A 47,522-nucleotide genomic window follows, 5' to 3' on the forward strand; every position below is an offset into this window, starting at 1 on the left:
CGCCTATCTGTTCATCACGCATGACCTCGCGACGGTGAAGTCGATCGCCGATTCGATCGCGGTGATGTATCGCGGCGAGGTGGTGCGCTACGGCCCCAAGAGCAAGGTGCTGAGCCCGCCCTTCGACGCCTACACCGACCTGCTGCTCTCCTCGGTTCCCGAGATGGAAATCGGCTGGCTGGAAAAGGCAATCAAGGGACGGCGCATGGCCAGCGCGGGGAACTAAAGCAATTCCGGGAAAACTGGAGACCAGTACTCCCGGAAGAAATGCAGGGCGCTTCCCTGGAAATCGCGTCAGATCAAGCCGCCACATCGGGGCGCCGGCGACCGTCATCCGGATGCAACACTAGAACGCCACACGTCCTTCGGGACAAGCGCCGCTCGCACGACTTTTAAACAGGGGTAGGACATGAAGACTGAATTCGATTATCTCGCTGAACTCGCCGGTCAAGGCCGGATATCGCGTCGCGCCTTTCTCGGGCGCGCCGCCGCGCTCGGCGTATCGGCGGCCCTGATGCCGGCGCTGGCCGGCAAGGCATTTGCCCAGACGGCGGTGAAGGGCGGTATCATCAAGGCCGGCCTGCAGGGCGGTGAATCCACCAACAGTCTCGATCCGGCGTTGAACCTCAGCCAGGTTACCTTCAGCTTCGGCAAGCTTTGGGGCGAGTATCTCGTGCGCCTCACACCGGACAACAAGCTGGTCAACCTGATTGCCGAGGAGATTGGCGCCTCGGCCGACGCCAAGACATGGACAATCAAGATCCGCGACGGCATCGAGTTCCACAATGGCAAGACGGTCGGCGCGGAGGATGTTGCCGCCACCATCGAGCGCCATGCGGATGAGAAGTCCAAGTCCGGAGCACTCGGCATCCTCAAGAACATCAAGGGGATCAAGGCGAGCGGCAAGGAGGTCATCGTCACGCTCGGCGACGCCGATGCCGACTTCCCCTATCTGATGGCCGACTATCATCTCACCATCCAGCCGAATGGCGGCAAGGACGATCCGAACGCCGGCATCAGCGCCGGTCCCTATAAGGTTAGCGTCAACCAGCCCGGCGTGCGCCATGGCGGCGAGCGTTTCGCCAATTACTGGCTGCGCGACAAGGCCGGCCATGCCGACCAGGTCGAGATCATCGTCATCAATGATGCGACCGCACGGCTTGCAGCCTTGCAGGGCGGCCAGGTGCACATGATCAACCGCGTCGAACCCAAGGTCGTCGATCTGGTCAAGCGCATCGCCGGCGTTTCCATCGAGAACGTCTCGGGCAAAGGCTACTATCCGTTCAACATGTTCTGCGACACCGCACCTTTCGACAGCAACGACCTGCGCATGGCGCTGAAGCTAGCCATGGACCGCGACGAGATGCTGGAAAAGATCCTGCGCGGCTATGGCTCGGTGGGTAACGACTTCCCGATCAACGAGGCCTATCCGCTGTTTTCCGCCGACATCGAACAGCGCAAGTTCGACCCGGAAAAGGCAGCGGCAGCCTACAAGAAATCCGGCCACAGCGGCTCGATCGTGCTGCGCACCTCGGACGTCGCTTTTCCGGGCGCCGTCGATGCCGCACAGCTCTATCAGCAGTCCTGCGCCAAAGCCGGCATCAAGATCGAGATCAAGCGCGAACCCGGCGACGGCTACTGGTCTGAGGTCTGGAACAAGCAGCCTTTCTCGCTCTCCTACTGGGGCGGACGCGCCACGCAGGACCAGATGTATTCCACCGGCTATGTCTCGACCGCCGACTGGAACGACACGCGCTTCAAGCGGCCGGAATTCGACAAGATGCTGTTTACCGCGCGCGGCGAGCTCGACCAGGCCAAGCGCCAGGCGATCTACCACGATATGGCAGTGATGATGCGTGACGAAGGCGGGCTGATCGTGCCCTTCTTCAACCAGTTCATCGACGCGGCCGCCACCAACAAGATCGGCGGCTATGCCAAGAGCCCTATCGGCGAAATGATGGACGGCTACGCGCTTGCCGAGTGCTGGCTCAACGCTTGAGCGGACTCTGATCGTCCGATTTCATCTATCAAGAACGCCGTGTGCCCGGGACGGCACACGGCGTTCCCGTTTCAACCGCCAACCGCATGGAGCAGCTCATGGCGCTCAAATCCAAGCTTCTGCTGATCATCCTCGATGGCGTGCCCTACCGGAACTGGCGCCGGCTGATGGGCAATCTCGAAGGTTGGGTGCAATCGGGCGAGGCGCGCGTCTGGAAGATGCGCTCGGTGCTGCCGTCGACCTCGGCCTGCTGCTATGCGTCGATCCACACCGGGGTTTCACCGCAGGTGCACGGGATTCTCTCCAACGAGAACCGGTTCCGCGTCGAGCAGCCCGATATCTTCTCCGAGGTCAGCAAGGCAGGCGGCAAGACGGGGGCGGTGACCCATTCCTACTGGTCGGAGTTCTTCCGCGCCTATCCGTTCGACCTGGTCGAGGACATGGAATTCGACGAGCCAAGCGGGCCGATCACGCATGGCCGCTTCCACACCATGACCGGTTACAATCTTCGCAACCAGATGACGCCGAGCGATGTCGACCTGTTCGCGACACTGACGATGCTGACGAAACGCCATGGCATCGACTACGGCATCCTGCACACCTGCACGCTGGATTCGATGGGGCACCGCTTCGGCCACGACTGCCATGAGATGGACCACGCTGTCTATGCGATGGACGGCATGCTGGCGGCCTTCCTGCCCCGTTGGATCGAAGCCGGTTACGAGGTGATGGTCACCGCCGACCATGGCCAGACCGATCGTGGTCATCATGGCGGCCATGACGACGAGATGCAGGATTTCGCGCTGTATTATTTCGGGCCTGGCACGGGGCCGCAGGCCGATACTCTGCTCGACCAGTTGCAGCTGGCGCCGACAATCTTAAGCCGGCTGGATGTTCCCGTGCCCGCGACGATGAAGGCGAAGTCGTTCTTGGGATGAACTGAATGCGACGTTGGCGTCTCCTCTCCCCGTCCTTTACCGGGAGAGGGTGAGGGGCAGCGCCAAAGTCGAATATAAGAACCTCACGCCGGCGCCGCCCCTCATCCGCCTGCCGGCACCTTCTCCCCGTATAGTGACTGGGAGAAGGGATGCTCTGGCAACCGCCCCGCTCTTCGGTTAGCCTCCTAAAAATTCCTTGGCGGAGGATGAACCTTTTTGGACCGATCAGCGACAGAGCAGACAGGAGCCAGGCGGCTCGACCGGCCATGACGGCAGCGACGGAGACCGATCGCGCGCTTGTCGACCGGGTCGCGAAGGGCGACCGTGCCGCCGTGCGGCTCCTGTTCATGCGTCACCACGCGCGGGTCTACCGCTTCGTGGCGCGCCAGACGGGATCGGAAATGATGGCCGACGATATCGCCAACGAAGTCTTCCTCGAGCTGTGGCGCCAGGCGCCGGGGTTCGAAGGGCGCTCCGAAGTCTCGACATGGCTGCTCGGCATCGCCCGTTTCAAGGCGCTGTCCTTTCTGCGCAAGAAGAAGGAAGACTGGATCGACGACGAGGCCGCCGCCGCGGTGCCCGACGGCGCCGACACGCCGGAAGTCGTCACCATGAAGGAAGACAAGGCCGCCGCCCTGCGGCGCTTCGTGGATGCCTTGCCCGAAGAGCATCGCGTCGTCATCGATCTTGCCTATTATCACGGACAGTCGGTGAGCGAGATCGGCGAGGTGCTCGACATTCCGGTCGCCACCGTCAAGACCCGGATGTTCTACGCCCGCAAGAAACTCGGCGAGGCCCTCAAGGCCGCCGGTTACGACAGGGGGTGGCCATGAGCGCCGCTGAAAAGATGTCGCGCCGCGACGAAATGGAAACGCTGCTGCCGTTCTACCTGAACGGCTCGCTGGAAGGTTCCGATCTGGAAGCGGTCGAGGAATGGCTGGCCAGCGATCCGGCCGCACTTGCCGCCCTTGGTGAGGCTGAAGCCGAATTCTCCGGCGCCACGGCCGCCAACGAAGCAATCCGGCCGCCGGCCGATGCGCTCAGCCGCTTTGCCAAGGCACTCGACGCCGAGGCCGGGCCTGCGCGCAAGCCGGCAGGATCGTCCTGGCTGGCGCAGGCCTGGGGCCGCTTCATGGCGGTGCCGGTCGGTGTCGCCTGGGCGGCAGCCGCGGTTCTGCTGGCCCTGGTCATGGTGCAGTCGTTTGTCGAACCCGGCGGCAAAGGCAATGATTTCGAGATTGCCGGCGCGGAAAACGATCCGGCGAAAATGCCGTTCGCCCTGGTCAAGTTCAAGCCGGATGCCAACATGTCGGACATATCCGCCTTCCTCGGCAGCAACGGGCTGAAGATCATCGGCGGACCGACCGCCGACGGCGTGTTCCGGCTTGGCATTCCGGCCCCGACCGCTGCCGACTACAACAAGCAAATCGGCCTTGTTGCCGCCCAGGCTTTCACGGAAACTGTGATCGAGGGAAGGAAACCCGTTGATGGCGGCTGAGGCAGTCATTCGATTTGCGGCAATCCTTGCGGCGGCGATGACAATCGTCGCCGTGCCCGCGTCGGCGCAGACCAACGACCCCAATCCAGACCAGACCAAAATCGACTGCCGCGACGGGACCAATGCGGCGGGAGCCGACTGCGCCAAGAACGGCAATGACACAAAGGGCGGATCGGACGCAGGCCAATCCGGCGCCGTCTTCCTGCCGGCGCTGATCGTCGACCTGTTTCCCAACCCGGAGGCGCCTCCGACCCCTGTGCCGACGCCACGGCCGGCACCCGCGACGCTGCCTGCCGATACTCAAGCCGGCCCCCCGCCTGGCGGCCCGATCGTCTCGCCGACCGATCTCATCGCCGTTCAGCCGCGGCGCGCCGTGGTCGGCGATTTCGTGCCCGACGAGGTGCTGGTGACCGTCGACGGCGATGCCGGTGCCGTGCAGCAGATCGCCGCCTCCTTCGGCCTGCAGGTGCGCTCGCAGCGCCAGTCGCGGCTGCTTGGCACCACGCTGGTGCGCTTCGGCATTCCCGACGGCCGGCCCGTCGGCGTCGTGCTGGCGCAACTGGCCGCCGACGGCCGCACACAGCGGCGCGAGCCCAATCATGTGTATTCGCTGCAGCAGGCCGCCGGCATCGTCAACTATGCGTTCGATCATATCGCGCTCGATTCCAAACAGGCCAGCGGCGAAAACGTTCGCATCGCGGTGATCGACACCGGCATCGACGACACCAACCCGGCGCTGTCGGGCGTCATTGCCGGGCAGTTCGACGCCATGCCCGACGTGCCGATCGAAAAGCGCGATCACGGCACGTCGATCGACGGGCTGATCGCCGGCGTCGGCGTGCTGGAAGGCATGGCGCCGGGCGCAAAAATCTATCACGCCCGCGCCTTCGAGGGCGGCAAGTCGACCATGGACGTCATCCTGTCGGCGCTCGACTGGGCGGCGGAACAGGACGTGCGCATCATCAATATGAGCTTCGTCGGGCCGAAGAACGATTTGCTCGGCGTCGCCTGCCGCAATGCCCGCGCACTCGGCATGGTGCTGGTCGCCGCAGCCGGCAACAACGGGCCGAAGGCGCCCTATGGCTATCCGGCGGCCTTCGATGGTGTCATCGCAGTCACCGCCACCGACGCCAAGGATGGGCTGATGCCGCAGGCCAATCGCGGCGCCTATGTCTTCATCTCGGCGCCCGGCGTCGAGATGGTGGCGCCGAGCGGCGGCGGTTCGGACGTGGTCACAGGCACCTCGTTTGCGGCGGCGATCGTGAGTGGCGCCATCGCCAATCTCATCCATGCCGCGCCTGATCGTTCGGCCGACGACATCGAGAAAGCGCTCGCGGCGACGGCCAGGGATCTCGGCCCAAAGGGACGCGACAATGATTTCGGCTACGGGCTGCTGGACATCAAGGCGGCAGGGGCTGCGAAGGAGTAAGGTCGGCGCTTGCAGCGCTTCGGGAGACAGTTCTAAACAGGCGCCCCCGCCACCGATCCCCTAACCACCAGGTCGACCGGCCAGACCTCGCCGCGAGCGCCCTCCTCCAGGCCGGAAATCCGTGCCGCCAGCCGCTCGGCGACACGGGCGCCGGCCAGACGGATCGATGAACGCGTCGTTGACAGCGGCACCGAAAAATTCTCCGGCCTCAGCCAGGGGAAGACATCGTCATGGGCGATCAGCGACACGTCGCCCGGAATGCTCAGGCCGAGGTCGCGCACCGCACGCACGACGCCCAGCGCCATGATCAGGCTGGAGCAGGCGATCGCGGTCGGCGCGTCGTCCTCTTCCAGCAAGCGCCTGGTGGCGCGATAGCCGTTCTCCTCGGTCATATCGACCGAGCAGACATGGCGTTCGCTCAATGTCAGTCCGCTCGCGGCAAGCGCCCGGCGCACGCCGCGTTCTCGATGGATGGCGAAGGTCTCGCGGTCGTCACCATTGATCAGCGCCAGCCGCCGATGACCGAGCTGGATCAGCAGCCTGGCCGCTTCGTGGAAGGCGCCCTCATTGTCGATGTCGGTAAAAGCATAGTCGAAGTCGAAGCCCTCACTGCGGCCATGGACGATGAAGGGAATGCCGAGCGTGTTGACCAGCGCCACGCGCCGGTCAACGGGCCGCGGCGAGGAGATGTAGACGGCGTCGACCTGCCGGTTGGCGACGATGCGCCGGTAGGTGGTTTCCTGGTCGTCGGCGTCGGCCGGCGACAGCACAAGATCGAGCTCGTGCGAGCGGGCATAGTCGCCAAGACCGGACAGGAACTCGACGAAATGCGGATCGATGTCGACGGACGCACCGGTCGGCAGGACATAGCCGATCATGCCGGTCTTGCCGGTCGCCAGCCGGCGCGCGCTCGGGTTGGGACGGTAGCCATGGCGCTTGGCGGCATCCATGACACGCCTGCGCGTTTCCTCGTTGACCTCGGGATAGCCGTTCAGAGCGCGGCTTACCGTGGTTTGCGAAAGTGCCAGCATGTGGGCGAGCTGCTTGAGGTTCACGAAAGTCTCCATTCCCTCAAAGCGCTTTTAAATTGAATCGACCCAAGTGCCACCGAGGCCGAGCCATACAAGCCGAACCATAGACGCGGTTTGGGCGTGTTTGAAACAAAAATTGCTGCTGCATCGCCATAATAGTATGCTGCAGCGCACTTTCAGGAGTTAAGATGCGCGAACCTAAATCGATTAATTCGCCAGCCTCTTGACTTCCTGGCAATTCAATGGCGTGATCAAAAAAGCCAAAGCGCTTTGGAAGACTCTTCGAAAGGTTGCGGTTCCTTTCCGACTGAGTCACAGTCCTGCGGCGTCGGCGGGCGGAATGGAGGTTCCGTCCGGTGTGTGAGACCCACTGGGAGGAATACCGATGAAGAAAATGCTTTTGCTGGGTGCTGCGTTTGCCACGTTCGCCCTGAACGCGCCCGCGCAGGCCGAACTGAAGTTCAAGCCCGGCGAAGACAAGCGCTTCAACTGGGCGAACTACGAAGAACTCAAGAAAGTCGACCTCAAGGGTGAGACACTGTCGATCTTCGGGCCGTGGCGCGGCGAGGACGAAGGCCTGGTGCGCGGCGTTCTCGACTATTTCTCGGAAGCCACCGGCGTCGAGATCAAATACTCCTCCTCGGAGAATTACGAGCAGCAGATCGTCATCGACACACAGGCCGGCAGCCCGCCCAACATCGCCGTGCTGCCCCAGCCGGGCCTGATCCAGGATCTGGCATCGAAGGGCCTTTTGACGCCACTCGGTGACGACACCGCCAAATGGGTCAAGGACAATTATGGCGCCGGCCAGTCATGGGTCGATCTCGGCACCTTCAAGGACAAGGACGGCAAGCCGGGCTTCTTCGCCTTCCCTTACAAGGCCGACGTGAAGTCGCTGGTCTGGTACTCGCCGGATAATTTCGAGGAAGCCGGCTACAAGGTGCCGAAGACCCAGGAAGAACTCGCCGATCTCGAAAAGAAGATCATCGCCGATGGCGGCAAGCCCTGGTGCATCGGCCTCGGCTCCGGCGGCGCCACCGGCTGGCCGGCGACCGACTGGGTCGAAGACCTGATGCTGCGCACCCAGCCTCCGGAGGTCTACGACAAATGGGTGAAGAACGAGATTCCGTTCAACGATCCGGCGGTGGTCAACGCCATCGACATATTCGGCAAGATCGCGACCGACGACAAGATGGTCGACGGCGGCGCCAAGGCGGTTGCGGCGACCGATTTCCGCGACAGTCCGAAGGGTCTCTTTTCGGTGCCGCCGAAATGCTACCTGCACCACCAGGCATCGTTCATCCCGACCTTCTTCCCGGAAGGCACCAAGGTCGGCCAGGACGCGGACTTCTTCTACTTCCCGCCCTATGCCTCCAAGCCTGAACTGGGCACGCCCGTGCTCGGCGCCGGTACGCTGGCGATGATCACCAAGGACAGCAAGAGTGCGCGCGCGTTCATCGAATTCCTGAAGATGCCGCTCGCCCACGAGATCTGGATGGCCGAAGGCGGCTTCGTGACGCCGCTCAAGTCGGTCAACAAGGATGCCTATGCCAGCGACGCGCTGAAGAAGCAGGGCGAAATCCTCGCCAATGCCTCGACTTTCCGCTTCGACGGTTCCGACCTGATGCCGGGCAAGATCGGCGCCGGCGCCTTCTGGACCGGCATGATCGACCTGGTCGGCGGCAAGTCGGCGCAGGACGTCGCCACCGACATCCAGAAGAGCTGGGACGCGATCAAGTAGCGGCCGGCACGTAAGCGACCAACCATTCTCGCACTGGGTCCGGGCCCTACTGGCCCGGATCCGACGGCGGCCCGTGCCGCAGCCTTTCGTCATGAGCGCATTGACATGAAGCGCGATCGGCAATGTGCGCAAACCGCCGATGACGTGCTCCAAACAACTGAATCGGCGCCTGGTCCCCGTCACCAAGGTCATTCCTTGTCGGATCATGCGCAGGGGGAGAGGGACCCATGGCGGCTCAGATTTTCTCGGCCATAACTGTCATCATCATCGGGGTCGGCGGTTGCGTCGCCTATTTCTGGGGCGCCAACAGGCTGGTCGACCTGATATTCCCGTCACGCGGCGTCGCCGGTGCCGCGGCCATCGACAATCTGCGCCGGCAAGGGCTGGTCCGGCCATGGCTGTTCGTCGGTCCGGCGATGATCATCCTCACCATTTACCTGATCTATCCGGTGGTCGAGACGCTGCGGCTGTCGTTCCTCGATCGCAGCGGCATCAATTTCGTCGGCCTGGCGAACTATGAATGGGCGTTCGGCGATCGCGAGTTCCGCAACTCGATCCTCAACAACATCATCTGGCTCGCGGTGGTGCCGGCAGCTTGCACCTTCCTCGGGCTGATCATCGCCGTGCTCACCGACAAGATCTGGTGGGGCACGATCGCCAAGAGCCTGATCTTCCTGCCGCTGGCGATCTCCTTCGTCGGCGCCAGCGTCATCTGGAAATTCATCTACGAGTATCGGGGCGAAGGCCAGACGCAGATCGGCATCCTCAACGCCATCATCCAGCATTTCGGCGGCCAACCGCAGGTCTGGATATCGCTGCCGTTCTGGAACAATTTCTTCCTGATGATCATCCTGATCTGGATCCAGACCGGCTTTGCCATGGTCATCCTGTCTTCCGCCCTGCGCGGCATCCCCGAGGAAACGCTGGAAGCCGCTGTCATCGACGGCGCCAATCCGTTCCAGATCTTCTGGAAGATCATGGTGCCGCAGATCTGGGGCACCATCGCCGTGGTCTGGACCACGATCACCATTCTGGTGCTCAAAGTGTTCGACATCGTGCTGACCATGACCAACGGCCAGTGGAACAGCCAGGTGCTGGCCAATCTGATGTTCGACTGGATGTTCCGCGGCGGCGGCGATTTCGGCCGCGGCGCCACCATTGCCATCATCATCATGATCGCGGTCATTCCGATCATGGTCTGGAACATCCGCCAGGCGAACAAAGAGACGGGAGGACATTGAGATGGCCGTCGCGACCGGAAATTCCTTCGCCAGCCGCTTTGGCGTCCACATCGCCGTGCTCATCTTCGTCGCGATCTGGACCATACCGACGCTCGGCATCCTGGTTTCATCGCTGCGTGACAAGAACCAGATCATCGCCTCGGGATGGTGGAACTCGTTCGCCAGTTCCACCCAGACGGAAGCCGGCCGGCTGCCGCCCGCCTCGGCGCAGGTCGAGAAAGACGGCAAGTTCCTCCTCGAGGGCAATATCTTCGGCGACGGCGCCAAGCGCGACATCAGCGCCTTCGGCGTCAAATCGGCGGCACCGACGCAATATCCCGCCGGCACATCAGCCGATCTCGGCGATGGCGTGACCCTGCAGCTCAACGCCGACGGCGGTTTCATCATGCAGTCGCCCAAGGCGTTCGAAGGCGATCGCGGCCAGCGCGTCTACTATGCCTCGTCGGCGCCGCCGAAATTCACCATCGACAACTACAAAACGGTGCTGTTTTCCGAGGGCATCGGACGGTCGTTCATGAATTCGCTGACCGTCACCATCCCGGCGACAATCATCCCGATCCTGATCGCCGCCTTTGCCGCCTATGCACTGGCCTGGATGCGGTTTCCCGGCCGGGCGCTGCTGATCGCTGTCATCATCGGTCTGCTGGTGGTGCCGCTGCAGATGTCGCTGATCCCGCTTTTGAAACTCTACAACGGCGTCGGCTCGTTCTTCGGCATGCCGTCGAAGACCTATCTCGGCATCTGGCTGGCGCATACCGGCTTCGGCCTGCCCTTCGCCATCTACCTGCTGCGCAGCTACATTGCCGGCCTGCCGCGCGAAATCATGGAATCGGCGCGCATCGACGGCGCCAGCGATTTCGAGATCTTCGTCAAGATCGTCTTGCCGCTGTCGTTCCCGGTGCTGGCTTCGTTTGCCATCTTCCAGTTCCTGTGGGTATGGAACGATCTGCTGGTGGCGATGGTTTTCCTCGGTACAGAGGCGGACCAGATCGTGCTGACCGCCAAGCTCAACGCGCTGTTGGGCTCACGCGGCGGCGACTGGGAGATTCTGACGACATCGGCTTTCGTGACCATAATCGTGCCGCTGATCGTGTTCTTCTCGCTGCAGCGCTATTTTGTCCGCGGGCTGCTTGCCGGCTCGGTGAAAGGAGGCTGAGACGATGCAATCCGCTTTGAAGGCCAGCTCGAAGCCTGACCTCGCCATCGATCGCGACTGGTGGCGGGGCGCGGTGATCTACCAGATCTATCCGCGCAGCTATCAGGACTCGAATGGCGACGGCATCGGAGATCTCAAGGGCATCATAGGCCGCCTCCCCTACATCGCCGCACTCGGCGCGGATGCCATCTGGATTTCGCCGTTCTTCAAGTCGCCGATGAAAGATTTCGGCTATGACGTATCGGATTACTGCGATGTCGATCCGATGTTCGGCACGCTGGCCGATTTCGACGCGCTGACCGCCGAGGCGCACAGGCTGGGCTTGAAGGTGATGATCGACGAGGTGCTGTCGCACACCGCCGACAACCACCCATGGTTCAAGGAAAGCCGGTCGAGCCGCAGCAACCCGAAAGCCGACTGGTACGTCTGGGCAGACGCCAGGCCGGACGGCACGCCGCCCAACAACTGGCTGTCGATCTTCGGCGGCTCGGCCTGGCAATGGGACACCAGCCGCCAGCAATATTACATGCACAATTTCCTGGCCGAACAGCCCGACCTCAACTTCCACAACCACGAAGTCCAGGACGCATTGCTCGACGTCACCCGCTTCTGGCTGGAGCGCGGCGTCGATGGTTTCCGGCTCGACACCATCAATTTCTACTTCCACAGCCAGGGCCTGGAAAACAATCCGCCGCTGCCGCCGGAAGAGCGCAACGACCAGACCGCGCCGGCGGTCAACCCCTACAACTACCAGGACCATCTCTACGACAAGAGCCGGCCCGAGAACCTCGGCTTCCTCGAACGGTTCCGTGCCCTGCTTGATGAATATCCGGCAACCGCAGCGGTCGGCGAGGTCGGCGATTCGCAGCGCGGGCTTGAAGTGGTTGCCGCCTACACCGCCGGCGGCAAGCGCGTGCATATGTGCTACTCCTTCGATTTCCTGGCGCCGGAAAAGATCAGCGCGGGCAAGGTTCGCTCGGTGCTGGAATCCTTCGGCAAGGTCGCCAGCGACGGCTGGTCGTGCTGGGCCTTTTCCAACCATGACGTGATGCGCCCGGCCTCGCGCTGGGCGGCCAATGAGGCCGACCCGACAGCCTATCTCAAGGTCATCTCGGCGCTGCTGATGTCCCTGCGCGGTTCGGTCTGCATCTATCAGGGCGAGGAGCTTGGGCTCGGTGAAGCAGAGCTGCGATTCGAGGATTTGCAGGATCCCTATGGCATCCGCTTCTGGCCGGAATTCAAGGGCCGCGACGGCTGCCGCACACCGATGGTGTGGGATGGCGGCGCCAAGAATGGCGGCTTCTCCCCAGCAAAGCCCTGGCTGCCGGTGCCGGCCAAGCATCTAGCGCAAGCGGTCAATGTCCAACAGGGCGACGAGGCTTCGCTGCTTGAGCACTACCGACGCTTTCTCACCTTCCGGCGTGCCCATCCGGCGCTCGCCAAGGGCGACATCAATTTCATCGAAAGTGAGGGAGATACCGTCGCCTTCACGCGCCGCGCAGGCAACGAGCAGATCGTCTGCGTCTTCAATCTGGGAGCCGGGCCGGCCAAGGTTGACCTTGGCGGCCGATCGCTGCAACCTCTGCCCGGGCACGGATTTTCGGGGCAGGCGAACAGCGGTTCCATCGAGCTTGGCGGCTACGGCGCCTGGTTCGGGCGTCTCGACTGAATTTCCAATCACTGGAGGAAACCAAATGGCCGATGTCACGCTAAGACAAGTGAAGAAGTCCTACGGCAATCTGAACATTCTCCACGGCATCGACCTCGATATTAAGTCGGGCGAGTTCATCGTCTTCGTCGGCCCGTCGGGCTGCGGCAAGTCGACATTGCTGAGATCGATCGCCGGGCTCGAGGAAATCACCTCCGGCGAGCTTAGAATAGCCGGCGAAGTGGTGAACGACGTGCCGCCGTCGAAGCGCGGCATCGCCATGGTGTTCCAGTCCTACGCGCTCTACCCGCACATGACCGTCTACGACAACATGGCGTTCTCGATGAAGATCGGCAAAGAGAACAAGGCCGAGATCGACCGCCGTGTGCGTCAGGCCGCCGAGATCCTGCAATTGACCAAATATCTCGACCGCCTGCCCAAGGCGATGTCAGGCGGCCAGCGCCAGCGCGTCGCCATCGGCCGCGCCATCGTGCGCAATCCGAAGGTGTTCCTGTTCGACGAGCCGCTTTCGAACCTCGACGCCGCGCTGCGCGTCGCCACCCGCATCGAAATCGCCAAGCTCAAGGAATCGATGCCCAACACGACCATGATCTACGTCACCCACGATCAGGTCGAGGCGATGACGCTGGCCGACCGCATCGTGGTGCTCAAGGACGGCCATATCGAGCAGGTCGGCACGCCGATGGATCTCTACAAGAAGCCCGGCAATCTGTTCGTTGCCCAGTTCATTGGCTCGCCGGCCATGAACATCCTGCCCGCGACCATCGACAAGTCAGGCAATCCGACCGTCGTCAGCCATGTCGGCGGACGCAAGGCAACCGTGCCGATCGCAACGCCGGCTTCGGCGAAGGGTGCTGCGGTGAGCTTTGGCGTGCGGCCGGAGGACCTGATCATCGCCAGCGGCGCGGACTATCTGTTCGAGGGGACGGTCGACTATGTCGAGCAGCTCGGCGAGGTGCAGCTGGTCTATGTCGACATCGGTCGCGCCGACCTGCCGCTGGTGACCAAGCTGCCCGGCAATGTCGAGGTCAAGCGTGGTTCGACGTTGCGGCTGAGCGCCAATGGCGAGGACCTGCATATCTTCGACGCTGACGGACGGTCGTTTGCCCTTCATGAGGCTGAAGCGAAGGCGGCCTGAGGCAGGACCGCGTCTTGGACGCAAAAAGAGCGGCGGGCTAGGCCCGCCGCTCTTTTGTTGAAGATCAGCTTCGGCTGTTAACGGCCGAAGAGATTCCGGTCGCTGCCCTGAGGGGCGGACTTCTCCACGTCGCCCGACGAATTGAGCAGCTTCTCGACGAGGCCACCGCTGTTGCGGACCGAGCTCGTATGCGCGCTGTCAACCGAAGTAACCGCAGGCTGATTGGCGCCATTGGAGCCAAAGTTGTCGCTGCCGGCGAACGCGCTGCCGGTGATGGCCAGAACGGCGGCGGCAGCAATAAGGATCTTGTTCATTTTAATCTCCTGAATTCTGGATTTCGCCAGGACGGCAGACACAGCTGCCGTCGCTTGCGAAATTGGCTGTTAGCGACCGAAGAGGTTACGGTCGCTGCCCTGAGCGGGCGTCTGGGCAGCCGGTTCCGAGGTCTTGGTGGAAGCCGTGTACGACTGGTCCACTGCGGCGGCAGGCTGGTTAGAGCCGTTCGAACCGTAGTTGTCGCTGCCGGCGAAAGCGCTGCCGGAGATGGCCAGAACGGCGGCGGCGGCAATGAAGATCTTGTTCATCTTAAATACTCCTGAATGTCTGAATTTCGCCAGGGCGGCGGGCGAGCCCGCCGTCGACTGGGAATCGGCTGTTAGTTGTTGCCGAAGAGGTTGCGGTCAGCACCCTGGGCAGGCGCCTGAGCAGCCGGTTCCGACTTCTTGGTCGAAGCGGTGTACGAGCTGTCGACAGCAGTGGCTGCCGCGGCGTTCGAACCGTAGTGGTCGCTACCAGCGAAGGCGCTGCCGGAAATGGCCAGAAGGGCTGCGGCAGTGAGAATGATCTTTTTCATTTTTGTACTCCAGTATCGTCTTTTTCCGTCCGTCTAGCGGCGTGTCTTGGAAATGAAATCGCGTCGTTCGGACAGCTCCGATGTGGGAGGGCAACCCCGCCTTTTCCAATCACGAAGTTGTTCCGTGTGGACCATGAATCCACACCTTGAAATTGTGCCAAGGGAACTCTACGGGTATATTTTTCTTCTTTATATCAGCATGTTAGATGTAACCACTGGATGGATCACCGACTGTTTCAGAGGCCCTGCGTTCACACCGTCCTGCACGCACCGTCAACAGAAACGAACCGTTCGGTTCGATTTTAGATCGAGCTAATAGTCACTTTTCGAAACCGTTAACCTTTTTTGACCCCGCCAAGGGATCCGATTCGGGGATATCGCTGCCGGCAAAATGGCCATCCGGGAGGTGGATTTCAGCCCGCGACGGTCTGCGGGAACGTTCGCATGCCGTGTCGCGCCGCATGGATACGATGTCGTTTTCATGCCGACGGCGCGCCCCCGATCGTGGTTAGATCATACCATCTCAGGTGCCGCTTCGTGACGACGAGGCGGAGAATTGGGAAGCCGGTCAGAATCCGGCGCTGCCCCCGCAACGGTGGTGGAGTTCAAGTCGCAACGGGAGACCACTGGGCAACTGCCTGGGAAGGTGTCGCGATGGTCCGCAAGGACAACTCCAGAGCCCGGAAACCAGCCCGAGATTGTTAGACTCGACTGATCGCGGTGGGCGGTCAAGAGGTGGATAGCGCATGTCGGCACCTAGCCGGCCTGCGTTTCAATCCTTCCTCCATCACCACCAGTTCAGTCCTTAGAAACGAGGACAGGACATGGATACCCGCAACGAGATGCTGAGGCTCCTGAAGGGGCGCCGGCAAGGCTTTTCGCTGGAGCAGCCCTTCTACACCGATCCGGACTACTTCAAGCTCGACATGGAGCTGATCTGGTATCGCGACTGGCTGTTCATCGGCCATGATTGCGAACTGCCGAAGCCGGGCAGCTACATCACCGTGCAGATCGGCGACTATCCGGTGGTCCTTGTCCGCGACCAGCACGGCAAGATCAACGCCTTCCACAATTCCTGCCGCCATCGCGGCAGCCGTGTATGCAACACGGAGAAGGGCACGGCGGCAAAGCTCGTCTGCCCCTATCACCAGTGGACCTATGAGCTGGACGGCCGCCTGCTGTTTGCCCGCCAGATGGCCGACGGTTTCGACAAGAGTGATTTCAGCCTGAAGCCGGTCGCCTGCGAGAGCGTCGGCGGCTACATCTTCATCTGCCTGGCCAAGGAACCGGCGGATTTCGCGCCGATGCGGGCGATGATCGAACCCTATCTTTTGCCGCACCGGTTGCGTGAAGCAAAGATCGCCTTCGAGAGCACGATCGTCGAGAAGGGCAACTGGAAGCTGGTCTGGGAAAACAACCGCGAGTGCTATCACTGCGCCGCCAATCACCCGGAGCTGTGCAAGACCTTCCCCGAGGCTCCGACCGTGACCGGCGTCAACGGCGCCGACAGCGACCCTGAAATGGTCGCGCACTGGGCTAGATGCGAGGCATCAGGCCTGCCGAGCAAATTCCGCATCGATCCGGCAGGGCAGTACCGCGCCACCCGCGCGCCTCTGCTGCGCGATGCCGTCAGCTACACTATGACGGGAAAACGAGCGGTCCAGAAGAACCTGTCCGACAGCGTTTCAACCGACCGCATCGGCTCCTTGCTGCTCTATCACTATCCGACGACCTGGAACCATATCCTCGGCGACCACGCCGTCACCTTCCGCGTGCTGCCGATCAGTGCCACGGAAACCGCGGTGACGACGAAATGGCTCGTCCACAAGGATGCGGTCGAAGGGGTCGACTACGACCTCGCTGAGCTCACCCATGTCTGGACCGAGACCAACGACCAGGACCGCCGCATCGTCGAGGAAAACGCCTTCGGCATCCTGTCGCCGGCCTATGAACCAGGCCCCTATTCGGAGCTGCATGAGGGCGGCGTGATCCAGTTCGTCGAATGGTACGCGTCGTTCATCGGGCCGCGCCTCGCAGAAGGCGACCGGCCAGCCTTGCGCAGCGTCGCCTAGCCCAGGGGACAAGAGGATGAATGCGATGACGGACCTTGGCCTCTATCGCCATCTCGACCAGATGACGCCCTGGAACGACAGGCTGCAGGTGCTGGAAGTGATCGGCGTCAGTGACGAAGCGCCTGACGTGAAGACCTTCACCTTCCGCTCCGACAACCAGACCTGGTTCCGCTACAAGCCGGGCCAATTCGTGACTCTGGAACTGCCGACATCGGACGGGCCGCTGATGCGCACCTATACGCTGTCCTCCTCGCCATCGCGGCCGTTCTCGATCGCGGTGACGGTGAAGGCGCAGGCGGGCAGCACCGGTACGCGCTGGATGTTCGACCATCTGACGCCGGGCTCGCACGTCAAGGCCTATGGGCCGACCGGCGACTTCTCGCTGCACAGCCACCCGGCGGCCAAATATCTGTTCATTTCGGCCGGCTCCGGCGTGACGCCGATGATGTCGATGCTGCGCTGGTTGAACGACTGCGCGCCATGGACAGATGTCGGCTTCGTCAACTGTGCGCGCCGCCCGGAAGAGATCATTTTCCGCAAGGAACTTGAGCTGCTCGGCAGCCGCATGCCCGGCCTGTCGCTCGGCTTCATGATCGAGGAGCGGTCGAGCCGCGAGGGCTGGTTCGGCCATATGGGCCGCATCGACGCGATCCGGCTGCCATTGCTGGCGCCCGATTTCCGTGAGCGCGAGATCTTCTGCTGCGGCCCCGATCCCTTCATGCGCGCCGTGCGCGGCATGCTGGACGCCGCCGGCTTCGACATGGCGAAATACCATCAGGAAAGCTTTGCGGCGCCTACCGTGGAGGAGATCCCGGCGCCGTTCTCGCCGCCGGCGGAAGACGGCGCCGCTGCTGCTGTCGAGGCCGTGACACCAATCCGGTTCTCGCTTTCCGATGTCGATGCCGAATGCGTCGCCGGCCAGACCGTGCTGCAGACGGCACGCGCCTCTGGGGTGCGGATTCCCGCCGCCTGCGAGTTCGGCCTGTGCGGCACCTGCAAGGTGAGGAAGGTCGCGGGCGATGTCGAGATGAGCCACAATGGCGGCATCCTCGATCACGAAATCGAGGACGGCTTTATCCTCGCCTGTTGCTCGAAGCCGCTTTCTGCGCTTGAAATCGAAGCGTGATCGGCTGCGCTCGCCCCGAGCCTGCGCCATCTTGCCAAAAACCCTGCAAATGGTTAGACGCCTGCAACGGTGGGGTTGACCGTAAGGCCCGAAGATCATCTCCGCGGCCTGCTCGGCGGGGGAGCAAACATGCGACAATCCGGCATCTATGCCATTGCCAGCAAGGATATCGTCTTTGAATCCTTCGACGGCGAAGCCGTCGTTCTTGACCTGACCACGGGCAAATATTTCGGCTTCTCTGATTCAGGCAGCAGACTTTGGGATGCACTGTCGTCCGGCGTGCCTGCCTCCGAACTTGTCGGCGCCGCGACCGGAATTGGCGCCCTCGATGCCGCCGCGATTGACGGCTTTGTTTCACAATTGCTCGAATTCGGTTTGCTGGCGGCCGTAACCGATGGCGTGGCAAGACCGGTTCCAAGCGAATTGCTGGCTCAGCTCGCCGCTGCCAGAGAGCCCCTCAAGGTCGACATCCATGACGATCTCGCCGATCTCATTGTCGTCGATCCCATCCACGAGGTCGAGGAGCCCCTCGGCTGGCCCGCGGTGAAGCAAGCCAACTGAAGCGCCCATCAGGTTCTCGTTGCCGGACAGCTCCGGAACAGGCAAACCCATGCCGAACATCACTCTCGAAAACTTGGTTGACTACGCACGTCATGTCCTGGCGCAAGCAGAGAGCAGCGCCGCGCATTATCCACTGACCCGCAAGGCGAGCTTGCCGCATCTGGATCTGACCGCGCATGTCAGCGCCGGCGCGTTGGCGGCTGCCGTCGCTCATGGCTTTGTCACTGCTCCGGGCAACCGAACGCCTGCCGACATCTGCCGCGTCTTCGTCGCGCATCCCGGCATAGACGGCATCGCGGCACCGGCCAGGTGGGGCCAGGGAGCCTTCACGCAGCATGGCTTCGCCACCCAACTGGCGGAAGCCGGTTTGCGTGGCAACCATTTCCACGACCTGGATTTCTGGCAGTTCTATGATCCGCAACGTCGCGTTGGCGTGCAATTGATGGCTTCGGCCGACGCCTTTCCGCCGTGGGAGCCGGGAGCGCCGCTGCGGGCTTTCCTGCATTGGGAATATGGGGCGCGCGGCATGCGCCTTGCCCATGCCGGCACGCTCGGCGCCAATGGCAAGGGCGTCCTGCTGGCCGGCGCGGGCGGCGCCGGGAAATCCGGAACCGTCGCCGCCGGCCTCCTCAACGGACTGGACAGCGTCGGCGACGACTATGTGCTGGTCGACCTTGCCAACGGCGTGACTGCCCGCCCACTGTTTTCAACACTCAAGCAGGATCCCCAAGGGTTCGCGCGGCTTGGGCTGAAGCATCGGCTGCCGGCGCATGGTCCGCTCAACTGGCAAGGCAAGCATGCTTTTCACATTGATGACATCGCGCCCCGACCGGTGCCCGAAACTCTGGACATCGTCGCGCTGTTGGCGCCACATATCGACGGTGGCGGGGCAAGTTCGATCGTGCCGGTGTCGCGCAGGGATGCCATGATCGCCTTGGCGCCGTCGGGCATAGCGCAGATGCCGGGCGAGCGGGAGAGCGGCTTTCGCTTCTTCAGCGACCTGACCCGCCTGCTGCCGTGCTATCGTCTGTCGCTGGGGACGCAGCCCCAGGAGATAGCCGGCACGATTGCGGACTTTCTCGCGCGGGGCGATTCGTGAAACTGAGCGTGATAATGCCCGTCTACAACCGTGAACGCTATGTCGTTTCGGCATTGCGCTCGCTGGTGCGGCAGCGGGACGCCGCCGATCTCGACATCATCGTCATCGACGACGGCTCGACCGACGGCTCTGCTGAGGCCGTGCGCTCGATGATGCGCGAAAACCCCTGTATCCGACTGTTCCAGCAATCCAACATGGGCGTGGCCAGGGCGCGCAACGCCGGGCTGCGGCAACTGCCGCCGGATGCGGAGTTCGTTTCGTTTCTGGATTCTGACGACATCTCGCCGGCCGGACGGTTCAAGGCCGATCTCGCCCGCTTCGAGGCTACCCCCGGGCTTGAGTTGACCTATTCGCTGATGACGCTGGTCGACCGGATCGACGATGAGCGGCTGAAACCGGCAGTCGACAGCCGCACGATGACGCTTCGGGGAATTTCGCTGAGCGCCGCCGTGTTCAGCAGAGGGCTTGTCGACCGGACGGGCGAGTTCGATGAGGATTTCGAGCAGGCTGAGGATACCGACTATCTGCTGCGCGTTTTCGAGGCGGGACCGAACTACGAATTGTTGGACACCGTCGCGATTTACTACCGACGCCACGCCGGGAATGTTACCAAGGAGCGTAGCGGCAGGGTCCGCAACCATCTGCGTGCAATCCACAAGTCGATGCGGCGACGCAAGGCCGATCCGTCTCTGCTGGAGGTCCAGGGTATTTTCGAACTGAAGAGCCCCGCTGATTGGCAGATGCTATGATGCTCGACACAATCGGGTCGGATCAGCCAAGCCCGGAACGCTGCTGGAGACTCCGATGAGGCTGAGCGTCATCATGCCGGTCTACAATCGCGAACAGTTCGTTGGCCTGGCGCTGCGCTCGTTGCTCAGGCAGCGCGAAGACATCGATCTCGACATCATCGTCATCGACGATGGGTCGACCGATGGCTCTGCGGCCGTCGTGCGGTCATTGATCGACGAGGCCCCGTGCATTCGTCTTTTCCAGCAGAGCAATGGCGGGGTCACCAAAGCGCGCAATGCCGGGCTGAAGCAGTTGCTGCCGCAGACTCGTCTGGTGTCGTTTCTCGATTCGGACGACATCTCCCCGATAGGGCGGTTCAAGGCGGATCTCGCCTGCTTCGAAGAGGATCCGGGCCTCGACCTGACCTATTCGCGCATGACGCTGATAGACAAGATAGATGGCGAGACGCTGGAACCGGCCGCCGACAGCCACTCCATCACCGTGCGAGGGATCCACCTGTCCGCCGGGATCTTTGCGCGAGACCTCATCGAGCGCACCGGTGGTTTCGACGAGGATTTCAAACAGGCCGAGGACACCGACTATCTGTTGCGTATCTTTGAGAGCCAGGCAAAATACGTTATGCCCGATACGGTGGCTCTCTATTACAGGCGTCATCCCGGCAACATGACCAAGGAAGCCGATGTGCCCTTTCGCGAGTTCATGCGCGCCATTCACAAGTCGATGAAGCGTCGCAAGGCCGATCCCAGCTTGCGCCGGGTGGAGGGGATCTTCGACTTCAAGGATCTCGCGCAGTGGCGGTTCCTTTGATGGCAGGCTACGGCGTCGTCATTCCGGCTTTCAACGCGGCCGCCACCATAGGCGCCGCCCTGAACTCCGTTCTGGCCCAGACGGCAAGGGCGGAGACCATCGTCGTGGTCGATGACGGTTCGACCGACGATACGGTTGCGGTGATCGATGCGATGAACCTGCCGGTGACGGTGCTGCGACAGGACAATGCCGGACCTGGCAGCGCAACGACCCGTGGCATTGCGGCACTCTCGACGCCGCTCATCGCGACGCTCGATGCCGACGATTTGTGGCTGGCGGACAAGATCGAAAAGCAGCTGGCCTATCTCGACCGTCATCCCGGGACAGCGGGCGTCTTTACGCATTGGCGGACGTTTCGCGGCGACAGCCCCGATTTGCCCGATGCGACCAGTGGAGCTGGCTGGTCGCGCACGACGATGATGATCCGCCAGGAGGTGGTGCCGCGCATCGGTCCCATCATCGACCCACCAGGCGGTCGCGGCGAGATGATCGACTGGATCGCCCGGGTTCGTGAGGCAGGCCTTGCCCTTGCCATGCTCGACGACGTGCTTGCATTGCGCCGCATCCGTCCGGGCAGCCTTTCCTACGGCCGCGATCCGGCACGCGACCGGGGCTATCTCCAGGTCGCAAGGCTCGCCATGCAGCGGCGAGCCCGGAACAAGGCAGGCTCCAATTGAACGCCAGGCCCGTTCGCCGCATCGGCCGCCGCTTCCCGGACTATGGCTGGTCGTGGCCCACCGGCCAGCTGGACCTGTTGCTAAAGGCGGCGCTGCTCTCCGACGAGGACGCAGCCGCCGGCTGCGCCGCGCGCTGGCTGGACGAGAACGACATCGATCTCGTCTCGTTTCGAGAACATCGCCTGCTCGCCGCCATCTCCGACAGGTTCGGCAGGAAGCTGGCCGGGCATACCGCGCACCCGCGCCTCGTCGGCCTGCAGAAGATGCTGTGGACGAAGTCGCGCATGGCGATGCGCGAGGCCGAACCGGCGCTGAAGGCGATGGCAGACGGCGGCGCCGACATCATGCTGATAAAGGGCGCCAGCCGCATTGCCTTGAACGCGTCGGCGCAGCGTGGCCGGGTGGCGCACGACATCGACATACTGGTGCGCCCGCGCGACATGGCTGCCGTCTTCGACATCTTGCGCGATCGCGACTGGCAGATCGCCTCGGGCGTCAGCGCGCAATATCTGCGAACCCGGTTGGCGTCGCTGCGGTCGATGAACTTCTTCAAGGGCCGTTTCGGTGACATCGACCTGCACCAGCTCGGCTATGACGGGTCGCAGACGAGCGCGGAAGACGACCTGGCGATCTGGCAACGGGCGGTCCCAGCCGAATTCAGCGGCGTCGCGGTCTTCGTGCCGTCGCCGGCCGATCGCATGGCCCTGGCCATCGCCCATGGCGGCCTCGACGCCCACACCCACAGCGACTGGCTTGTCGACTGCGCGGTCGCCATCCATGGCGAAGACGTCGATTGGGACATGTTCCTCGACATCGTCGGCAGACGCGGCCTGGCGGTTCCAGCGGCGGTGGCGCTATCCTATCTGGCGTTCGAGATCGGCATTCCGGTGCCGGAACCGACAATGGTCAGAATCTTGGAGATGGCCGACGGAGCTGGCCTGTCGCGTTGGTCGTCGGTTCTGCAAGCCAAGCCGCGCACGGATTTCGGCGGCCTGGTCTGGCTGTCGCGCGGGCTTGCCAAGCAGTTGCGCCTGAAGCGGAAGAAGGGCCGGTTGCAACAGGAGCCACCCGCCAAACCTTGGCGCGGCAAACCGGCCGCGCGCAAGCCGCAGGCCGTACCGGCGCTATTGGTGTTTTCGCAGGCCATCGCCTGTCCGCAAACGACCGGCGACATGATGCTCGATATCACCGTCAGGATCGGCGTTCCGCCGGTCCGGCGCCGCATCGAAATGGAGATCAATGCCGGCGACGACCATGTCGCCCGCCTGCGCGCCATGGCCATCAGCCGATCCGGCAGGGAACGCGTGCTGCATTTTCGCGGCAAGGTGACGCTCGACGGCGCGCGAGCTGCCTGGACGCTAGAGGCGCGACCGTCGCGGCAGTTTCGTGAATGGAACGACGAAGCCACAGTGGCTGCTTATGGCGCCTTGCCCTTCGAGCTGCTGTCGGCGGATTTCTCGCCGGTTGGCTAAAGGCGAATCCGACGAACCTTTCTCGAAAGGCGGCGTCGGTTCACACTCCGTAGCGTTCGGTGCGAATGATTTCGGCTGCAACGCCGGCATCGATCAGCGCCTGGGCGGCCGCGGAAACGAAGGCATTGGAGCCGCAGACGAAGGCGATGCCAGGCGGCTCCGGCAGCCGCGCCAATGCTTGAACCATCATCGCAACGTCCACCCGCCGCGCATAGTCGGCTGGACGGCGTGCGGCTTCGCGGGTCAGTGTCAGCACCAGGTCGAAGCCGTCCTGGCGCTCGTCGAGAACGATCAGCTCGTCACGAAAGATCACTTCGTCCCAGACCCGGACCGAAAAGACCAGGACGACGGGCACCGCTGAATTACGTGCGGCGCGGTGGCGGAGCATCGACATCAAGGGCACGACGCCCGAACCGCCGCCGACCAGAACAAGCGGCCCACTCTCATCCTCCGGCCAGACGAAATGCCCGCCAAGCGGCCCGCGCAGTTCGATTTCATCGCCCACTGCCGCGACCTCGTGAAAGAAGGGCGAGACCTCGCCATCGTCGAGTTTTTCGATCGCCAGTTCAATTACGCCATGCGTTTCGGGCGCGGAGGCGATGGAATAGGAGCGGCGCGCCTGATAGCCGTCCGGCGCCGTTAGCCTGACGTCGACATGCTGCCCTGCGCGATAGGCGAAGGGCCGAGACGGCTGGAAAAAGAAGCTGGTGACACGCGGCGTGCGCTTTTCGATGCGGACGATGCTGGCTGTTTGCCAGGGCGACTGCACTGCTGCCGCATCGCTCATGGATCATCCGTGTAGCGCTGCTCGCGCCATGGGTCGCCATAGATGTGGTAGCCGCGCAATTCCCAGAAACCGGGCTCGTCGCGCGTGGTGAATTGCAGGCCGTTCAACCATTTGGCCGATTTCCAGAAATAAAGATGCGGCACCAGCAGCCTTGCCGGGCCGCCATGGTCCGGTGTGATCGGCTTGCCTTCGTAGAGCAGCGCCACCATGGCCTTGCCGGCGGTGAGATCCGTGACCGGCACGTTGGTGGTGTAGCCGTCGAACGCGTGCGCCAACGTGAAGCCGGTCGGCGGCTCGACCCCCGCATCGGCAAGGATATCGTCGACCAGCACACCCTGCCACGGCGTGTCGAACTTGGTCCATGCTGTCACGCAATGGATATCGCGTGTCATTTTGGTCATCGGCAGCGCGTTGAACTCGGTCCAGTTCCATTTCTTGATCGGGCGTGGCCCGTGTTTCAGCGTGAAAGACCAATCCTCGGTACGCACGCGCGGCGTCGGACCGGCCGACAGCACCGGGAAACCCTGTTCTAGATACTGGCCTGGCGGGATGCGGGCATCGCCATCGGTTGGCAGGCGCCGTCCTGAAGAGAAACCTCGGGTGACCATAGCGGCAATCCCCATGCGATCAGGCCACTATCGGCCTGACGCAATGTTCTCGAAGATGTCGTGACGGGCAACCTAAATCTTGACGGGCGGAGACCGGCGGGACCGTCACCGATGGACCTGCCGCTCCGCGTGCACGTCAACGCCATTTCTCAGCCATTGGCGAAAGGCACCGCGATGTACATTTGAGCGTCGCCACGCTCGACCAGCAACAGCACCGATTTCCTGCCGGACTTGCCGGCCAAGGCGATCGCCTGGGTTACCTGCCTGGCATTCTTGACCGGCACCTGATTGACGGCAACGATGATGTCGCCGGCCTGTATTCCGGAAGCGGCGGCCGCTTTGTCGGGGTTGACGCTGGCAACCACCGCGCCGTGCTGCTTGCCGGCAAGGTTCATCTGCTGGCGAATGTCGGGTGTTATATCCATCAAGCCGAGCCCTATCGCCGGAGCGCGCCCGGCGCTCGGCGCGTCGGACCCGTCGTCCAGCGACGCGGTCCTCGCATCGGCGCTGTTTTGGCCGACATCGACGGAAATCCGAATCGGCTTGCCTTTGCGCCAGACATCGACCGTTTCCCGGGCGCCCGGCGCGACATCTGCGACCGCCCGCGACAGGTCCTTGGGATCCTTCACGTCCTGCCCGGCAAAGCTGGTGATGACGTCACCCGTCTCGATGCCGGCCTTGGCCGCCGGCGAACCGTCGTTGACCTCTGAAACCAGCGCACCGCCGGAATGGTCGAGCCCGATGGCGCTCGCGACATCCGGCGTCACCTCCTGGATCTGAACGCCGATATAGCCGTACTGGATGGAGCCGCCCTTCATCAGCTTGGCGACCACCTTCTGGGCCTGGCCCGACGGAATGGCAAAACCGACGCCGACGCTGCCGCCATTGGGTGAATAGATCGCCGTGTTGATGCCGACGACATTGCCGGCGACATCCACCAGCGGGCCGCCGGAATTGCCGTGGTTGATCGGCGCGTCGATCTGGATGAAATCGTCGAAAGGCCCACTATGCAGGTCACGGCCGCGCGCCGAGACGATGCCTGCCGTGACGGTGGTGCCGATGCCGAACGGGTTGCCGAAGGCCAGCACCTGGTCGCCTGGCATGAGCTTGTCGGAATCGCCCCATTTGACTGTCGGCAGGGGTTTGTCCGACTTGATCTTGAGTACGGCGAGATCGTTCTTGGCATCGCGGCCGACAAGCTTGGCCGGAAGTTCGGTGCCGTCATCGAGCGTAACCTTGATCGAAGAGGCGCCATCGATGACGTGATTGTTGGTGACGATGGTACCATCCGCGCCGACGATGAAGCCGGAACCCAGCGCCTCGGCGCGCTGCGGTTGCTGTTGTGGCGGCGTCCTGGGCGTCGGCATGCCCTGGTCACCGAAGAACTGGCGGAAATAGTCATCGAAAGGCGAGCCGCCGTCGAAAGGAGAGGCATCGCTCATCGTTTCAGGCTGTGCCTTCATGACGGTGGTGACCGTCACCACCGCCGGCTTGTCGGCGGCAACGATGGGTGCGAACGAGCCATTGGGCGCGGTGATGCCGGCGACAGGCGTCTGGGTCGTCGGAATAGTGTTGCCCCCGCCTTGGGCAAAAGACATGACGAAGGGGGATATGATCAGCGCAGCGCCCAGCAAGGCCGCGACGCGATGCCTACGAAGGATATCTGACATGGTCGTTTGTCCGGGCGAGAGTTGATCCAGCGCCGTGGCCTCTCCCGTGCGGGGAAAATCGGTCATCGGCGTGTCGAGGTCGCAATTGCCCGTCTCGCCTACATGGCAGCCAACCGGATCGACGGCCTTGCATCTAGGGCGCGGATTCGCCCGATTTAGGGCTTTGGGCGACCTTACGAAGATTTAATATCCGCACGGCGGCAGCGTCGCAAAGTCGTCGGGCCCCGCCTTGCTGCCTCGCTGGAGCCTCAGCCACCGGCGGTTCGCTCGAGATAGGCCGTGGCAATCTCGCGCATGCGCTTGCCGTCGAAGCTCGGTCCGTGTCCTCCGTGACCGATGCGGATCGGCAAGTCGAGCAGGCGCTGCATCGTGCTGACATAGGCGGCTCGGTCAGAATCCGGCAGGTCGTCGATCAGCATGGCGTCGTAGATGGCATCGCCGCTGAAGAACAGGCCGTCGACCTCGTCGAACAGCGCGATCGAATCCGGTGAATGGCCCGGCAGATGCAGCACCCGGAACTGCCGGTCGCCGAGATCGATGACATCGCCCTCGTCCAGGGTTCGCGTCAACGGCGCGGGCGGGATCCTGTAGTCAGCCGACTTCCATCCGGGCGCCGGCAGTTTCGAGACGGCACCCTCGAGGTCATGGAACATGTAGGCGTAGGTCGCGGCCTCATCCATGGTCTCGAACTGCGCCGCGCTCATCCTTGGTCCTGCGCGCAACGGGAATTCATACAGCGAGCCTACATGGTCGAGATGGATGTGGGTGGCGACGACCAGCAGCGGCTTGCCCTCCGTCGTCTCGACCTGCGGCGCCAGCGGACAGATGCCCATACCGGTGTCGACCAGCAGGTCGGCATCGCGACCGCGCAGATGCCAGATATTGGCCCGAACATAGGCATGGACGAAGGGCTCGGTCAGCATCGTCGTCTTGTCGTCGACGACGTTCCTGCTGAACCAGCCCGGCATCAAGTGTGAGTCCGGCATGAGAAGTGAGCCGGGCATCAAGTGTGAGCCCGGCATCAGACGAAGGGCTTCCCGACCTTGTATTTTTCCGGCACCAGCCGCTTGAGATAGGCCATGCCGGCATCCGACAGCTGATTGACATCGGGCTTCATGAAACCGCCCGGCATGTGGCGTGTCTTGCCGGCGACGTTCTTGAGCGGCACTTTCTTCAGCACCGTTCTGGTGCCGTCATATTGCAGCGCCACCGAGCCGCCGCCCTGGTCGGCGACGGTGACGGCGAAAGCGCCGGCATCGAACGCCTCCTGCGCGTCGACCGCGCTGATGGCGCCGATATAGCCGCGCGGCATGTAGCCTAGCGCATCGACGCGGGCCCGCTTGCCCGGCAGGCCTTCGGCCAACGCGCGCTCGAGTGCGGCCGGCAGGTCGCTGCCCGACAGCTTGACGTTGCCGTGCGCGTCGCGCTCAAGCTTGTCCGGCGGCACCAGGCTTTCGACCAGGGCCTTGCCGTCGGCGGTGCTGACGCCTTCCGAAACGGCGACGATGCAGCGCTTGTGGCGATCGAGCGTGGCACGGACGTCGTCGATGAAGCCGGCGGCTGAGAATGGGCGCTCGGGCACGTAGACGAGGTGCGGGCCGCTGTCGGCGTCGAGCTGCCAGGCGGCGGCAGCCGCGGTCAGGAAACCCGCATGCCGGCCCATGACGATGCCGACATAGATGCCGGGCAGCGCACGGAAATCGAGATCGACGGAGAGGAAGGCGCCAGCGACGAACTCGGCCGCCGAAATGAAGCCCGGCGTGTGGTCGTTTTCCTCGAGATCATTGTCGATGGTCTTTGGCGCATGGACGAAGGCGATCTTGCCGCCGGCGGCATCGGTCAGGATCTGCTGCGTACCCGACGTGTCGTTGCCGCCGATATAGATGAAGGCGTCGGCGCCGGCCTTCTTCAGGCCGTTGAGGATGACATCGCAATAGGCGGCGTCGGGCTTGTCGCGGGTCGAGCCGAGGGCGGCGCTCGGCGTGCCGGCAATCAGCCGCAGCCGGTCCTCGGGGATGGCGGAAAGGTCGACATAATTGCCGTCACGGATGCCGCGCACACCATGGATGGAGCCCAGCACCTTGGCACCGGGATGCCGCTTGCGGATCTCTAGCGTCGCTCCGACAACCGTCTGGTTGATGACGGCGGTTGGGCCGCCGCCCTGCGCGATGACAAACGTTCCAGCCATGCTTGATTTCTCCCGGCGCGATGGTTTTCAAGGCACCTTGGCCTGTCTTGCCGCATCGCGCAACGGGAGTTTCGAGCGGCGCCAACACGCCGCATAAGCGTCAGACGACGACGACCGGATTTTTCTTGGAGATGCGGCTGTAGAGGTCGATGATGTCCTGGTTGATCAGGCGCACGCAGCCCGACGACATCGCCTGGCCGATGCTCCACCATTCGGGCGAGCCGTGGATGCGATAGCCGGTGTCCTTGCCGTCCTGGTAGATGTAGAGGGCACGCGCGCCGAGCGGATTGGTGAGGCCGCCGGGCTGTCCGGCTTGCCATTTCACCAGTTCAGGCTTGCGGGCAATCATCTCCGGCGGCGGCGTCCAGGTCGGCCATTCCCTGCCGTACTGGATGTTGGCGCGACCCGACCAGCGGAAACCATCCTTGCCGATGCCGACGCCGTAGCGAATGGCGTCGCCACCCGGCTGGACGAGATAGAGCATGCGCTCCTTGAGATGGACGACGATGGTGCCGGGCGCCTCGCCTGTCGTGTCGACGACAATCTGGCGGCGGAATTCCGGCTTGACCTTCAGATACGGCACTTCCGGCACGTTGAAGCCACCATCCGTCATCGCGGCATACATCACGCCGGGGCTGGTGATGTTCTTGTCGACGCTGATGCTTGGCCGGATCGGCCGCACGGAACCCGTGGTGACGTCGTCGAGCTCGAGCGCCGGCAGACCCAAGCCCGAGGTCGAGCAACCGGCGGCGCTCAGCAGCGCGAGCGCCCCTGCCCCGGACAGGATGGCACGGCGGGAAAGATGATGATCGGTTTCGATTGCGTCGCCATTTCGCGGCGGCGTCAGACCTTCCGGCAACTCACGCATATACCCAGACCCTACGCTGTCGGCGGGAAGCACGGTCCGGCCGGATAGCGGGCATTTTCATCATTCATGGTTGATAAAGCGTGAAGACCTTGCACAGCCTGCATTTGCGCATGGCCTTGACGATGTCCGACCTTCTTGCCTGGGCTTGAACGAAGGCTGCTGCACAAAAAGACCTCGGTCGGGTCATATTCCCGGCACTGGTGTTTCCTACTTCTCAAGCGATCAGCGAGGGGCCTCCATGTGCAAGACCTTAAAAACCGACATCAAGCTTTTTGCCGCTGCCATTGTCGCGGCGGCAACGGTTCTCGGCGCAAACGTCAGCCTGGCCGATATCGTGAGCACGCTGAGCGGCGCGAACTGACATCGATCTGCCGCTGGCGCAGTTAGGGAAATCGCCTCTTTACACTCCCGGGCCTCAGGATTTATCCTCTTCTTTAAGCTCAAAGGAGATGAGCATGTCCTTCGAAAACTGGGCCGCCTTCGGCGCTGCATCGACGATCCTTCTCATCATTCCGGGTCCGACCATCCTTCTCGTCGTGTCCTACGCGCTGGGCCAGGGCTGGCGCACCGCCTTGCCGATGGCGATCGGCGTGGCGCTGGGCGACTTCACGGCGATGACCTTGTCGATGCTGGGTATCGGCGCGCTGCTGGCGGCTTCGGCGACCGTCTTCACCATCCTGAAGCTGATCGGCGCCGGCTATCTGATCTATCTCGGCGTGAAACTGTTTCGCGCAGGCGGCGCGCTGAAAGCCGAACCGCGCACCGACGCGGTCTCCTCGGCCAAGATGATGGCGCACGCCTGGCTGGTCACCGCGCTCAATCCGAAAAGCATCACCTTCTTCGTCGCCTTCCTGCCGCAGTTCCTCGACCGGTACGCCGATTTCTGGACGCAGATGCTGATCTTCGAGACGACCTTCCTGGCGCTCGCCTTTGCCAATGCTTTCGGCTATGCGCTGATCGCCTCACGCGCACGCAACGTGGTGCGCAATCCCAAGGCGATCCGCATCTTCAACCGCACCGGCGGCACGCTGCTGGTTGGCGCCGGCATCGCCACGGTGGCGATGCGTTCCAGCAATTAGGCTCTCTGTCTGACCGTGACCCCGAAACTGTTTTTCGGGGTCATGACCGGCCTTACCATTTGACGCTGAACCCCAGATTGCCTTCGAGGATCCGACGCTCGTCGCCGCCGAGATTGGTGGTGTAGTCGCCGGTGGCGAAGATGCTGACCTTGTCCGTCACCTTGGCGATCACACCGCCACCGAATTCGAACGAGGTCGATCTGCCCTCGGTGGAGATATCGGTGGTGTCGAAATTGACATGGCTCGTGCCGCCGAAATCGTGCCAGATGTTGGCCTTGAGGTACGGCTGCAGCGCCATGCCATTGATCGTTGTTTCGCCTTGCAGCCGTGCGCCGAGCCGGCCGGTCACGCTGCCGTCCGTATCAAAGGAAACCGAAGCAAAGCGGTCCAACGCATCGTCGAGCGACAGTTGCTGCCAGACCAGTTGCGCCTGCGGTTCAAGCGTCCAGCCTTGCCCCAGCGCGATGGGATAGCCGCCTTCCAGCGAAGCGGTGATGCCGGTCCCGCCGACATCGATGCCGATGTCGCGCGACGATGTTGCGTTTCCACCGAAGAAGGTAGCCATGAGGACGCCGTCCAGGTACCAGCCACCCTGGCCGATCCGGGTCCAGTAGCCGCCGACGCTGGTGCCGTTGATATCCATGCTGCCGACGGACAGATCGTTCCAGCCCAGCGCCTGGCCGCGCACGTCGCCATTCATGCTGGCATAGGCGACGACCAGGCCGGCGCGATCGGTCTGGCCCGACGCGGTTTCGCGGCCGAACAGATCGAAGCCCGCCTGAAGGCCGAACAGGGTGCCGTCGAAGGACGGCGATACCGTTCCTGAATATGCCATCTTGCTGTCCTGACCGAAGATGCGGCCCCAGACCGGCGACAACTCGGTGTTCGACAACAGGCTCTGCTCGCCGCGCCGTTCGTGGAAGGTGCCGAGCGTCGTCATCGCCAGATGTTCGGCGACCGGCGGCAAGGCCGAATAGACCGGAACCTCGATGCGATAGAGCAGGATCTCCTCGCCCGCCGCTGGTGTCGGTAGGTCGGGCACCTCCGTTGGCACCACCGGCGGCGGCGGGGGCGGATCTGCCACTGGTGCCGGCGGTGGTGCCGGTGGTGTCGCGGGCGGCGGATCGGTCGGCACGACCGGCGGCGCCGGATCAACCGGATCGGGGTCGCCGGGGGTGGATTCCGGCGGCGGCGGCGGCGCAGGGTCGATGGGCGGCGGCGGCGGCGGTTCGGCCGCCGGCGGCTCAGGTTCCGGCGGCGGAGCAGGTTCCAGCACCGGCGGGGCTGCGGCCGGCGGGGCCGGCGTGTTCAGCGTCGAGCGCAGGTACCAGTTCTCCTCGCTGCCGGCGCTGACGCCGCCCTTGAACAGGTAATATTCGAAGGCACCGGCGGCGACCGGGGCGTCGAGCGCAAATGTCGTGGCGCCCGAGGTGGCGCCGTTGATTGCCTGGACGACCATGATGCCGTCCTGCGTGGTCGCAGCCCCCGCGCCGCCGAGATTGACCACGGAGATGCCGGTCGAACCGGAAGCCGTTCCGCTCGACAGGACCAACTTGTCGGATGCGGAGGAATCATCACCGAGCTCGGTCTGGATAAGCAGCAGGCCACCCAGGCCGACATAATTGCCCGAAATCGTCAGGCTGTCGGTGGCACCGGTGCTGCCATTGGTCAGGTCGATGCGTCCGGCATTGGTGACCTGCGCCAACTGACCCGCCGTAAACGCCTGGATCGCCGCGTTGAAACCGCCGCCATAGAGCGTGCTTGCGGCATCGACACTGAGCGAACCTGTGCCGGTGCCGCTGTCGCCGAGCACCAGATTGCCGTCGAGCGTCAGCTCGGTGTCATTGGTGGCGTCGATGCTTTCCCAGTTCTGGAGCCGGCTGATCCCATCCAGTTTGACGTTGTCCAGGGTGAGCGCGTCGGTGCCGAGACCACCCGATATGGTATTCGTGGCACCGAGATTGGCGTTGGTGAGGTTGCTGAGTTCGGCGGTGTCGTTGTCGCCGCCGAGGTCGACGGCGCCATAGATGATGCCGCCACCGTTCCAGACGAAACTGTCGGCGCCAAAGCTCATTAGTATATCGCCACCGACCGTACCGCCGGTGACCGTGACGCTGTCGTTGCCGCCGCTGACGCTGATGTTGCCGCCGATGGTGCCGCCCGACAGGATGATCATGTCCTTGTCGAAGCCGGTGACGAGGTTGCGGTCGATGGTGCCGCCGGACATGTTGAAGTAATTCTGATCGAGCTTCATGTTGACGCGGCCGATGCGGCCACCGGTCATCACGGCACGGTCGCCATCGTCGAAGAAATCGACGATGCGCCCGCCGGTCATGGTGAACGTGTCCAGGCCATCGCCCTGGTTGAGCGAACCGATCTGGCCGCCGCTCATGTTGAAGTCGTCGATGCCGGCGCCCTGCTGGACATTGCCGGCGACGGTACCCGCGCCGATGGTGAAAAAATCGGTGCCGCCACCCTGATCGACGGTGCCGGTGATGGCGCCTGACTGCATATCGATGCGGTCCGTGCCGACACCAAAGGTGACATTGCCTGATATCTGCCCGGTGCCCCCGGCGGGAAAATTGAGCGTGTTGTCGCCATCGGGATCGGCGAGGCTGCCGCCTGAATCGCCGCTGTCGCAGGTGTAAACGGTGTTTCCGGCGGATGGACCCAGCACGCATGCGGCAAACGCGGCGGAGTTGGGCAGCAACGCAAAAGCCGTAGTTGAGAGGATGCTAATAAGCCACGGGTGTAGCGGATGCGGCTTTCGCCGTAGCGAAGCAACTGCCACCTGCACATCCTCCGAATGACTGTTCGGAAGTGAGTTCTTCATATGCCGCATCGCGTCCCCTCTCGATTCGCGATTTCCAGCCCCCGCCAGTCGCCGTAATGAAGACACAATTCATTCGCTTTTACAAAGCCTAATCTGCCCCGCATGGTTGCTAAACTGCAAAGACTACTCAAATGACCTGGCGTAGCGCGCGGTTGGCGTTGCCGTGGCCCATGCTTTAGGATCGGTTTGGGCCGAAGGATCGAGGGCCTGTCACGGGTCGATAAAAGGACATCGCATGGCAACCAGGGACGCATTCGGCCTGGCACTTTCGGGCGCCACGGAGGCGGGATTCACCCCCTACAGCCAGGCAGTGCGTGAACTGCAGTGCTTCGTCGGCGATCCCGTAGCCTCCGTCGACCGCGCCATCGCGGAAAATCCCGGCTTCGTCATGGCGCATGTCTTCAAGGGTTATCTGTTCGGCCTCGCCACCGAGCGGGAGGCGACGGCCGTGGCCAAGGCCTGCCATGAGACCGCACTGCCGCTTGCCGCGACCACGCGCGAGCGGGCGCATGTCTCGGCCCTTGGGCATCTCGCCAGCGGACGATGGCATCAAGCCAGCCGCGTTCTCGAGGACGTCGCCATCGAGACCCCCCGCGACGGGCTGGCGCTGCAGGTCGGCCACCAGATCGATTTCTTCACCGGCAATGCCCGCATGCTGCGCGACCGCATCGCGCGGGCCCTGCCGTCATGGCAAAGCGGCATGCCCGGCTACCACGCCATGCTCGGCATGCAGGCCTTCGGGCTGGAGGAAATGGGTGACTATGTCAGGGCCGAGCAGCTTGGCCGCGCGGCGGTCGACATGGAGCCGCGCGATGGCTGGGCCCAGCACGCCGTCGCCCATGTCATGGAAATGCAGAGCCGGCAAAGGGATGGCATCGCCTGGATGCAGGCCAACCCGGAAGCGTGGACAAGGGAGAGCTTCCTGCAGGTGCACAATTGGTGGCACCTGGCGCTGTTCCATTACGATCTCGGCGAAACCGACGCGGTGCTGGCCCTCTATGACGGCCCTATCTACAGCGTGCAATCGACGATGGCGCTCAACATGGTCGATGCCTCGGCAGTCCTGTGGCGGCTCGCCCTGGGCAGCGTCGATGTCGGCGACCGCTGGGCAGCGCTTGCCGCCAATTGGCGCAAGGCCGGAGCGGGCCTTTATGCCTTCAACGATGCCCACGCGATGATGGCCTTTGTCGGTGCAGGGTTCGATGCGCCGGCCCTCGCTTTGCTCGAGGCGCAGCGCGAGGCCATGCGTGGCAGCGACGACAATGCGGCTTTCACGCGGGATGTCGGCCATCCGCTGACGCTCGCCATCAAGGCATTCGGTGAGGGCAGCTACACTGAGGCCGTGCGCCTGATCCGGCCGATCCGCTCGATCTCCCATCGCTTCGGCGGCAGCCACGCTCAGCGCGATGTTATCGACCTGACGCTGATCGAGGCAGCGTTGCGCGCCGGTGACGGTGCGCTGGCCAGGGCGCTCACGGCGGAGCGTTCGATGGCGCGGCCCGACAGTCCGCTGTCAGCGCTGTTTGTGCGACGCGCCGCCGATTTGTCGGAGAATTGACCCGAAGCGGATCTTGTTTTAAAAACTGACCAAGCCAGATTTTTTCGAGACCCGAAAAAATTAACTGGCGTGGGAGGAAGACATGTATCTGGGCCTCGATCTCGGGACGTCGGGCGTCAAGGCGCTGCTGATCGATGCCGGGCAAACCGTCATCGGTTCCGGCCATGCGTCGATCGACGTGTCGCGGCCGCATCCCGGCTGGTCGGAACAAAACCCGGACAACTGGATCCGCGCCTGCGAAGAGGCGATTGCCGACCTCAGGGCCAGGCATCCAAAAGAGTTCGCCGCGGTCAAGGGCATCGGCCTGTCCGGCCACATGCATGGCGCCACGCTGCTCGACGCCGCCGACAAGGTGCTGCGTCCTTGCATCCTGTGGAACGACACGCGCAGTCATGCCGAGGCGGCTGTCCTCGATGCCGATCCGCGCTTCCGCGCCCTGACCGGCAACATCGTCTTTCCCGGTTTCACCGCGCCGAAGCTTGCCTGGGTGAAGAACAACGAACCCGCTGTCTTCGCCAAGGTCGCAAAAGTGCTGCTGCCCAAGGATTTCCTGCGGCTCTGGCTTTCGGGCGAACACATTTCGGAAATGTCGGATTCTGCCGGCACGTCCTGGCTCGATGTCGGCAAGCGGCGCTGGAGTGCGGACCTGCTCGCGGCGACATCGCTCGATGAAAAGCAGATGCCGTCGTTGGTCGAGGGCACGGCGAAGGCAGGCGCTCTGCGCAGCGAATTGGCATCGAAATGGGGCGTCCAGGCCGGCATTCCGATCGCCGGCGGCGCCGGCGACAATGCAGCGTCAGCCTGTGGCATGGGCACGGTCGGCGCCGGCCACGCTTTCGTTTCGCTCGGCACATCGGGCGTGCTGTTTGCCGCCAATGCTTCCTACCTGCCCAACCCGGCAAGTGCCGTGCATACCTTCTGTCACGCGCTTCCGAACACCTGGCATCAGATGGGGGTCATCCTGTCGGCGACGGATTCGCTCAACTGGCTGTCCGAAATCACCGGGAAGAGCGCCGGCGAATTGACCGCTCAGCTCGGCGACACATTGAAGGCGCCCAGCGGCGTGTCCTTCCTGCCTTATCTTTCGGGTGAGCGCACACCCTACAATGATGCCGCCATTCGCGGCGCGTTCACCGGGCTGGCGCATGAATCGAGCCGTGCCGTGCTGACCCAGGCCGTGCTGGAGGGTGTGGCCTTTGCCTTCCGCGACAGCCTCGAAGCCCTGGCCACGGCCGGCACGACCTTGACGCGGGTGACGGCGATCGGCGGCGGCTCGCGCTCGCACTACTGGTTGAAGGCGATTGCCACCGCGCTTCAACTGCCTGTCGACATTCCCGCCGACGGCGATTTCGGCGCCGCCTTTGGTGCCGCACGGCTCGGTCTGATTGCGGCAACGGATGCCGATCCGCTGGCTGTGTGCACGGCGCCCAGGACGGATGCTACCGTTGAACCGGACGCTGCGCTCGCTGGGGCGTATGCGGATGCATATCAGCGCTACCGGTCGCTGTACCCGGCAATTAAGAGCGTGACCGCGTGAGTGAGCGCGAGGCACCCCCCTCTGCCCTGCCGGGCATCTCCCCCGCAAGGGGGGAGATCAGCAGCTTTGACGGCGGCGCCAGTCTTGCAACGTGGCTAATAGGCGAAGGCGCGGATGCCCGCCAATCTCCCCCCTTGCGGGGGAGATGGCCGGCAGGCCAGAGGGGGGCGCTTCACGCCCGCCTGCCCCAGAAGTCCTCACTGCGCCGGCACCTTGTCGAGAAAGCCGGTGACGCTCTTCAGGCGGCCGTTCTCGATGATTCCGATGTCGGTACCTTCGATCACCGAAGGCGTCCCCTCAGGTCCGAGATTCCACGAGAAGCGGATCTTGTCGGCAAAACCGTCCGGCGTGCCCTTCAGCGAGAACCGGAAGCCGGCAAAGCGCTGCTGCACGCCGTCGATCAGAGCCGCGACGCCTTCATGGCCGTCGCCCTGCATGAGCGGATCACGATAGCTGACGTCTTCCGTGAAGGTCGCCTTGAGCAATTCGGCCCGGCGGCCGGCATCGCTTTCGTTCCAGGCGGTGATGTAGTTTTCAGCGATCTTGGTGAGGTCGGTCATGGTCTGTCTCCTTCATTTGACGGTTTTGACATGACCCTTTTCGACCAGCGCTGGCCTGAAACCAATTACGCCTGAGGTAATGGCGGCAGAACTTTGTGAGAGGACAGAAATCATGAGCAGCGGATTTTTCGGCGACATCAAGAAAATCAAATATGAAGGGCCGGATTCGACCAATCCGCTGGCCTATAGGTTCTACAATCCCGACGAGGTCGTCGCCGGCAAACGGCTGGAAGACCATCTGCGCTTCGCCGTCGCCTACTGGCACTCCTTTGCCTGGCCGGGCGGCGATCCGTTCGGCGGCCAGACCTTCGACCGGCCGTGGTTTCCCAAGGCAGGCGGCACCGACACGATGGAGCTGGCAAAACTGAAAGCGGACGTCGCCTTCGAGATGTTCTCGCTGCTCGGCGCGCCCTATTTCTGCTTCCATGACGCCGATGTGCGGCCGGAGGGCAAGGATTTTTCCGAAAGTGCCGCGCGCCTCGACGAGATCGCCGATTACTTCGCGGGGAAGATGAAGCAGACCGGCGTCAAGCTGCTTTGGGGCACCGCCAATCTGTTCTCCAATCGCCGCTTCATGTCGGGTGCGGCCACCAATCCCGATCCGGATGTCTTTGCCTACGCGGCGGCGACGGTAAAAAGCTGCATCGACGTCACCAAGCGGCTGAAGGGCGAAAACTACGTGCTGTGGGGCGGGCGCGAAGGCTATGAGACGCTGCTCAACACCGACCTCGCGCGCGAGCAGGAACAGGCCGGCCGGTTCCTCAGCATGGTCGTCGACTACAAGCACAAGATCGGTTTCAAGGGCACGATCCTGATCGAGCCGAAGCCGCAGGAGCCGACCAAGCATCAGTACGATTACGATGTCGCCACGGTCTACGGCTTCCTCAAGCGCTTCGGGCTGGAGAAGGAGGTCAAGGTCAATATCGAGCAGGGCCACGCCATCCTGGCCGGCCATTCCTTCGAGCACGAACTGGCTCTGGCCAACGCGCTCGGCATTTTCGGTTCGATCGATATGAACCGCAACGACTACCAGTCGGGCTGGGACACCGACCAGTTCCCCAACAACGTGCCGGAAATGGCGCTGGCCTACTACCACGTCTTGCAGGCCGGCGGGTTCAAGACCGGCGGCACCAATTTCGACGCCAAGCTGCGCCGCCAATCGCTCGATCCGCAGGACCTGCTGATCGGCCATATCGGCGGCATGGATTCTTGCGCACGCGGCCTGAAAGCCGCGGCCCGCATGGTCGAGGACAAGGCGCTGTCAGCGCCGCTGGCCGAACGTTATGCCGGCTGGAACACGGCCGAGGGCAAGGCGATGCTCGCCGGCAAGCGTACGCTTGAGGATATCGCCGAGCGTGTCGTCAAGAAGAAGATCGAGCCGCAGCCGAGGTCCGGCCGCCAGGAACTGCTGGAAAATATCGTCAACCGCTACGTGTAAGGCGAGCGCCGCTCCATCTCTGGGCCGACATCCGGCACCACTGGCTGAAAGCCGCCGCCATCGCCATCTGCTAGTCAGCCCACTTCGCGAGAGGCTGCCGAGGATCGCACAGATCTTCGGCAGCCAGCGTGTGATCAAGATGCCACGCGTGTCGCCGAAAGAGGGCCCGTGCGGCAGCCTTTATTTTATGCATGTCGCCCAAAATCGCTGTGCGCTTTTGGGCGACATGCATTGGCGGGAGACGGAAAATGGCAGACGATCGAATCATCGTGCGCCCGGCGCAGGCGAGCGATATTCCGGCGTTGAAGCAGGTGCTGCATGAAACCTTCGAAGGCACATGGCTGCCGAACATCACCGAAGCAGCGGCGCGGCGCTATGTCGAGACGGATATTGGCGGGCGCTATGTCGACCAGAGCTGGCCTGAATTCGCCGTTGCCGAGATCGATGGCGAGGTCGCCGGCCTGATCCATTGGCGCGCGGATTTCATCGAGGCCCTGCACGTCATGGCGTCCCGTCAAGGCCAAGGTGTCGGCCGCAAGCTGCTTTCCCATGCCGAACAGGCGATCGGCGCCGCCGGATTGGCGCAGGCCCGGCTGGAAACCGACACGTTCAACCTGCCCGCACAAGCACTCTACAAGGCGGTCGGCTATATCGAAAAAAACCGCTATCCAGACGACGAATGGGACAGTGGCTTCACCACGGTGCTGTTCGAAAAGCGGCTGTAGATTTCTCCTTGACCTGACCTGCCAAGGCGCAGGAACAGCTTTGCGCATGGCCCGGTCCCGCGACATGGTTTTGCCCTTCGACGCCCTTCAATGACCTCGCTCTTGCCTTCAAACTGCCGTCACGAATCTCGTATAAGACTGGCTCGTGGCGGGAGAGGAAGAAGGAGGCGAACCGATATGCAGAACGAACGTGAAATCGACGCCCTGCTCTCACCTGGCGAGGCCGGATCGATCATCGATAGACTGATGGCAATGCCGCATCCGAAGGATGGCACGCGCCGCTCGAACGAGTGGGACCGCGCCGTCGCCAGCCGTTTTGAGACCCACCTTGCTAAACAGATGCGCTCGCAGATCGATGGCGGCAGCGGCCGTCAGGACGCGGCCTGATCTTTCCGATTTTGTGCATATGGTCGTCCTTTCGGTCGACCTGCACTCAGCCCCGGCGCAGCCTGACCGGCGCTTCACCGAAAGCCCTTGAAAACGCCCTAGAAAATGCCGCGGCGGACGAAAATCCGGTCCGCCCGGCAATGTCGGCCATCGCCACTCTGGTGTCGACCACCAGCCGGCGGGCAGCACCCAGGCGCAGCCTGAGATAATAGGCGCCTGGCGTCTCGCCGATCGACTTGCGAAAGATGCTTTCCAGCGTCCGTGCCGTCACCCCGGCACGTTTTGCCACCGCTTCTATGGTGAGCGGCTGGTCGACATGCGATTCCATAAGCCGGATGGCTTGCGCCAGCCGCGGATCGTAGCCGTCGAGCCGGCCAAGCGAGACCAGTGGCTGGGCGTCGGTCGCGGCACGCGCCTGGTCATAGATGAAGACGCTGGCGACATCGAGCGCGACGGCCATGCCCAGCCGCGTGCGAATGAGATGCAGCATCAGGTCGAAGGTCGGCGACGCGCCGCCCGACGTGAACACCGGCCCGTCTATGACGTAGCGGTCCGGACGCACGTCGACGCCGGGGAAGGCCGAGGAAAAATCCTCCATGTCCTCCCAATGGGTGGTGGCGCTGCGCCCTTCCAGCAGGCCGGCGCGCGCCACCAGCCAGGTGCCGGCCTCGACACCGCCGCACGCGCGGGCCGTACGCGCAGCCCGGCGCAGTCCGGACAACAGAGCCGAGGTTGCATAATTCTGGGTGCCGAAGCCGGCGACGACGACAAGGACGTCGGTCGGCTCGCCCGCGTCGAAACGGCCACTGACCGCCACCGGCAGGCCGCATGTGGTGACCGGAGCCTCGCCAGTGACGGAGACCAGCTTGAAATCGAACAAGGTCTCGCCGGCGATACGGTTGGCGGCGCGCAGCGGATCGACGGCTGAGGCCACGCACATGATGGACGAGCCGGAAAACACCAGCAGCGTCACCTTGAGCGGCAGGCGCTCGGCACGAAAGATCGTTGGCTTTTCGCTTTTCGTCATGGAAGCTTCGTAAAACGCAAAACAGTTTCCGGCAAGTCGGGCATTGTTGTGGTCTGTTTCTATCGGAGGAGAGTTCCATGCCGCTTGCGATGAACCGTGAGGTTTTCATTACCTGTGCCGTGACGGGATCCGGTGGGTCGCAGGACCGCAGCCCGCATGTGCCGCGCTCGCCCAAGCAGATCGCGGATTCGGCCATTGATGCGGCCAAGGCGGGCGCTGCCATCGTCCACTGCCATGTGCGTGACCCTGAAACCGGCAAGCCGAGGCGCGACGTGCATCTCTACCGCGAAGTGACCGAGCGCATCCGCGAGGCAGAAGTCGACGTCATCCTGAACCTGACCGCCGGCATGGGCGGCGACATGGTGTTCGGATCGCCGGAAGCGCCGCTGCCGCTCAACGAAAAAGGCACCGACATGGGCGGCGCCACCAACCGCATGGAACATGTGCGCCAGTGCCTGCCGGAAATCTGCACGCTCGACTGCGGCACCATGAATTTCGCCGAAGCCGATTATGTCATGACCAACACGCCCGGCATGCTGCGCGCCATGGGCGGCATGATGACGGCGCTCGGCGTCAAGCCGGAGATCGAGGCCTTCGACACCGGCCATCTGTGGTTCGCCAAGCAACTGGTCGAGGAAAAGGTGCTGAACCCGGATGCGCTGGTGCAGCTCTGCATGGGCGTGCCGTGGGGTGCGCCTGACGACCTCAACACCTTCATGGCCATGGTCAACAATGTCCCGTCCACCTGGAACTGGTCGGCCTTCGCCATCGGCCGCAACCAGATGGCCTATGCCGCGGCGGCGGTGCTGGCCGGTGGCAATGTCCGGGTAGGTCTCGAAGACAATCTGTGGCTCGACAAGGGCGTGCTGGCGACCAATGCTCAGCTGGTCGAGCGTGCCGCCAGCATCGTCACCAATCTGGGCGCCAGGATTCTTGGGCCGGAAGAGGTGCGGCAAAAGCTCAACCTCACCAAGCGGGCGCCGATCGCGGCATAACTTATTCATCGGGAGGGGCGGCATGACTACCGTAAAATTCACCGCGATGAAGGATGGCGACCGGGACGACTACGAGTTCCTGACCGCGCATGAGATCGACTATGCGGCAAGGACCGGCGAGCGGCTGCTCGATGCGCTGGTCCAGCTCGACGCGGGCCTGTCGGGCTACAAGATCACCCGGCTCGGCCATTCGCTGCAGGCGGCGACGCGTGCCTGGCGCGACGGCGCCGACACCGACTGGATCGCCTGCGCGCTGCTGCACGACATCGGCGACATTTACGCGCCATACAATCACGACGAATATGCCGCTTCGATCCTGAAACCCTTCGTGCGCGAACAATGCACCTGGGTGGTGGAAAAGCATGGCGACTTCCAGCGGCTCTACTATGCCCATCATCTGGGCGGTAACCGCCATGCGCGCGACCGCTTTGCCGGCCACGCCTATTTCGACGATTGCGACCAGTTTTGCGAACGCTGGGACCAGTCGAGCTTCGACCCCGACTATGACACGCTGCCGATCGAATTGTTCCGGCCCTTCGTGCTCGAAGTCTTTGCCCGCAAGGCCTACGACCCGTCCGTGATCCGCGCCGGCGAACGCGTGCCGCTCATCGATCCCGCAACAGCCACGACAAGAGCCGGAGCTTCCGCATGAGCATCATCAACAAGGCAGCCGCCATCGGTGGCGGCGTCATCGGCGCCGGCTGGGTGGCGCGCCTGCTGCTCAACGGCATCGACGTGTCGATCTTCGATCCCGATCCCGAGGCATCGCGCAAGGTCGGCGAAGTGATGAAGGGCGCGCGGCGCGCCTACAAGCAGATGGTGCCCGGCGGCCTGCCCAAGGAGGGCAAGCTGACCTTCGCCAAGACCATCGCCGAGGCGGTCGCCGATGCCGACTTCATCCAGGAGAGCGTGCCGGAGCGGCTTGACCTCAAGCACCGCGTGCTGGCCGAGATCGATACCCATGCGCCGGCCAACGCCATTGTCGGCTCCTCGACCTCGGGCATCAAGCCGACCGACATGCAGGTGGCGATGAAGAAGCACCCGGAGCGGCTGGTCGTCGGGCATCCGTTCAACCCCGTTTACCTCTTGCCGCTGGTCGAGATCGTCGGCGGCGAACAGACCTTCCCAGAGGCGATCGAGGTCGCCAAGGAAATGTATGCCTCGATCGGCATGAAGCCGGTGGTGATCCGCAAGGAGATCGAGGCCTTCGTCGGCGACCGCCTGCTCGAAGCGGCATGGCGCGAGGCGCTGTGGCTGATCAAGGACGGCATCTGCACGGTCGAGGAACTCGACGACATCATGCGCTACGGCTTCGGCCTGCGCTGGGCGCAGATGGGCATGTTCCAGGTCTATCGCGTCGCCGGCGGCGAGGCCGGCATGCGCCACTTCATGGCGCAGTTCGGGCCCTGCCTGAAATGGCCATGGACCAAGCTGATGGATGTGCCGGAGTTCAACGACGAGTTGGTCGACCTGATCGCCACGCAGTCGGACGACCAGGCGCATGGCCTGTCGATCCGCGAACTGGAAAAGATCCGCGACGATAATCTGGTCGCCATCATGGACGCGCTGTCGAAGCAGAACAAAGGCAAGGGCTGGGGCGCTGGCGCCCTGCACAAGGACTATACTAGGCAGTTGGCCAAACTGGCGGCGAAGAAGCCCACGGCCTCCAAGGCGGCCGAGAAGGCCAAGGCGTTGAAGCCGGTGAAAAAAGCCGAGAAGCCGAAGAAAAAGACCGGCAAGAAGAAGGGCTGAAGCATGGATTTCGGGCTGTCGGAAGAACAGAGGCTCATCGTCGAGACGACGAAGGCGTTCGTCGAGAACGAGCTATACCCGCATGAGCGCGAGGTCGAGCGCACCGGCGTGCTGCGCCGCGACCTGATCGAGGAGATCAAGGTCAAGGCGATCGAAGCCGGGCTCTATGCCGCCAACATGCCGGCCGATGTCGGCGGCGCTGGCCTGGATACGGTGACCTGGCTGCTCTACGAAAAGGAACTCGGCCGCGCCAACTATGCGCTGCACTGGACCTGCGTGGCGCGGCCCTCCAACATCCTCTTGGCCGGCACGCCCGAGCAGCGCGAGAAGTATCTGTTCCCCTGCATCCGCGGCGAGAAATGGGACTGCCTGGCGATGACCGAGCCGGGCGCCGGCTCCGACCTGCGCGGCATGAAGGCGACCGCCGTGCAGGACGGCGACGACTGGGTGCTGAACGGCACCAAGCATTTTATCTCCCACGCCGACCTCGCCGACTTTGCCATCGTTTTCATGGCCTCAGGCGAAGAGGATTCGCCGCGCGGCAAGCGCAAGAAGATCACCGCCTTCTTCGTCGACAAGGGCACCAAAGGCTTCACCGTCCGCGATGGCTACCGCAACGTCTCGCATCGCGGCTACACCAACGCCATCCTCGAATTCGACGATTGCCGGCTTCCCGCCGCCCAAGTGTTGGGCGAAGTCCACAAAGGGTTCGACGTCGCCAATTCATGGCTCGGCGCCACCCGCCTGCAGGTCGGCGCCACTTGCCTCGGCCGTGCCGAACGAGCGCTTGGTCATGCCGTGGAATACGCAGCACAACGCCAGCAGTTCGGCCAGCAGATCGGCAAATTCCAGGGCGTGTCGTTCAAACTCGCCGACATGGCGACCGAACTGAAGGCCGCCGACCTGATGGTGTTCGAAGCCGGCTGGAAGTACGATCAGGGCACCGTCACCGATCAGGACATGGCCATGGCCAAGCTGAAGGCCACCGAAATGCTTGCATACGTTGCCGATGAAGCGATCCAGATCCATGGCGGCATGGGGCTGATGGACGATTTGCCGCTGGAGCGCATCTGGCGCGACGCGCGCGTCGAGCGCATCTGGGAGGGCACGTCGGAAATCCAGCGCCACATCATTTCACGGGCGCTGCTGCGTCCGTTTGGGGCATAACATATGCATAAACTTGAGCGTCTCCTGCGGCCGAAATCGGTTGCCGTGTTCGGCGGTGCGCAGGCCGCGGCCGTCGTCGCCCAATCGATCAAGATGGGCTTTGCCGGCGAGATCTGGCCGGTGCATCCGACCAAGGACGAGGTCGCCGGCCGCAAGGCCTATCGCTCGGTCGCCGACCTGCCGGCCGCGCCGGACGCCGCCTTTGTCGGCGTCAACCGGCATTTGACCATAGAGGTGGTCAAGGCGCTGGCCGAACGCGGCGCCGGCGGCGCCGTCTGCTTTGCCGCCGGCTTCCTCGAAACCGAGGCCTATGACGACGACGGCGAGCGGCTGCAGGCCGAGCTGGTCGGGGCGGCCGGCTCGATGCCGATCATCGGGCCGAATTGCTACGGCCTGATCAATTATGCCGACGGCGCGCTTCTGTGGCCCGACCAGCATGGCGGGATAAGACTGGCCGAGGGCGGCAAGGGCGTCGCCATCATCACCCAGTCCTCCAACATCGCCATCAACATGACGATGCAAAGGCGCGGCCTGCCGATCGCCTTCCTGATGACCGCCGGCAACCAGGCGCAGACCGGCCTGTCCGAAATGGCGCTCGGCCTGATCGAGGACGAGCGGGTCACGTCGCTCGGCCTGCATATCGAGGCTTTCGATTCGGTAGCCGGCTTCGAGCGGCTGGCGGCACGGGCGCGCGAGCTGAAGAAGCCGATCATCGCCATGAAGGTCGGCCGTTCCGAACAGGCCAGGCAGGCGACTGTCTCGCATACCGCCTCGCTGGCCGGCTCGGACGCGGCCTCGGGTGCGTTCCTGCGGCGGCTCGGCATTGCGAGAGTCGATTCGATCCCCGCCTTCATCGAGGCGCTGAAGCTGCTGCACATCACCGGCCCGCTGCCAGGCTATAGGCTGTCGTCGATGAGCTGCTCCGGCGGCGAGGCCTCCGTCATGGCCGACAGCGCCGAAGGGCGCTGGGTCAATTTCCCTGTGCTGATCGACAGCCACCGCGCCCATGTCAAATCGACGCTCGGGCCGCTGGTCGCGGTCGCCAATCCCTTGGACTATCACACCTTCATCTGGAACAACGAGCCGGCGATGACCGCCACCTTCACCGCCATGGTGTCGGGCGGCTTCGACCTCAACATGCTGGTGCTCGATTTTCCGCGCCCCGACCGCTGCTCGGTCACCGACTGGTGGACGACGCTGCGCGCCTTCGAATCGGCGCTGAAGACCAACAAGGCGCATGGCGCGATCGTCTCCTCGTTGCCGGAGAACCTGCCGGAGGAATACACGGCCGAGTTGATGGCGCGCGGCATGGTGCCGTTGTTCGGCATTTCGGAAGCCATGGATGCCGCCGGGGCGGCGGCCTTCATCGGCTGGGCTTGGGCTGAACCGCAGGCGCAGCCGATCGACACGTCCGCATCCGGTGCGCCTGGCGGCGACCACGTCACGCCCGATGAGGCCGAGGCGAAGTCACGGCTGATCAAGGCCGGCCTGCCGGTGCCGAAGGGCGAACGCGCCGCCAATGCGGTCGAGGCGGTGATCTCTTCCATGGCGCTTGGCTTCCCGGTGGCGCTGAAGGCGCTCGGCGTCAGCCACAAATCCGAAGTTGGCGCCGTCAGGCTCAATCTCAGGGATGCCGAATCCGTCAGCACCGCAGCGCATGACCTCTTGCCACTCGGCACCGGGCTCTATGTCGAGCGCATGGTGCGCGACGGCGTCGCCGAACTCATCGTCGGCTTCACCCGCGACCCTATGTTCGGCGCGGTGATGACGCTCGGCACCGGCGGCGTGCTGGTCGAGCTATTGCGCGACAGCGTTACGCTCATGCTGCCGGCGACCCGCGACGATATCGAGGCGGCGCTGCGCGGCCTGAAACTGTTCCCGCTGCTCGAAGGCTATCGCGGCCGGCCGAAAGCCGATGTCGCGGCTGCCATCGATGCCATTTCGGGCATTGCCGCCTTCGTGCAGCAGAATGCCGGTGAGATCGAGGAACTCGACATCAACCCGCTGATCGTCTGTGCAGAGGGCAAGGGCGCCTGGATCGCCGACGCGCTGCTGGTGCTGGGAGAGAACACGAATGTCTGACGTCATTTCGACCCGCCGCGAGGGCACCATCCTCGAAGTCACCCTCGACCGGCCCAAGGCCAACGCCATCGACCTGAAGACCTCTCGGCTGATGGGCGAGACCTTCAAGGCATTCCGAGACGATCCGGAATTGCGCGTCGCCATCGTCAAGACCGCAGGCGACAAGTTCTTCTGCGCCGGCTGGGATTTGAAGGCCGCTGCAGGCGGCGATGCGGTCGACGGCGACTATGGCGTCGGCGGTTTTGCCGGGCTACAGGAATTGCGCGACCTCAACAAGCCGGTCATCGCTTGCGTCAACGGCATGGCGGTCGGAGGCGGCTTCGAGCTGGCGCTGTCCTGCGACCTCATCTACGCCTCCGATCATTCCTCCTTCGCGCTGCCCGAGATCCGCGCCGGTACGCTGGCCGACGCGGCGACGATCAAACTGCCGAAGCGCATCCCCTACCATGTCGCCATGGACCTTCTGCTCACCGGCCGCTGGATGGATGTCGCCGAGGCGCATCGCTGGGGCCTGGTCAACGAGGTGCTGCCCAAGGAAAGGCTGGAAGATCGCGTCTGGGAGATCGCCCGGCTGCTGGCTGGCGGCCCGCCGCTGGTGTTTGCCGCGATCAAGGAGACGGCGCGCGTGGCCGAGGCGCTGACCTTCCAGGATGCGATGAACAGGGTGACGCGGCGCCAGTTGGCGACGGTCGATGCACTCTATGGCTCCGAAGACGGCATGGAAGGTTTTCGCGCTTTTGCGGAGAAGCGTGAGCCGGTTTGGAAGGGGAAGTAGTAGGAACGATGGCGTTCCGTCACACCCCCCTCTGCCCTGCCGGGCATCTCCCCCGCAAGGGGGGAGATCGGACGTCGTTTCTGCTTTCGCCAATAGTCGACGCTGCAAGAAGAGCACCGCGATCGAAACTGCCAATCTCCCCCCTGTTTGGACCGGAGACATCGCGAACAGGTGTGCGAGGACATCGCGAACAGTTTGGCGTGCTTTGCGCCGGGAGGTTCGCGATGCC

General features: G+C 63.4%; 45 protein-coding genes and 1 riboswitch (1 of these 46 cut by a window edge). Of the genes, 32 read left to right on the forward strand and 13 right to left on the reverse strand.

Translation table 11 applies throughout. The annotated features are described in order from the left end of the window. From NKJ00_RS12705 to NKJ00_RS12730, 6 genes are all read left to right on the forward strand, one after another. Positions 1 to 226, forward strand: partial view of an ABC transporter ATP-binding protein gene (locus tag NKJ00_RS12705; RefSeq protein ID WP_352629891.1) — the 3' portion only. It extends 1,430 nt beyond the left edge of the window; only the last 226 of its 1,656 coding nucleotides appear in the window; its start codon lies off the left edge, out of view; its stop codon occupies positions 224 to 226. Between the two features lie 183 nt (positions 227 to 409). After that, on the forward strand, positions 410 to 1,999 hold the full coding sequence (locus NKJ00_RS12710; RefSeq protein WP_352629893.1) for an ABC transporter substrate-binding protein: 1,590 nt from the start codon (positions 410 to 412) through the stop codon (positions 1,997 to 1,999). Between the two features lie 98 nt (positions 2,000 to 2,097). Then, positions 2,098 to 2,937 (forward strand): alkaline phosphatase family protein, encoded by an 840-nt coding sequence (locus NKJ00_RS12715; RefSeq protein ID WP_352554594.1) that lies wholly within the window; start codon positions 2,098 to 2,100, stop codon positions 2,935 to 2,937. 266 nt (positions 2,938 to 3,203) lie between these two features. After that, complete coding sequence (locus NKJ00_RS12720; RefSeq protein ID WP_127320821.1) at positions 3,204 to 3,770, forward strand: sigma-70 family RNA polymerase sigma factor; 567 nt, start codon at positions 3,204 to 3,206, stop codon at positions 3,768 to 3,770. Continuing rightward, positions 3,767 to 4,435, forward strand: a complete 669-nt coding sequence (locus NKJ00_RS12725; RefSeq protein WP_023813645.1) for a hypothetical protein — start codon at positions 3,767 to 3,769, stop codon at positions 4,433 to 4,435. Before NKJ00_RS12720 ends, NKJ00_RS12725 begins: the two co-directional genes overlap by 4 nt. After that, entirely contained in the window at positions 4,425 to 5,864 is a 1,440-nt protein-coding gene (locus tag NKJ00_RS12730; RefSeq protein WP_023813646.1) for a S8 family serine peptidase, read from the forward strand. Before NKJ00_RS12725 ends, NKJ00_RS12730 begins: the two co-directional genes overlap by 11 nt. A 32-nt stretch (positions 5,865 to 5,896) precedes the next feature. Here NKJ00_RS12730 and NKJ00_RS12735 read toward each other — a convergent pair whose 3' ends face one another. Further along, positions 5,897 to 6,919 (reverse strand): substrate-binding domain-containing protein, encoded by a 1,023-nt coding sequence (locus NKJ00_RS12735; RefSeq protein WP_023813647.1) that lies wholly within the window; start codon positions 6,917 to 6,919, stop codon positions 5,897 to 5,899. Positions 6,920 to 7,280: 361 nt separating this feature from the next. On the opposite strand from NKJ00_RS12735, the gene NKJ00_RS12740 reads away from it, so the two are divergent. From NKJ00_RS12740 to NKJ00_RS12760, 5 genes are all read left to right on the forward strand, one after another. Next, on the forward strand, positions 7,281 to 8,636 hold the full coding sequence (locus tag NKJ00_RS12740) for an ABC transporter substrate-binding protein (protein ID WP_127267791.1): 1,356 nt from the start codon (positions 7,281 to 7,283) through the stop codon (positions 8,634 to 8,636). A 227-nt stretch (positions 8,637 to 8,863) separates the two neighbouring features. Continuing rightward, positions 8,864 to 9,877 (forward strand): carbohydrate ABC transporter permease, encoded by a 1,014-nt coding sequence (locus NKJ00_RS12745; RefSeq protein ID WP_023813648.1) that lies wholly within the window; start codon positions 8,864 to 8,866, stop codon positions 9,875 to 9,877. A gap of 1 nt (position 9,878) precedes the next feature. Beyond that, entirely contained in the window at positions 9,879 to 11,033 is a 1,155-nt protein-coding gene (locus tag NKJ00_RS12750; RefSeq protein WP_352629896.1) for a carbohydrate ABC transporter permease, read from the forward strand. A 4-nt stretch (positions 11,034 to 11,037) separates the two neighbouring features. Next, positions 11,038 to 12,702: a beta-galactosidase BglA gene (gene bglA, locus NKJ00_RS12755; RefSeq protein WP_352611613.1), complete on the forward strand. Its 1,665-nt coding sequence runs from the start codon at positions 11,038 to 11,040 to the stop codon at positions 12,700 to 12,702. Positions 12,703 to 12,727: 25 nt separating this feature from the next. Next, positions 12,728 to 13,840 (forward strand): ABC transporter ATP-binding protein, encoded by a 1,113-nt coding sequence (locus NKJ00_RS12760; protein ID WP_352611614.1) that lies wholly within the window; start codon positions 12,728 to 12,730, stop codon positions 13,838 to 13,840. Positions 13,841 to 13,917: 77 nt separating this feature from the next. Here the strand turns inward: NKJ00_RS12760 and NKJ00_RS12765 are convergent, their stop codons facing one another. From NKJ00_RS12765 to NKJ00_RS12775, 3 genes are all read right to left on the reverse strand, one after another. After that, positions 13,918 to 14,154, reverse strand: coding sequence for a DUF680 domain-containing protein (locus NKJ00_RS12765; protein WP_023813652.1), 237 nt, complete (start codon positions 14,152 to 14,154; stop codon positions 13,918 to 13,920). 69 nt (positions 14,155 to 14,223) lie between these two features. Then, positions 14,224 to 14,424: a DUF680 domain-containing protein gene (locus tag NKJ00_RS12770; RefSeq protein ID WP_352611615.1), complete on the reverse strand. Its 201-nt coding sequence runs from the start codon at positions 14,422 to 14,424 to the stop codon at positions 14,224 to 14,226. A 71-nt stretch (positions 14,425 to 14,495) separates the two neighbouring features. Further along, positions 14,496 to 14,693: a DUF680 domain-containing protein gene (locus NKJ00_RS12775; protein WP_013528268.1), complete on the reverse strand. Its 198-nt coding sequence runs from the start codon at positions 14,691 to 14,693 to the stop codon at positions 14,496 to 14,498. A gap of 508 nt (positions 14,694 to 15,201) precedes the next feature. After that, a riboswitch (cobalamin riboswitch) is annotated at positions 15,202 to 15,403 on the forward strand. 114 nt (positions 15,404 to 15,517) lie between these two features. Here NKJ00_RS12775 and NKJ00_RS12780 point away from each other — a divergent pair. The 8 genes from NKJ00_RS12780 (at position 15,518) to NKJ00_RS12815 (ending at position 23,257) form a co-directional block, all read left to right on the forward strand. Continuing rightward, the gene (locus NKJ00_RS12780) at positions 15,518 to 16,765 is read left to right on the forward strand and encodes an aromatic ring-hydroxylating oxygenase subunit alpha (RefSeq protein WP_352611616.1); all 1,248 of its coding nucleotides are present in this window, start codon (positions 15,518 to 15,520) and stop codon (positions 16,763 to 16,765) included. Positions 16,766 to 16,790: 25 nt separating this feature from the next. Beyond that, positions 16,791 to 17,891, forward strand: a complete 1,101-nt coding sequence (locus NKJ00_RS12785) for an FAD-binding oxidoreductase (protein WP_352611617.1) — start codon at positions 16,791 to 16,793, stop codon at positions 17,889 to 17,891. A 129-nt stretch (positions 17,892 to 18,020) separates the two neighbouring features. After that, complete coding sequence (locus NKJ00_RS12790; RefSeq protein ID WP_128302761.1) at positions 18,021 to 18,452, forward strand: PqqD family protein; 432 nt, start codon at positions 18,021 to 18,023, stop codon at positions 18,450 to 18,452. 49 nt (positions 18,453 to 18,501) lie between these two features. Next, positions 18,502 to 19,551, forward strand: a complete 1,050-nt coding sequence (locus NKJ00_RS12795; RefSeq protein ID WP_352629898.1) for a serine kinase — start codon at positions 18,502 to 18,504, stop codon at positions 19,549 to 19,551. Between the two features lie 14 nt (positions 19,552 to 19,565). Next, on the forward strand, positions 19,566 to 20,300 hold the full coding sequence (locus NKJ00_RS12800) for a glycosyltransferase family 2 protein (RefSeq protein WP_352629900.1): 735 nt from the start codon (positions 19,566 to 19,568) through the stop codon (positions 20,298 to 20,300). Positions 20,301 to 20,355: 55 nt separating this feature from the next. Further along, positions 20,356 to 21,108 (forward strand): glycosyltransferase family 2 protein, encoded by a 753-nt coding sequence (locus NKJ00_RS12805; RefSeq protein ID WP_352554607.1) that lies wholly within the window; start codon positions 20,356 to 20,358, stop codon positions 21,106 to 21,108. Next, on the forward strand, positions 21,108 to 21,785 hold the full coding sequence (locus NKJ00_RS12810) for a glycosyltransferase family 2 protein (protein ID WP_352629902.1): 678 nt from the start codon (positions 21,108 to 21,110) through the stop codon (positions 21,783 to 21,785). The genes NKJ00_RS12805 and NKJ00_RS12810 overlap by 1 nt, the downstream gene beginning before the upstream one ends. Next, entirely contained in the window at positions 21,782 to 23,257 is a 1,476-nt protein-coding gene (locus tag NKJ00_RS12815) for a nucleotidyltransferase family protein (RefSeq protein WP_352629904.1), read from the forward strand. Before NKJ00_RS12810 ends, NKJ00_RS12815 begins: the two co-directional genes overlap by 4 nt. 40 nt (positions 23,258 to 23,297) lie before the next feature. On the opposite strand, the gene NKJ00_RS12820 is transcribed toward NKJ00_RS12815, so the two are convergent. From NKJ00_RS12820 to NKJ00_RS12845, 6 genes are all read right to left on the reverse strand, one after another. Next, entirely contained in the window at positions 23,298 to 24,044 is a 747-nt protein-coding gene (locus tag NKJ00_RS12820; RefSeq protein ID WP_352629906.1) for an FAD-binding oxidoreductase, read from the reverse strand. Then, on the reverse strand, positions 24,041 to 24,652 hold the full coding sequence (locus NKJ00_RS12825; protein WP_352629908.1) for a sulfite oxidase-like oxidoreductase: 612 nt from the start codon (positions 24,650 to 24,652) through the stop codon (positions 24,041 to 24,043). The genes NKJ00_RS12820 and NKJ00_RS12825 overlap by 4 nt, the downstream gene beginning before the upstream one ends. Before the next feature lie 149 nt (positions 24,653 to 24,801). Beyond that, a complete protein-coding gene (locus tag NKJ00_RS12830) occupies positions 24,802 to 26,322 on the reverse strand; it encodes a DegQ family serine endoprotease (protein WP_352629910.1) in 1,521 nt (506 codons plus the stop codon). A gap of 248 nt (positions 26,323 to 26,570) precedes the next feature. After that, complete coding sequence (locus NKJ00_RS12835) at positions 26,571 to 27,290, reverse strand: MBL fold metallo-hydrolase (RefSeq protein WP_352629912.1); 720 nt, start codon at positions 27,288 to 27,290, stop codon at positions 26,571 to 26,573. A 53-nt stretch (positions 27,291 to 27,343) separates the two neighbouring features. Continuing rightward, positions 27,344 to 28,510, reverse strand: a complete 1,167-nt coding sequence (locus NKJ00_RS12840; RefSeq protein WP_352629914.1) for a diphosphate--fructose-6-phosphate 1-phosphotransferase — start codon at positions 28,508 to 28,510, stop codon at positions 27,344 to 27,346. A gap of 100 nt (positions 28,511 to 28,610) precedes the next feature. Then, complete coding sequence (locus NKJ00_RS12845; RefSeq protein ID WP_352629916.1) at positions 28,611 to 29,378, reverse strand: L,D-transpeptidase; 768 nt, start codon at positions 29,376 to 29,378, stop codon at positions 28,611 to 28,613. Between the two features lie 238 nt (positions 29,379 to 29,616). On the opposite strand from NKJ00_RS12845, the gene NKJ00_RS12850 reads away from it, so the two are divergent. Beyond that, entirely contained in the window at positions 29,617 to 29,739 is a 123-nt protein-coding gene (locus NKJ00_RS12850) for a hypothetical protein (protein ID WP_013528283.1), read from the forward strand. A 94-nt stretch (positions 29,740 to 29,833) separates the two neighbouring features. After that, complete coding sequence (locus NKJ00_RS12855) at positions 29,834 to 30,457, forward strand: LysE family translocator (RefSeq protein ID WP_352629918.1); 624 nt, start codon at positions 29,834 to 29,836, stop codon at positions 30,455 to 30,457. Between the two features lie 52 nt (positions 30,458 to 30,509). Here the strand turns inward: NKJ00_RS12855 and NKJ00_RS12860 are convergent, their stop codons facing one another. Further along, the gene (locus tag NKJ00_RS12860; protein ID WP_352629920.1) at positions 30,510 to 33,299 is read right to left on the reverse strand and encodes an autotransporter family protein; all 2,790 of its coding nucleotides are present in this window, start codon (positions 33,297 to 33,299) and stop codon (positions 30,510 to 30,512) included. Positions 33,300 to 33,525: 226 nt separating this feature from the next. On the opposite strand from NKJ00_RS12860, the gene NKJ00_RS12865 reads away from it, so the two are divergent. Then, a complete protein-coding gene (locus NKJ00_RS12865) occupies positions 33,526 to 34,848 on the forward strand; it encodes a tetratricopeptide repeat protein (RefSeq protein ID WP_352629923.1) in 1,323 nt (440 codons plus the stop codon). A gap of 82 nt (positions 34,849 to 34,930) precedes the next feature. After that, complete coding sequence (gene xylB / locus NKJ00_RS12870; RefSeq protein ID WP_352629925.1) at positions 34,931 to 36,385, forward strand: xylulokinase; 1,455 nt, start codon at positions 34,931 to 34,933, stop codon at positions 36,383 to 36,385. Between the two features lie 197 nt (positions 36,386 to 36,582). Here xylB and NKJ00_RS12875 read toward each other — a convergent pair whose 3' ends face one another. After that, the gene (locus NKJ00_RS12875) at positions 36,583 to 36,945 is read right to left on the reverse strand and encodes a nuclear transport factor 2 family protein (protein WP_063169801.1); all 363 of its coding nucleotides are present in this window, start codon (positions 36,943 to 36,945) and stop codon (positions 36,583 to 36,585) included. 112 nt (positions 36,946 to 37,057) lie between these two features. On the opposite strand from NKJ00_RS12875, the gene xylA reads away from it, so the two are divergent. From xylA to NKJ00_RS12890, 3 genes are all read left to right on the forward strand, one after another. Continuing rightward, positions 37,058 to 38,383, forward strand: coding sequence for a xylose isomerase (xylA, locus tag NKJ00_RS12880; protein ID WP_352554617.1), 1,326 nt, complete (start codon positions 37,058 to 37,060; stop codon positions 38,381 to 38,383). A 248-nt stretch (positions 38,384 to 38,631) separates the two neighbouring features. Further along, positions 38,632 to 39,108 (forward strand): GNAT family N-acetyltransferase, encoded by a 477-nt coding sequence (locus NKJ00_RS12885; RefSeq protein ID WP_352629927.1) that lies wholly within the window; start codon positions 38,632 to 38,634, stop codon positions 39,106 to 39,108. Between the two features lie 177 nt (positions 39,109 to 39,285). Then, positions 39,286 to 39,495, forward strand: coding sequence for a hypothetical protein (locus NKJ00_RS12890; RefSeq protein ID WP_352629929.1), 210 nt, complete (start codon positions 39,286 to 39,288; stop codon positions 39,493 to 39,495). Between the two features lie 46 nt (positions 39,496 to 39,541). On the opposite strand, the gene NKJ00_RS12895 is transcribed toward NKJ00_RS12890, so the two are convergent. Beyond that, on the reverse strand, positions 39,542 to 40,522 hold the full coding sequence (locus NKJ00_RS12895) for a GlxA family transcriptional regulator (RefSeq protein ID WP_352629931.1): 981 nt from the start codon (positions 40,520 to 40,522) through the stop codon (positions 39,542 to 39,544). A gap of 77 nt (positions 40,523 to 40,599) precedes the next feature. Here NKJ00_RS12895 and bcoG point away from each other — a divergent pair, with 77 nt between their 5' ends. From bcoG to NKJ00_RS12925, 6 genes are read left to right on the forward strand one after another with little or no spacing between them, the layout of a single operon-like run. Continuing rightward, positions 40,600 to 41,517, forward strand: a complete 918-nt coding sequence (gene bcoG, locus NKJ00_RS12900; protein ID WP_127808248.1) for a 3-dehydrocarnitine:acetyl-CoA trimethylamine transferase BcoG — start codon at positions 40,600 to 40,602, stop codon at positions 41,515 to 41,517. Between the two features lie 22 nt (positions 41,518 to 41,539). Then, positions 41,540 to 42,169: an HD domain-containing protein gene (locus NKJ00_RS12905; RefSeq protein ID WP_352554621.1), complete on the forward strand. Its 630-nt coding sequence runs from the start codon at positions 41,540 to 41,542 to the stop codon at positions 42,167 to 42,169. After that, positions 42,166 to 43,269 (forward strand): carnitine 3-dehydrogenase, encoded by a 1,104-nt coding sequence (locus tag NKJ00_RS12910; RefSeq protein WP_127322329.1) that lies wholly within the window; start codon positions 42,166 to 42,168, stop codon positions 43,267 to 43,269. The genes NKJ00_RS12905 and NKJ00_RS12910 overlap by 4 nt, the downstream gene beginning before the upstream one ends. Positions 43,270 to 43,272: 3 nt before the next feature. Then, a complete protein-coding gene (locus NKJ00_RS12915; RefSeq protein ID WP_352440490.1) occupies positions 43,273 to 44,436 on the forward strand; it encodes an acyl-CoA dehydrogenase family protein in 1,164 nt (387 codons plus the stop codon). Positions 44,437 to 44,439: 3 nt separating this feature from the next. Then, positions 44,440 to 46,518, forward strand: coding sequence for an acetate--CoA ligase family protein (locus NKJ00_RS12920; protein WP_352611633.1), 2,079 nt, complete (start codon positions 44,440 to 44,442; stop codon positions 46,516 to 46,518). Beyond that, a complete protein-coding gene (locus tag NKJ00_RS12925; RefSeq protein WP_352611634.1) occupies positions 46,511 to 47,293 on the forward strand; it encodes a carnitinyl-CoA dehydratase in 783 nt (260 codons plus the stop codon). Before NKJ00_RS12920 ends, NKJ00_RS12925 begins: the two co-directional genes overlap by 8 nt. The last annotated feature ends 229 nt before the right edge of the window (positions 47,294 to 47,522 follow it).

This window comes from Mesorhizobium sp. M0227 (assembly GCF_040321855.1).
GTDB lineage: Bacteria > Pseudomonadota > Alphaproteobacteria > Rhizobiales > Rhizobiaceae > Mesorhizobium.

What these genes read in the sequence shown, in the direction of transcription:
- xylB (WP_352629925.1), top strand. Translation starts at nt 34,931, where the DNA reads ATGTATCTGGGCCTCGATCTCGGGACGTCGGGCGTCAAGGCGCTGCTG.
- NKJ00_RS12925 (WP_352611634.1), top strand. Translation starts at nt 46,511, where the DNA reads ATGTCTGACGTCATTTCGACCCGCCGCGAGGGCACCATCCTCGAAGTC.
- NKJ00_RS12750 (WP_352629896.1), top strand. Translation starts at nt 9,879, where the DNA reads ATGGCCGTCGCGACCGGAAATTCCTTCGCCAGCCGCTTTGGCGTCCAC.
- NKJ00_RS12765 (WP_023813652.1), bottom strand. Translation starts at nt 14,154, where the DNA reads ATGAACAAGATCCTTATTGCTGCCGCCGCCGTTCTGGCCATCACCGGC.
- NKJ00_RS12725 (WP_023813645.1), top strand. Translation starts at nt 3,767, where the DNA reads ATGAGCGCCGCTGAAAAGATGTCGCGCCGCGACGAAATGGAAACGCTG.
- NKJ00_RS12895 (WP_352629931.1), bottom strand. Translation starts at nt 40,522, where the DNA reads ATGACGAAAAGCGAAAAGCCAACGATCTTTCGTGCCGAGCGCCTGCCG.
- NKJ00_RS12890 (WP_352629929.1), top strand. Translation starts at nt 39,286, where the DNA reads ATGCAGAACGAACGTGAAATCGACGCCCTGCTCTCACCTGGCGAGGCC.
- NKJ00_RS12830 (WP_352629910.1), bottom strand. Translation starts at nt 26,322, where the DNA reads ATGTCAGATATCCTTCGTAGGCATCGCGTCGCGGCCTTGCTGGGCGCT.
- NKJ00_RS12835 (WP_352629912.1), bottom strand. Translation starts at nt 27,290, where the DNA reads ATGCCGGGCTGGTTCAGCAGGAACGTCGTCGACGACAAGACGACGATG.
- NKJ00_RS12775 (WP_013528268.1), bottom strand. Translation starts at nt 14,693, where the DNA reads ATGAAAAAGATCATTCTCACTGCCGCAGCCCTTCTGGCCATTTCCGGC.
- NKJ00_RS12920 (WP_352611633.1), top strand. Translation starts at nt 44,440, where the DNA reads ATGCATAAACTTGAGCGTCTCCTGCGGCCGAAATCGGTTGCCGTGTTC.
- NKJ00_RS12855 (WP_352629918.1), top strand. Translation starts at nt 29,834, where the DNA reads ATGTCCTTCGAAAACTGGGCCGCCTTCGGCGCTGCATCGACGATCCTT.
- NKJ00_RS12780 (WP_352611616.1), top strand. Translation starts at nt 15,518, where the DNA reads ATGGATACCCGCAACGAGATGCTGAGGCTCCTGAAGGGGCGCCGGCAA.
- NKJ00_RS12760 (WP_352611614.1), top strand. Translation starts at nt 12,728, where the DNA reads ATGGCCGATGTCACGCTAAGACAAGTGAAGAAGTCCTACGGCAATCTG.
- NKJ00_RS12915 (WP_352440490.1), top strand. Translation starts at nt 43,273, where the DNA reads ATGGATTTCGGGCTGTCGGAAGAACAGAGGCTCATCGTCGAGACGACG.
- NKJ00_RS12715 (WP_352554594.1), top strand. Translation starts at nt 2,098, where the DNA reads ATGGCGCTCAAATCCAAGCTTCTGCTGATCATCCTCGATGGCGTGCCC.
- NKJ00_RS12785 (WP_352611617.1), top strand. Translation starts at nt 16,791, where the DNA reads ATGACGGACCTTGGCCTCTATCGCCATCTCGACCAGATGACGCCCTGG.
- bcoG (WP_127808248.1), top strand. Translation starts at nt 40,600, where the DNA reads ATGCCGCTTGCGATGAACCGTGAGGTTTTCATTACCTGTGCCGTGACG.
- NKJ00_RS12840 (WP_352629914.1), bottom strand. Translation starts at nt 28,510, where the DNA reads ATGGCTGGAACGTTTGTCATCGCGCAGGGCGGCGGCCCAACCGCCGTC.
- NKJ00_RS12820 (WP_352629906.1), bottom strand. Translation starts at nt 24,044, where the DNA reads ATGAGCGATGCGGCAGCAGTGCAGTCGCCCTGGCAAACAGCCAGCATC.
- NKJ00_RS12710 (WP_352629893.1), top strand. Translation starts at nt 410, where the DNA reads ATGAAGACTGAATTCGATTATCTCGCTGAACTCGCCGGTCAAGGCCGG.
- NKJ00_RS12905 (WP_352554621.1), top strand. Translation starts at nt 41,540, where the DNA reads ATGACTACCGTAAAATTCACCGCGATGAAGGATGGCGACCGGGACGAC.
- bglA (WP_352611613.1), top strand. Translation starts at nt 11,038, where the DNA reads ATGCAATCCGCTTTGAAGGCCAGCTCGAAGCCTGACCTCGCCATCGAT.
- NKJ00_RS12885 (WP_352629927.1), top strand. Translation starts at nt 38,632, where the DNA reads ATGGCAGACGATCGAATCATCGTGCGCCCGGCGCAGGCGAGCGATATT.
- xylA (WP_352554617.1), top strand. Translation starts at nt 37,058, where the DNA reads ATGAGCAGCGGATTTTTCGGCGACATCAAGAAAATCAAATATGAAGGG.
- NKJ00_RS12875 (WP_063169801.1), bottom strand. Translation starts at nt 36,945, where the DNA reads ATGACCGACCTCACCAAGATCGCTGAAAACTACATCACCGCCTGGAAC.
- NKJ00_RS12745 (WP_023813648.1), top strand. Translation starts at nt 8,864, where the DNA reads ATGGCGGCTCAGATTTTCTCGGCCATAACTGTCATCATCATCGGGGTC.
- NKJ00_RS12810 (WP_352629902.1), top strand. Translation starts at nt 21,108, where the DNA reads ATGGCAGGCTACGGCGTCGTCATTCCGGCTTTCAACGCGGCCGCCACC.
- NKJ00_RS12720 (WP_127320821.1), top strand. Translation starts at nt 3,204, where the DNA reads ATGACGGCAGCGACGGAGACCGATCGCGCGCTTGTCGACCGGGTCGCG.
- NKJ00_RS12790 (WP_128302761.1), top strand. Translation starts at nt 18,021, where the DNA reads ATGCGACAATCCGGCATCTATGCCATTGCCAGCAAGGATATCGTCTTT.
- NKJ00_RS12805 (WP_352554607.1), top strand. Translation starts at nt 20,356, where the DNA reads ATGAGGCTGAGCGTCATCATGCCGGTCTACAATCGCGAACAGTTCGTT.
- NKJ00_RS12770 (WP_352611615.1), bottom strand. Translation starts at nt 14,424, where the DNA reads ATGAACAAGATCTTCATTGCCGCCGCCGCCGTTCTGGCCATCTCCGGC.
- NKJ00_RS12825 (WP_352629908.1), bottom strand. Translation starts at nt 24,652, where the DNA reads ATGGTCACCCGAGGTTTCTCTTCAGGACGGCGCCTGCCAACCGATGGC.
- NKJ00_RS12800 (WP_352629900.1), top strand. Translation starts at nt 19,566, where the DNA reads ATGCCCGTCTACAACCGTGAACGCTATGTCGTTTCGGCATTGCGCTCG.
- NKJ00_RS12795 (WP_352629898.1), top strand. Translation starts at nt 18,502, where the DNA reads ATGCCGAACATCACTCTCGAAAACTTGGTTGACTACGCACGTCATGTC.
- NKJ00_RS12910 (WP_127322329.1), top strand. Translation starts at nt 42,166, where the DNA reads ATGAGCATCATCAACAAGGCAGCCGCCATCGGTGGCGGCGTCATCGGC.
- NKJ00_RS12740 (WP_127267791.1), top strand. Translation starts at nt 7,281, where the DNA reads ATGAAGAAAATGCTTTTGCTGGGTGCTGCGTTTGCCACGTTCGCCCTG.
- NKJ00_RS12730 (WP_023813646.1), top strand. Translation starts at nt 4,425, where the DNA reads ATGGCGGCTGAGGCAGTCATTCGATTTGCGGCAATCCTTGCGGCGGCG.
- NKJ00_RS12845 (WP_352629916.1), bottom strand. Translation starts at nt 29,378, where the DNA reads ATGCGTGAGTTGCCGGAAGGTCTGACGCCGCCGCGAAATGGCGACGCA.
- NKJ00_RS12860 (WP_352629920.1), bottom strand. Translation starts at nt 33,299, where the DNA reads ATGCGGCATATGAAGAACTCACTTCCGAACAGTCATTCGGAGGATGTG.
- NKJ00_RS12850 (WP_013528283.1), top strand. Translation starts at nt 29,617, where the DNA reads ATGTGCAAGACCTTAAAAACCGACATCAAGCTTTTTGCCGCTGCCATT.
- NKJ00_RS12865 (WP_352629923.1), top strand. Translation starts at nt 33,526, where the DNA reads ATGGCAACCAGGGACGCATTCGGCCTGGCACTTTCGGGCGCCACGGAG.